The sequence below is a fragment of the Nocardioides humi genome (assembly GCF_006494775.1).
In the GTDB taxonomy this organism is placed as follows: Bacteria; Actinomycetota; Actinomycetes; order Propionibacteriales; family Nocardioidaceae; genus Nocardioides; species Nocardioides humi.
The window spans coordinates 5,799,649-5,854,956 of the sequence record NZ_CP041146.1 but is presented as its reverse complement, the minus strand read 5'-3'; the positions used below and the strand labels follow the sequence as shown (position 1 = coordinate 5,854,956).

Sequence of the window (55,308 nt, the reverse complement as noted above, 5' to 3'; positions counted from 1 at the left end):
GTACCAGCTGCCGGGCTGGAGGCGCGCGGGGACCAGGAAGTCGCGGGCGCCCTCGGGGGTGCTGCGGGTCAGGGTCGGCGTCTCGATCTCGACGAAGTCGTGGGCGGCCAGGACGTCGCGGGCGGCCCTGTTGACGTCGCTGCGCAGCCGGATCGCGTTGCCCGGCGCGGTACGACGCAGGTCGAGGTAGCGGTGCTTGAGGCGCACCTCCTCCCCCACGTCGACGTGGTCGCTGATCGGGAACGGCAGCGGCGCGGCGGCGCTGAGCACCTCGACGCCCTCGCTCCCGGGGCGGCCACGACCTCGATCTCGCCGGTGGGCAGGTTGGGGTTGGTGTTGCCCTCGAGGCGGGCGACGACCTCGCCGGTCACCTTGAGGCAGTACTCCGCGCGCAGGCTGTGGGCGACCGCCTCGTCGCGGATCACCACCTGCACGACGCCGCTGGCGTCGCGCAGGTCGATGAAGGCCACACCGCCGTGATCGCGCCGGTTGGCCACCCACCCGGCGAGGGTGACGGTGTTGCCGACGTGCTCGGCGCGGAGTGCGCCGGCGTCCTGGTTGCGGATCACGAGGGGTTCCCTTCGGTGTTGCTGTCTTCGGTGGTGACGACCTGCGGGCGCAGGTCCTGGGTCGGAGGCTGCCACGTCGCCGGATCAGCGGCGACCTGGTGCCCGGAGCGGATGTCCTTGACCTCGCCGCTGCCGTCGGCCTGGGTGAACCAGACGTACGGGATGCCGCGGCGCTCCGCGTGGCGGATCTGCTTGCCGAACTTGGCGGCGCTGGGCGCGACCTCGCACGGGATCCCGTTGCCGCGCAGGGCGGTGGCGACGGCGTCGGCGGCGGCCCGGGTCCCCTCGTCGGTGACCGCCACCAGCACGACGCTCGGCACCGAGCGGTCGGAGGTGAGCACGCCGCGCTGGATCAGGGTGACGAGGAGCCGGCTCAGGCCGAGGGAGATGCCGACGCCCGGGTACGTCGTGCGGCCGTCGGAGGCCAGGGCGTCGTACCGGCCTCCGGAGCAGATCGAGCCCAGCGACTCGTAGCCGTCGAGGCGGGTCTCGAAGACCGTGCCGGTGTAGTAGTCCAGGCCCCGGGCGATGGACAGGTCCGCCTCGATCCGGGTCCGCTCGGTGGCGAGCGGGGCGCAGGCGCGGACCAGGGTCGCGAGCTCGTCGAGGCCCTCGTCGAGCAGGTCGCTCTCGACGCCCAGCGCGCGCACCTGCGCGACGAAGGAGTCGTCGGTGGTCCGGATGGTCGCGAGCGCGAGCGCCTTGTCGGCCTGCTCGCCGGTGATGCCGGCCTCGTCCAGCAGCAGCTCGCGGACCTTCTCGGGGGGCAGCTTGTCGAGCTTGTCGACCAGGCGCATCACCTCGTCGATGCCCTCGGCCGTGATGCCGAGGCCGGCGTAGAACCCCTGGATCAGCTTGCGGTTGTTGACCTGCAGGCGGAAGCCGGGCAGGAAGGTGAGCCGGCTGAGCGCCTCGAGCATGACCCGGGCGATCTCGACGTCGTGGTGGAAGGGCAGGGTGTCGCGTCCGACGATGTCGATGTCGGCCTGGGTGAACTCGCGGAACCGGCCCTCCTGCGGGCGCTCGCCGCGCCAGACCTTCTGGATCTGGTAGCGGCGGAACGGGAACTCCAGCTTGCCGGCGTTCTCCAGGACGTAGCGGGCGAACGGGACGGTGAGGTCGAAGTGGAGGCCGATCCCCTTGTCGCGTGCCGTGTCCTCCTCCTGGAGGCGGCGCAGGACGTAGACCTCCTTGGAGGTGTCGCCCTTGCGGAGCAGCTGGTCGAGGGGCTCGACGGCGCGGGTCTCGACGTTGGCGAACCCGTGCAGCTCGAAGGTGCGGGCGAGGGTCGCGACGACCTGCTGCTCGACGTACCGCTGGGCAGGGAGCAGCTCGGGGAAGCCGCTGAGCGGCGTGGGCTTGGCCATCGTCAGAGTCCTCGGGTGACTCGGCCGGCGCCGTTGCCGGCGTCGGAGTCGGAGTCGAGCAGGTCGAGCAGGAACGGGTTGGTCGCGCGCTCGCGGCCGATCGAGGTCTGCTCGCCGTGGCCGGGCAGGACGACGATGTCGTCGGCCAGCGGGAGCACCTTGGTGGCCAGGGAGCGGAGCATCTTCGCGTGGTCGCCGCCGGGCAGGTCGGTGCGCCCGATCGAGCCCTGGAACAGCAGGTCGCCGGAGAACATCACCTCGGAGATGTCCTGGGCGGCGGGGTCGTCCCAGGGGGTGCGGAAGGCGACCGACCCCTCGGTGTGGCCGGGCGTGTGGTCGACGACGAAGGTGAGGCCGGCCAGGGCGAGGCGGGCGCCGTCGGTCAGCTCCGCGACGTCGTCGGGCTCGGTGAACTCGTAGTCGCCGCCGAGCAGCATGCCCGCCGACTCCCGGGAGAGGCCGGCCATCGGGTCGGTCAGCAGGTGCCGGTCGTCCGGATGGATCCACGCGGTCGCGTCGTACGTCCCGGCGACGGGGGTCACCGACCACATGTGGTCGACATGACCATGGGTCAGCAGCACGGCCACGGGCTTGAGCCGGTGCTCGCGGACGACCTCGTCGACGCCGGGCGCGGCGTCCTTGCCCGGGTCGATCACGACGCACTCGGCACCCGGTGCCGTGGCCGCGACGTAGCAGTTGGTGCCCCACGGCCCGGCGGGGAAAGCGGCGATCAGCACCGGGCAAGCCTAACGACCGCGTCGGCTTTGATTAGCATGGCCCACTGTGACTACCTCCGACTGGGGCCGCGTCGGCGACGACGGCACCGTCTACGTGAAGACGACCGACGGCGAGCGGGCGGTCGGGCAGATGCCCGACGCGACGCCCGAGGAGGCCCTGGCCTTCTACACCAAGCGGTACGACAACCTCTCGCTCGAGGTGGACCTGCTCCACCAACGGGTGCTGACCGGCGTGCTCTCGCCCGAGGAGGCGACCGCCTCGGTCAAGCTCGTCCGCGAGCAGCTCGTCGACGTCCACGCCGTCGGAGACATCGCCGCCCTGGTCCGCAAGCTCGACGAGCTCGGCCCGGTCATCGCCACCCAGCGCGACGCCCGCCGCGCCGCCAAGGCCCAGCGGGTCGCCGATGCGCGCCAGGCCAAGGAGAAGCTGGCCACGGAGGCGGAGCGGATCGCCGGCGGCCGCGACTGGCGCGGTGGCGCCAACCGGCTGCGCGAGCTCCTCGACGAGTGGAAGCAGCTCCCCCGCATCGACAAGGCCGCCGACGACGAGCTGTGGCGGCGCTTCTCGTCCGCGCGGTCGGCGTACACGAAGGCCCGCAAGGCGCACTTCGCCGAGCAGGACGAGAAGCGCGAGGGCGCCCGCGTCATCAAGGAGCGGCTGGCCGCGGAGGCCGAGGCGCTCGCCTCGTCGACCGAGTGGGGCCCGACGTCGGGCCGCTATCGCGACCTGATGCGCGAGTGGAAGGCCGCCGGCCCCGCCCCCAAGGCGGTCGACGACGAGCTCTGGCGCCGCTTCCGCGGCGCCCAGGACACCTTCTTCGGCGCCCGCGACGCCGCCAACGCCGCCCTGGACTCGGAGTTCGCGGCCAACGCCGTGGTGAAGGAGCAGCTGCTCGTCGAGGCCGAGGCCGTCGTCGCCGAGCTGCAGTCCTCCGGCGACGTCGCGGCGGCCAAGGCGGCCTTCCGGGCCGTCGCCGACAAGTGGGACGAGGCCGGCAAGGTCCCCCGCGACCGGATCAAGGACCTCGAGGGCCGGATGCGCGCCGTCGAGCAGACCATCCGCAAGGCCGAGGACGACCAGTGGCGTCGTACCGACCCGGAGAAGTCCGCCCGCGCCGACGACATGGTCTCCAAGCTCGAAGCCGCCATCGCCGAGACCGAGGCCAAGCTCGACGCCGCCCGCGCCCGCGGTGACGACAAGCGGGTCCGCGAGCTGGAGGAGAACCTCGAGGGCCGCCGGTCGTTCCTCGAGATGGCCAGGAAGGCGTCTGCCGACTACCGCTGAGCCGGGTTGGTGGGCGCTGCTGCATGGATCCCCGGACATCCGGGGATCCATGCGCTTGTCAGGGGTTGCAACACCTGACAAGCGCATGCATTGCCCGTCGCGCGGGACTGGTGTTGCGCCTGTGACTACCGTCGGCCTCTCGCCACCGCGACGGATGCGATGACAGACCGAATGCGCCGCTCGAGCTGAACCGGGTCGGCCAGGTCGGCCCAGGTGATCCGGACACAGCGCCATCCGGTCAGCTCGGCGATCCGGCTCTCGCGCTTCTTCTCGCGGACGACGGCATCGACGACGCTCTCGCCCTCGCGGCGGAACTTGAGGTACTTCTCCTTGCCGTCGAACTCGATCCAGACCCCGAGATCGGGAAAGGCGAAGTCGAGGTAGGCGAAGATCAGCGGGCCGTCGTAGACCTCGAACTGTGGCTCGGGCGACGGGAAGTGGTGCCTCCACAGGAACCAGAACGTACGGCTCTCCCCCACTGACTCGACCCGAGGATCTCCGAGACGAAGGATCAGGTCGGTCGACAAGGACTTGGGCCAGTGGTCCATGCCCTCCTCGTAGCGAGCGCGGATCTGGCCCGGGGTGAAGTCGCCTCGGTGGAGGAAGTGGTTGAGTACGACGAGTCCGGCCTCGGCCGTCGCCATGGTCGCCACCTCGAGTGCTGCCCGCATCGGCGCCGAGACCTGCAGGTCGCCGACAGCGACGACATCGCCGTCGAGCAGCACGCCTCGATGCTGCTTGATGCCGGCCTCGCGGCGACCGGCCCTACCGTCCCTGCGCGTCGTGTGTACCTCGTCGAGCGGTACGCCCCAGGTCGGCCCCGTCAGGAACGGCAGCGCGGAGGCGTGACTCGCCACAGCGTCCGCGCACGCTTGACGCAGCACTGCACGCACCCGGATTGCGTAGCGCTCCTCCCGCGTCAGGCCCCGCCAGAGCGGGCCATCGACGTACGCACCACGACGTGGCTTGGCCAACGTCCCGGCCTTCACGGCGCAGGCGAGGCTCCGATCGGTGTGACCGAGGGTCAGCAGCTCCTTGCGCAGCGCGACGTCGGTCATGCAGGGATGTTGGGGGTCCATGAACATGCGGACCCACTTCCCGAAGCACACCCGAGTCGACACCTGGCGTCTTCCAGGCTGTGGATACGAGCGTGAATCATCTGCTCCGTCGTGCAATTCATGCACTTGTCAGGGGTTGCAACACCTGACAAGCGCATGGATCCCCGGACATCCGGGGATCCATGCACAGCAGCGGCGCGCGGTCGGCGCCGGCTACTGCGTGACGCGGTAGGCGTCGAACACCCCGGGGACGGAGCGGACGGCGCTGAGGACCGTGTCGAGGTGCTTGGCGTCGGCCATCTCGAAGCTGAACCGGGACTTGGCGACCCGGTCGCGGGAGGTGGTGAGGTTGGCGGACAGGATGTTCACGTGGGCGTCGGACAGCACCATGGTGATGTCGGAGAGCAGGCGGGAGCGGTCGAGGGCCTCGACCTGGATGTTGACCAGGAAGGTCGACTGGCCGGTGGGGGCCCACTCGACGTCGACGAGCTTCTCGGGCTGGGCGAGCAGGCTGGCGGCGTTGGTGCAGTCCTTGCGGTGCACCGAGACGCCCCCGCCCTTGGTGACGAAGCCGAGGATCGTGTCGGGGGGCACGGGGGTGCAGCACTTGGCGAGCTTGACCCATACGTCGGGCGATCCGGTGACGATCACGCCGGCGTCGCCGCCGGTGGCGCGCCGCGGGCGGCCACGGCGGCCGGTGATGGTGACGGCCTCGGCGAGGTCCTCCTGGGCCCCCTCGTCGCCGCCGTGGAGCTCGATCACCTTGCGTACGACGGTCTGGGCGCCGAGGTTGCCCTCGCCGACGGCGGCGTAGAGCGCGGTGACGTCGGCGAGCCGGAAGGCGGAGGCGGCCAGGGTCAGCGAGTCGTGGGAGAGCAGCCGCTTGAGGGGCAGGCCCTCCTTGCGCATCAGCTTGGCGATCTCGTCCTTGCCGCGCTCGATCGCCTCCTCGCGCCGCTCCTTGGTGAACCACTGGCGGATCTTGGATCGGGCGCGCTGGGACTTCACGAAGTTGAGCCAGTCGCGGGAGGGGCCGGCGCCCTCGGCCTTGGAGGTGAAGACCTCGACGACGTCGCCGTTCTCGAGGGTGGACTCGAGCGGCACCAGACGGCCGTTGACGCGGGCCCCGATGGTGCGGTGCCCGACCTCGGTGTGGACGGCGTAGGCGAAGTCGATCGGCGTCGAGCCGGACGGCAGCGCGATCACGTCCCCCCGCGGGGTGAAGACGTAGGTCTCGGTCTGGTTGATCTCGAACCGCAGGGACTCCAGGAACTCGCCGGGGTCCTCGACCTCGCTCTGCCAGTCCAGCAGCTGGCGCACCCAGCTCATGTCGTCGAGGTCGCCGCGCTTGTCGGTGTCGTTGCCGGCGCGGCCGTCCTCCTTGTACTTCCAGTGCGCCGCGACGCCGTACTCCGCGCGCCGGTGCATCGCGAAGGTGCGGATCTGCATCTCCACCGGCTTGCCCTGCGGCCCGATCACGGTGGTGTGCAGCGACTGGTACATGTTGAACTTCGGCATCGCGACGTAGTCCTTGAACCGGCCCAGGACCGGGTTCCACCGCGAGTGCAGGACGCCGAGGACGCCGTAGCAGTCGCGGTCCTCCTCGACCAGGATGCGGATGCCGACCAGGTCGTAGATGTCGGAGAAGTCGCGGCCCCCGACGATCATCTTCTGGTAGATCGAGTAGTAGTGCTTCGGCCGGCCGGTGACGGTGGCCTTGATCTTGGCCTCGCGCAGGTCCTTCTCGACCTGGGAGATCACCTCGGCGAGGAAGGAGTCGCGCGAGGGGGCGCGCTCGGCGACCAGCCGGACGATCTCGTCGTAGATCTTGGGGTGGAGGGTCGCGAAGGCGAGGTCCTCGAGCTCCCACTTGATGGTGTTCATGCCGAGCCGGTGGGCCAGCGGGGCGTAGATGTCGAGGGTCTCGCGCGCCTTGCGCTCCTGGGTGGACTGCTTGACGAAGCGCAGCGTGCGCATGTTGTGGAGCCGGTCGGCGAGCTTGATGACCAGCACCCGGATGTCGCGCGACATCGCCACGATCATCTTGCGGATCGTCTCGGCGTTGGCGGACTCGCCGTAGACGACCTTGTCGAGCTTCGTCACGCCGTCCACGAGCCGGGCGACCTCGTCACCGAAGTCGCGGCGACACTCCTCCAGCGTGTACGGCGTGTCCTCGACCGTGTCGTGCAGCAGCGCGGCCACCAGCGTCGGCTCGGTCATGCCGATGCCCGCGAGGATCGTGGTCACGGCGAGCGGGTGGGTGATGTAGGGGTCGCCGCTCTTGCGCTTCTGCTCGGCGTGCAGGCGCTCGGCGGTGACGTAGGCGCGCTCGAGGAGCTGGAGGTCGGCCTTCGGGTGGTTGGCGCGCACCGCGCGGAACAGCGGCTCGAGGACCGGGTTGGACACCTGCCCCCGGCTGCCCATCCGCGCCAGCCGCGCGCGGACGCCCCGCCCGCCGCCCGGCTCGCTCGGCACCGGGGCAGGCACGGACGACACCCGCGACGGAACGCGGGGTGTCGTGCTCTCCTCGGTCATTGCGCCAGTCTAGGGCGCACCCCCGACTGCCGGGGAACGACCTCAGACGGTCAGCAGCGAGCTGACGGGTACGTCGCCCAGGGCGCTGCGGCCGCCGAGGAAGCCCAGCTCCATCAGCACCGCGAAGCCGGCCGGCTCCGCGCCGCACCGGCGGACCAGCTCGCAGGTGGCGCCGGCGGTGCCGCCGGTGGCGAGCACGTCGTCGACCAGCAGCACCCGGTCCCCCGCCGCGACGGCGTCCCGGTGCAGCTCGAGCACCGCCTCGCCGTACTCCAGGGCGTAGTCGACCTGGTGCGTGTCGTGGGGCAGCTTGCCGGCCTTGCGGACCGGCGCGAAGCCCACGCCGAGGGCCAGCGCGACGGGGGCCGCGAGGATGAACCCGCGGGCCTCCATGCCGACGACCTTGTCGACCACGACCTCGCCGCGGTCGTCGCGCCCCGTGGCGGCCAGCGCCCGCACGACCGCGCCGAAGCCGGCCGCGTCGGCCAGCAGCGGCGTGATGTCCTTGAACACGATGCCCGGCTCCGGGAAGTCCGGGATGTCGCGGACCAGCCGGGTCAGGGCGTCGACCGCGCTGTCACGGACGTCGCGATCGGCCACGGTCTACTTCTTGCCGCGCTTGGACCGCGCCTGCCGGACCGGCTGCCGGCGCCCCGAGCTGCCGCTGTCGCTGACCGGGCGGCTGCTGGCGGGCACCACGCGGCCCTTGCCGGCGGCGTCCGTGTTCGGAGTGGTACGCCGAGGGGCCGGCGCGTCGTCGTCGGGCTCGACCTCGATCTCGAACTCCTCGTCGAGCAGCTCGTCCGGGATCGCGTCCGGGTCCGCGTCGCGGCGGCCGCCGGCGGGGACCTCCTCGGTGAAGGCGGGCACGGAGGCGTACCGGTCGGCGAGCGCACGCTGCTTCGCCTTCGCCCGGCGGGCCTGGATCTGCGTCTCGCTCTCCTGCATCTTCAGGTGGACCAGCACGCGGGGCGCGAGCATGACCGAGGAGTAGACGCCGACCGCCATGCCGACGAACTGCGCGAGCGCCAGGTCCTGCAGGGAGCTGGCGCCCAGCTGGACCGCCGTGACGTAGAGGATCGAGCCGATCGGGATGAGCGCGACGATCGAGGTGTTGATCGAGCGCACCAGCGTCTGGTTGACGGCGAGGTTGGCGGCGTCGGCGTACGACTGGGTGTTCTTGCGCAGGACAGTGGTGTTCTCCTTGACCTTGTCGAAGACGACCACCGTGTCGTAGAGCGAGAACCCGAGGATCGCGAGCACGCCGGTCACGGCGGCCGGGGTCACCTGGAACCCGGACAGCGCGTAGATCCCGACGGTGAGGACGACGTCGTGGATCAGCGCGATGAGCGCGCCGACCGACATCCGCCACTCGCGGAAGTAGGCCCAGATGAACAGCACGACGAGGACGAGGAAGATCGCGACGCCGAGCAGGGCGCGCTTGGCGACCTCCTGGCCCCAGCTCGGGCCGATGTCCTGGATGGACAGGTCTCCCTCGTCGACCTGCGGGAACGTCTCGTGCACCAACGCGGTGATCTCGTCGCGCTGCTGCTCGGTGAGGTTCTCGACCTGGATCGTCAGCGACGAGTCGCCCGCCGTGGTGACGATCGGGTTCCCGGCGTTCTCGATCCCCGAGTCGGCCACCGTCTCCTGGAGCTCGTCCGCCGCGTCCTGGGTGGCGTTGCCCGAGCCGACCGGCACGGACACGGTCGTGCCGCCGGTGAACTCGACGCCCATGTTGAGCGGCTTGATGAACAGCACGAGCACCGCGGCGGACACCAGGACCGCCGAGATGGCGTAGAACAGCCAGGGCCGGCCGACGAAGTCGATCGACTTGCGGCCCTGGTACAGGTCGTTGCCGAGACGCGACATCTTGCCCATCAGGCGTCACCTCCCGCGACGGCGGTACGACGGGAGGGCGTGACGTCCATGCCCAGCGTCTCCTTGCTCAGGCCGGACAGCTTGTGCCCGGAGTTGAAGGCCTTGAACTGCGCGAGCCAGGACACCAGTGGCTTGGTGAACCAGAACAGCACCGCGAGGTCGATCAGCGTGGTCAGCCCGAGCGCGAAGCCGAAGCCCTTCACCGCGCCGGTGGCGAAGATGTAGAGCACCAGCGCCGACAGGATCTGCACCGTGTTGGCCGCGATCCGGGTGACCCGCGCACGGGCCCAGCCCGTCTCGACCGCGACCCGCATCGACTTGCCCTCGCGCATCTCGTCGCGGATCCGCTCGAAGAAGATGACGAACGAGTCCGCGGTGATGCCGACCGCGATGATGAGTCCCGCGATGCCCGGCAGGGTCAGCGTGAAGCCGGCGGTCTTGCTCAGCAGCAGCACCATGGCGTAGGTGATGCCGGCCGCCACGAACAACGAGCTGACCACCACCAGGCCGAGGCCGCGGTAGTAGAAGAGGCAGTAGAGCATGACCAGCACCAGGCCGATCGCGCCCGCGGTGAGGCCGGCGGAGAGCTGGTTGCCGGCCAGCGACGGTCCGATCTCCTCGACGGAGGTCTGCTCGTCGTTGAACTTGATGGGCAGCGCGCCGAACTTGAGGCTGTTGGCCAGGTCGAGCGCCTGCTGCTCGGTGAAGTCGCCCTCGATCTGGGAGCGGCCGTCGGTGATGACGCTGTTCATCACCGGGTAGGTCAGCACCTGGCTGTCCAGGACGACCGCGAACTGCTCGTCGGTGCCGGCGAAGGCCCGGGACACCGCCTCGAAGTCGTCGGAGGCGCCGGCGGAGCCCTTCGGGTGGGCACGGTCCTTGCTGTTGCCCATCTCGATGGCGACGACCCAGCCGACGCCGTTCTGCGGGGTCTGCGCGCTGGCGTCGTTGAGCTCGGTGCCCTCGACCACGGAGCGGCTCAGCAGGAACTTGATGACACCGGTGTCGCGCTCGGGCGACGAGCACGCCACGAGCGGCTGGTCCGGGTCGTCCGGCAGGTCGGCCGGGTTGCCCTCGGCGTCGACCAGGACGCCCTGGGCGTCGCAGGTGTAGGAGTTGAACGCCGTGATCGCGTCCTGGTCGGGACTGCGCGACCAGGCGATGTCGTCCTGGACGGTCCACTTCTCGCCGTCGCCGGCCGGGTCGGTCTGGGTGGGCGTCTCCGGCGAGGCCTCGTCGGTCGGGTCGGCCGGGATGTCGGTCGGGTCCGCCGGCGCATCCGTCGGGTCGGCGGGCGTCTCCGTGGCGTCGTCGGCCGGCGCGTCCGGGGAGTCGGTGGCGGCGGCGGTCGGGTCGTCCTCGGCCAGCGAGAGCGGCGCGCGGCCCAGGTTGAGGTCGTCGGTCGCGCTGCCGCAGGAGGCGGGGCGGACGTCGGAGCAGGCGACCAGGCGGAAGCGCAGCTGCGCCTGCCGCTTGACGGTCTCCTCGAGCTGCCCGCGGTTCTTGGTCTTGCCCGGGACCTCGACGACGATATTGCGGCCGCCCTGCGTGGTGACCGCCGCCTCGGCGACGCCGGAGCCGTTGACGCGCTGGTCGATGATCCGGCGGGCCTCGTCGAGGTTCTCCTTGCTGGGCGCCTTGTCGGCGGTCAGCGTGATCCGGGTGCCGCCCTGCAGGTCGAGGCCGAGCGCGGGGCGCCACGGCGTCTCCGGCTCCTCGACCCCGGCCTGCGAGAGCGCGGTGAGGCCGTAGAGCACGGCGAGGCCGACGAAGAAGACGATCAGGTTGCGCCCGGGGCGCGGACGGCGGGCCGCCATGGCTCAGCGCTCCTCTTCGTCGTCGAGGCGAGGCTCGGAGCCCTCCGGAGCCGGCTCGGCCTCGGGCGCAGGCTCGGGCGCGGGCTCGCGGCGCACCGACGCCACGGCACCGCGCACGACCCGGATCACGACGCCGGGGGCGATCTCGAGCTCGACGTACTCGTCCGTCGAGCCGATGATCGTCCCGTAGATGCCGGACGTCAGCATCACGTCGTCGCCCACGGCGAGCGCCGCCTGCAGGGCGGCGGCCTGCTTGCGCTGGCGCGAGGCGGGGCGGATGATCAGCAGCCAGAAGATGGCCGCGATCGCCACGATCGGCAGCAGGGACAGCGCGTCGTTCACAGAGAAACCTCTCGAAAGGGCAGGGACGGACACCGCAGGACGAAGCCGTCCCCGGGACCGACGGGCAAGTGTAGCCACGGACCCTGACGAGATGCTGATCGGCGGGAGGTTCAGTCCTCGAAGAGGGTCGGCCCGGTCTCGTCGTACGGCAGCGCCGGCGGCGTGAGCCCGAGGTGGGTCCAGGCTGCCGGGGTCGCGATCCGGCCGCGCGGGGTCCGGGCGAGGAACCCGTTGCGGACCAGGAAGGGCTCGGCGACCTCCTCGACGGTCTCGCGCTCCTCGCCCACCGCGACGGCGAGCGTGGAGACGCCGACCGGGCCGCCGCCGAAGCGACGGCACAGGGCGTCGAGGACGGCCCGGTCGAGCCGGTCGAGCCCCAGCTCGTCGACCTCGTAGAGATCGAGCGCGGCCTGGGCGACGGTGCTGGTGACGACGCCGTCGGCACGCACCTGGGCGTAGTCGCGGACCCGGCGCAGCAGCCGGTTGGCGATCCGGGGGGTGCCGCGCGAGCGGCCGGCGATCTCCGCGGAGCCGTCGGGGGCGAGGTCGACGCCCAGCAGGTCGGCGGAGCGCCGCACGATCCGGTCGAGCTCCTCGGGCTCGTAGAACTCCAGGTGCGCGGTGAACCCGAACCGGTCGCGCAGCGGCCCCGGCAGCAGGCCGGCCCGGGTGGTCGCGCCGACCAGGGTGAAGGACGGCAGCTCGAGCGGGATGGCGGTGGCGCCCGGCCCCTTGCCGATCACGACGTCGACGCGGAAGTCCTCCATCGCGAGGTAGAGCATCTCCTCGGCCGGCCGCGACATCCGGTGGATCTCGTCGACGAAGAGCACCTCGCCCTCGTTGAGCCCGGACAGGATCGCGGCGAGGTCGCCGGCGTGGGTGATCGCGGGGCCGCTGGTCAGCCGCAGCGGGGCGCTCATCTCGTGGGAGATGATCATCGCCAGCGTGGTCTTGCCGAGCCCGGGCGGGCCGGAGAGCAGCACGTGGTCGGGTGCCCTCCCCCGCTGCCGCGCAGCCTCCAGGACCAGGCCGAGCTGGTCGCGGACCCGGGCCTGGCCGACGACCTCGTCGAGGCTGCGCGGCCGCAGCGCGGCCTCGACGGCCCGCTCGTCGCCCTCGGCCTCCGCGGCGGTCAGCGACTGGAGGTGGACCTCCTCCGCGGCCTCCAGGTCGTCCTCGTGGAAGGGCATGGGTCAGCGTCCCTCAGGCCTTGGACAGCGTGCGGAGGGCGGCCCTCAGCAACGCGCGTACGTCGGGAGCCGCGCCCGCCTCGCCGGCGACCGCGTCGACCGCCTTGTCGGCGTCCTTGGCGTTGTAGCCGAGCCCGACCAGTCCCTGGTGGACCTGGTCGCGCCAGGCGGCCTCGGCGGGGCCTGCGCCCGAGCTCGTCGTACCGGTGGGCGCGCCGATGCGGTCCTTGAGCTCCAGGATGATCCGCTGCGCCCCCTTCTGGCCGATGCCGGGGACCTTGGTGAGCGTGCGCACGTCCTCGGTGGCGATCGCGGTGCGCACGCCGTCGGGCGAGAGCACCGCCACGATGGCCTGGGCGAGCTTGGGCCCCACGCCGGAGGCGGTCTGGACCAGCTCGAAGATCGTCTTCTCCTCCTCGTCCGCGAAGCCGAACAGGGTGAGCGAGTCCTCGCGCACGACCATGCTGGTCGGCAGCGTGGCCGTGGCGCCGGTGCGCAGCTGGGCGAGCGTGCCGGGGGTGCACATCAGCTCCAGCCCGACTCCCCCGACCTCGACCACGGCGCTGGTGAGGGTGAGCGCGGCGACATTGCCACGGACGAACGCGATCATCGAGCCTTCCTTCCGGCGGCCGCGAGGGCCGCCTCGATCCGGGCCTGGGAGCCGCCGCGCCAGATGTGGGTGATCGCCAGCGCGAGCGCGTCGGCGGCGTCGGCGGGCTTGGGCATCGCGTCCAGGCGCAGGATGCGGGTGACCATGGCCCCGACCTGGGCCTTGTCGGCGCGGCCGTTGCCGGACACCGCGGCCTTCACCTCGCTCGGGGTGTGCAGCGCGACCGGCAGGCCGCGGCGCGCGGCGCAGACCATGGCGATCCCGGCCGCCTGGGCGGTGCCCATGATCGTGCTGACGTCGGAACGGGCGAAGATCCGCTCGATCGCCACGGCGTCGGGGGCATGCTCGTCGAGGCGGGCCTCGATGCCCTTCTCGATGAAGACCAGGCGTTCGGGCACCGACCACGCCGAGGGCGTGCGGACCACGCCGACGTCGACCAGGCCCAGCGGTCGGCCGATCGAGCCCTCGACCACGCCGAGCCCGCAGCGGGTCAGCCCCGGGTCGATCCCGAGCACGCGCACGTCGTCACCTTCCGTCCGAACATGTGTTCGTACGAACGCTAGACCACCGGCCCAGCACGACGGACGCGACACGCCCGGCGGCGTACCTCACTCCTCGATCTGGTCCAGGACCTCGTCGGGGATGTCGGCGTTGGAGAAGACGTTCTGCACGTCGTCGAGGTCGTCGACCGCGTCGACCAGCTTGAACACCTTGCCCGCGGCTCCCGGGTCGGCGACCGGGATGTCCATCGTCGCGACGAACTGCACCTCGGCGGAGTCGTAGTCGATCCCGGCCTCCTGCAGCGCCGTGCGGACCGCCACCACGTCGGTGGCCTCGGACTGGACCTCGAAGCTCTCGCCGAGGTCGTTGACCTCCTCGGCGCCGGCGTCGAGGGTGGCCTCGAGGACGTCGTCCTCGGAGACCTCCTTGTCCTCCTGCTGCTTGGTGACGACCACGACGCCCTTGCGGTGGAACAGCCGGGACACCGAGCCGGGGTCGGCCATGGTGCCGCCGTTGCGGGTGACCGCGGTGCGGACCTCCATCGCGGCGCGGTTGCGGTTGTCGGTGAGGCACTCGACGAGGACCGCGACGCCCTGGGGGCCGTAGACCTCGTACATGATCGTCTCGTAGTCGACGCCGCCGCCCTCGAGCCCGCCGCCGCGCTTGACCGCGGAGTCGATGTTCTTGTTGGGCACCGACTGCTTCTTGGCCTTCTGGATGGCGTCGTAGAGCGTCGGGTTGCCGGAGGGGTCGGGGCCACCCATCTTCGCGGCGATCTCGATGTTCTTGATCAGCTTCGCGAAGAGCTTGCCGCGCTTGGCGTCGATCGCGGCCTTCTTGTGCTTGGTGGTCGCCCACTTGGAGTGGCCAGACATCAGTCCCTCTGTCTCTATGTGCGGGCCGGCACCACCCCGGGCGCCGCCACACCGCTCTGCTCGGTGCCGGCCGTGGATTCTACCCGTGGCCACACGAAGAGCGCGTCCACCCAGCGGTGTCGCCGCAGACGGACCAGCAGCGCCCCCGTCGCGAGTGGTACGACGACGGCCACCGCCACCGTCGCCCGCGGATCGGTCACGCCCGCCTCGCGGGCCAGCCGCACGGCGTACACCATGACGATCAGGTGGCAGGCGTAGTAGACGATCGACTGGCGGCCGACGGACGCCAGCACGCCCCACCGGACCCGGGCGATCCGTCCCGCCATCGTGGGCGGCACGCGGGGGCCGACGACCCGCGCGACGAGGTCGCCGACGAGGAACCAGCCGGCGAGCGTGACGAACCGGCTCAGGTCGGTCGGCTCCAGCGCCCCGCCGAGGAGCACCAGCGCGGGGCCGGCGGCGGTGCGCAGCCGGCCCGGCAGCGGCGTGGCGAGCACGTGGTAGCAGAACAGGAAGGCGAGGAACCACAGGTAGCTCGTCGGGTCGTAGACCAGCCGGCGCAGGAGACCCGGCGGCAGCGGCTCGCCCGCCGCGAGCGCGTCGGCCGCCAGGTGGGCGACGTCGAGCAGGGTCCAGACCGCGTAGGGCCACAGGATGGCCCGCACCTTGCCGGTCAGGTGGCGCCGGGCGCCCCGGGACAGCGAGCGGGCCAGGAGCATGCCGGAGAGGGTCATCAGCAGCGGCATCCGGTAGGGCTCGAGCGCCTGGTTGACCGCGGCCAGCCACGGCAGCGGGCCGGCGGTGAGCTCCGCGTGGAGAAGCACGACCGCCACGACCGTGACGCCCCGCAGCCCGTCCATCCACTGCTGGCGCACCTGCCGACGATGACGCGCCGCGGCATCGCCCCGGCGACCTCGGCGCGAACGCCGGCTGAACTCCGCTCAGCCCCCGAGCAGACCGAGGAAGACCCGGTGCACCCGGCCGTCGCCGTCGACCTCCGGGTGGAAGGACGTCGCCATCAGGTGCCCCTGGCGTACGGCGACCGGGTGGCCCGCCGCCTCGGCGAGCACCTCGACGCCGGGGCCGGTCCGCTCGACCCACGGCGCGCGGATGAACACCGCGTGCACCGGCTCGGCCAGGCCCGCGAACGGCAGGTCGGCCTCGAAGGAGTCGACCTGCCGGCCGAAGGCGTTGCGCCGCACCGTCACGTCGAGCCCGCCGATCGTCTCCTGGTCGGCCGTGCCGCCCTCGATCCGGTCGGCCAGCAGGATCATCCCCGCGCAGGTGCCGAAGGTCGGCATGCCGTCCCGGACGCGCTCGCGCAGCGGCTCGAGGAGCTCGAAGGTCCGGGCCAGCTTGGCCATCGTGGTCGACTCCCCGCCGGGCAGCACGAGGCCGTCGCAGCGCTCGAGCTCGGCCGGGCGTCGTACCGGGAACGCGTCGGCGCCGAGCGCGGTGAGGACCTGCAGGTGCTCGCGGACGTCGCCCTGGAGCGCGAAGACGCCGACGGACGGCGCCGTCGTCACCAGCCGCGCTCGGAGAGACGATGCGGCTGCGGCAGCTCCTCCACGTTGATGCCGACCATCGCCTCGCCCAGGCCGCGGGAGACCTTCGCGACCACGTCGGGGTCGTCGAAGAAGGTCGTGGCCTTCACGATCGCCTCGGCCCGCTGGGCCGGGTTGCCCGACTTGAAGATGCCCGAGCCGACGAACACGCCCTCGGCGCCCAGCTGCATCATCATCGCCGCGTCCGCCGGGGTCGCGATGCCACCGGCGGTGAACAGCACGACGGGCAGCTTGCCGGTCCGCGCGACCTCGGCCACCAGGTCGTACGGCGCCTGGAGCTCCTTCGCGGCGACGTACAACTCGTCCCCACCCGACCCGGCCAGCGAGCCGAGCCGGCGGATCTCGCCCCGGATCGTGCGCATGTGGGTGACCGCGTTGGACACATCACCCGTGCCGGCCTCGCCCTTGGAGCGGATCATCGCCGCCCCCTCGGTGATCCGGCGCAGCGCCTCACCCAGGTTGGTCGCACCGCACACGAACGGCACCGTGAAGGCCCACTTGTCGATGTGGTGGGCGTAGTCGGCCGGGGTCAGCACCTCGGACTCGTCGATGTAGTCCACACCCAGCGACTGCAGCACCTGCGCCTCGGCGAAGTGCCCGATCCGGGCCTTGGCCATCACCGGGATCGAGACGGCCTCGATGATCCCGTCGATCATGTCGGGGTCGCTCATCCGCGACACCCCACCCTGGGCACGGATGTCCGCAGGGACCCGCTCCAGCGCCATCACGGCCACCGCGCCGGCGTCCTCGGCGATCTTCGCCTGCTCCGGGGTGACCACGTCCATGATGACGCCACCCTTGAGCATCTCGGCCATGCCGCGCTTGACCCGGGTGGTGCCGTGCTCCTGCTGCTCGCTCATGGCCTCGATTCTACGGCCGCGGGCGGGTCCGCTACGCCGGGGTCTCCCCCTCGGACGGGCCCTCCCCCGCGGCCTCCGCTGCGAGCGCCTGCCGGCGTACCTTCAGGACCCGGAAGACGACCGTGTAGGTGCTGGCGAGGGCGAGCGCCCAGAGCGTGACGTACATGAGGATCGGGAGGTCGAACAGCGCCCCGAGGCCGGTCATCACGAGGATCGAGACGAGCCGGTCGGCGCGCTCGGCGATGCCGCCCTTGGCGTCCATGCCGAGGGACTCCGCGCGGGCCCGGGCGTAGGAGGTGACCGAGCCCATCACCAGGCACCACAGCGTGACGCAGAGGTAGAGGTAGCTGTCGCCCTGGTCCTTGCCGGTGCCGGCGAAGTAGAGCGCGAGGCCGCCGAAGATCGCGCCGTCGCCGATCCGGTCGAGGGTGGAGTCCCAGAAGGCGCCGAACTTCGAGACCCGCCCGGTCTCGCGCGCCATCCGGCCGTCGATCAGGTCGCTGAACACGAAGGCGGTGATGAACAGGACGCCGATGAGCAGCTCGCCCTGCGGGAAGAAGATCAGGGCGCCGGCGCTGACGCCGAGGGTGCCGACCAGGGTCACCGCGTCCGGGCTGATGCCCAGCCGGATGAACAGCCGCACCACGGGGTGCAGCACGGTCCCGGCCCAGAACTCCTTGAAGCGATCCAACACGGGTCAGGAACCTACTACTGCCAGGCGCTCGCCAGCAGATCGCGGGTCTCGCCCAGCAGCTGCGGGAGGGTCTTGGTGCCGCCGATGACGGTCATGAAGTTCGCGTCGCCCGACCAGCGGGGCACGACGTGCTGGTGCAGGTGGCCCGACAGCGAGCCGCCCGCCGCGCCGCCGAGGTTGAGCCCGACGTTGAAGGCGTGCGGCTGCGCGACCGAGCGGATCGTCCGCAGCGCCGCCTTGGTCAGCGCGGTCACCTCGTCGGTCTCCTCGTCGTCGAGGTCGAGGTAGTCGGCGACGTGGCGGTAGGGCAGCACCATGAGGTGCCCGGGGTTGTAGGGGTAGAGGTTGAGCACGACGTACGCCGTGCGGCCGCGGAGGACGACCAGCTCGTCGTCGGTCGAGGTGGCGGGGTCCGCGGTGATCCGGCAGAACGGGCAGGCCGGACGCGGGTCGGCGTGGGCGGGCTCGGCGGCAGGGTCGTCGGCCTCGCCGCGGACGTAGGCCATCCGGTGCGGCGTCCAGAGGCGCTCGAGCCCGTCGGGGCCGGTGCTCATGCCTCGCCCTCACCGCCGGCGTCGCCATCGGCGTGCCCCAGCGCCTGGAGCAGGTCGGCGACCGGCAGGTCGGGCAGGTTGAGGCCGCGGGAGAGCGCCATGCCGTTGATCTGCAGCCAGATCGACTCCGACAGGATGCTGATGCAGGCCTCGATCCCGGGCTCGCGCACCTCGCGCTCGAGCCAGCGGCGGACGGCGGCGAAGACGGCGCCGATCATGCCGAAGACCCACGGGTCCAGGGCCGCACGGTCGTCGTCGGTGAGCTCGACGCCCATCGCCGCGACCACGATCGCCATGATCCCCTCGATCCCCTCCGCGACCTGCTCGACCGCCTGGCTGAGCGGGCTGGGCCCCCAGCCGGCGAGGTCGCGCTCGGCGAACCAGTACAGCGTCGGGTGCGCCTCGGCCCAGCGGATGAAGCTGCCGACGATGCGGTGGATGATCTGGTCCGGCGTGCCGTCGTACGACAGCGCGGGGAGCAGCTCGCCGCCGACGTGCTCGCAGATCTGGCGCTGCACCGCCCGGTCGAGGTCCGAGCGGTCCTCGAAGTGGCGGTAGATGACGGTGCGGCTCATCCCGGCCTCGTCGGCCACCGCCTGGACCTGGAACTCCTCACCGGGGGCCTGGCGCTCCAAGACGGCGATCGCGGCGTCGATGATCACCTGGCGGCGCACCTGGTTGTGCTCCTGCCAGCGTCTCCGGCGCCCGTCGAGCGGCTCGGCGTCCACACCCTCCGCGCTCGAGGTCATGAGCAAACCCTCTCACGTCCGGTCGGGAGCACGCGCGCGGTCACGAGAACCGGTGGAACCAGCGGCCGAGATCGGCGGCGATCCCGGGGCAGGTGATGTTCTGGTCGCGCTCCTGCTCCACCCACTGTCCCATGACCGCCGGGCCGCCCTGGATGGACCAGTCGGGGCCGCAGCGGTTGAGCGCCTCGGCGCGCGAGGTCTGGCCGGCCGCGCGCCACTCCGGTACGCCGCCCAGGCCGAGGTCGCCGACCACGCGGCGGTAGAGGGCGGGCGTGGAGTAGACCCCGATCCGGAAGCCGGCGTCGGTGTAGCCCCGCGCGACGCCCTCGATGACCGCGGCGTTGGCCTGCAGGTCGTCGCTCCAGTCGAACTTCGGCACCGGCTCGATGTCGATCCACACGATCGGGCTGAGGAGGCCGACCTGGCCCATGGTGCCGACGTTGAAGCGGGCCTGCTGGTAGCCGACGTTGCGGAGCTTCCCGAGCCGGTCCGTCGCGGCGTAGGGACCGTCGGCGCCGTACTTCTGCAGGGTGGCCTTGCTGGGGTAGCTCGACACGGCGTAGACCGACACGAGCACGTCGTTGTCCTTCGCCCAGCGGACCTGGTCGGCCAGGCAGGGGTTGGGGGTGAAGCCGGGACCGTTGGTGAGCCCGAGGACGACGTACTCCGCCTCGGGCAGCGGCATCGGCATCCCGAGCCCCTGCTTCTCCGGGATCCCCGTGCCGGGCGGGCACTGTGGCCAGCTCACGTCGCCGCCGAGCACCTCGCCGTCGCGGGGGGCGATGTCGCTGGTCGGCTTGCCGTTCTCGCGGGCGAGGTTCTCGGCCCGCTTGGCCAGGTCGCTGGCGTCGGCCCCCGGGTCGCCCGCGTCGCCCGCGGGTGCGCCGGGGTCGGCGACGTCGGTCGCGGTCGGCGTGCTGACCGGTGGGCGCGGCGGCGCGCCGGACGGCGTCGACCCGCCGCAGCCGGCCAGCGTCGCCGTGGCGAGCAGCAGCGTGGCGGCGCACCCCATGAGCGCCCGGTGCATGGCTCAGACCTGCTCCCTGCTGGCGACTGCGGCGACGACGCGCTCGATCGCCTCGGCGACGGGTACGCCGTTGTCCTGGCGGCCGTCGCGGTAGCGGAAGCTCACCGCGCCCGCCTCGACGTCCTGGTCGCCGGCGATGACCATGAACGGCACCTTCTGCAGCTGGGCGTTGCGGATCTTCTTCTGCATCCGGTCGTCGGACTCGTCGATCTCCACCCGGATCCCGTGCTCCTCGAGCTGCGCGGCGACCTCGTGGAGATAGTCGACGTGCCGCTCCGCGACCGGGATGCCCTGCACCTGGACCGGGGCCAGCCACGGAGGGAAGGCGCCGGCGTAGTGCTCGACGAGGACGCCCATGAAGCGCTCGATGGAGCCGAACTTCGCCGAGTGGATCATCACCGGCTGCTGCCGGCTGCCGTCGGCGGCGACGTACTCCAGGTCGAAGCGGTCGGGCGAGGGCTGGTTGAAGTCGTACTGCACCGTGCCCATCTGCCAGGTGCGGCCGATGGCGTCCTTGGCCTGCACCGAGATCTTCGGGCCGTAGTACGCCGCGCCGCCCGGGTCGGGGACGAGCTCCAGGCCGGTCGCCAGTGCCACGTCCTCGAGCACCTGGGTGGCGATCGCCCAGTCCTCGTCGGAGCCGATGAACTTGTCCTTGGAGTCGTCGCGGGTCGACAGCTCGAGGTAGAAGTCGTCGATCCCGAAGTCGCGCAGCAGGCTGAGCATGAAGTTGAGCAGGTGCTCCACCTCGGCCGGCGCCTGCTCGGGGGTGACATAGGAGTGGGAGTCGTCCTGGGCGAAGCCGCGCACCCGGGTCAGGCCGTGGATCACGCCGGACTTCTCGTGGCGGTAGACGTGCCCGAACTCGAAGAGCCGCAGCGGCAGCTCGCGGTAGGAGCGCTGCCGGGAGCGGTAGATGAGGTTGTGCATCGGGCAGTTCATCGCCTTGAGGCGGTACTCCATGCCGTCGACGTCGAGCGCGGGGTACATCCCCTCGCCGTAGTAGGGCAGGTGGCCGGAGGTGTAGAACAGCCCCTCCTTGGCGATGTGGGGCGTGCCGACGTACTCGAAGCCCTCGGCGATGTGCCGCTCGCGGACGTAGTCCTCCATCGCCCGCTTGATCACGCCGCCCTTGGGGTGGAAGACGGGCAGGCCGGAGCCGATCTCGTCGGGGAAGGAGAACAGGTCGAGCTCGCGGCCGAGCTTGCGGTGGTCGCGGCGCTCGGCCTCCTCCAGGCGGTGGAGGTAGGCGTCGAGCTCGTCCTTGCTCGGCCAGGCGGTGCCGTAGATGCGCTGGAGCTGCTTGTTCCTCTCGTCCCCGCGCCAGTACGCCGCCGCGCTGCGCATCAGCTTGAACGCCGGGATCCGCTTGGTGGTCGGCAGGTGCGGGCCGCGGCAGAGGTCCTTCCAGGCGACCTCGCCGTTGCGGTTGACGTTGTCGTAGATGGTCAGCTCGCCCGCGCCGACCTCGGCGGAGGCGCCCTCGGCCGCCTCGCTCGCGTTGCCCTTGAGGCCGATCAGCTCGACCTTGTAGGGCTCGTCGGCCAGCTCGACCAGCGCGTCCTCGTCGGTGGTGACCCGCCGGTCGAAGCGCTGGTTCTCCTTGATGATCTTGCGCATCGCGGTCTCGAGCCTGACGAGGTCCTCGGGCACGAACGGGGTCTCGACGTCGAAGTCGTAGTAGAAGCCGTCCTGGATCGGCGGGCCGATGCCGAGCCTCGCGTCCGGGAACACCTGCTGCACGGCCTGCGCCAGCACGTGCGCGGTCGAGTGCCGCAGGATGTCGAGCCCGTCGGGGCTGTCGATCGCCACGCCCTCCACCTCGTCGCCGTCGACCAGCTCGTAGGAGAGGTCCTTCAGCTCCCCGCCCACGCGGGCGGCGATCACGTCGGCGTCGTCGCGGAACAGCTCCCAGGCCCTGGTGCCCTCCGTGACCGTCTCCTCCTGGCGCGCGTCAGGGACGAGGACGGCGACCTTGATGTCGGACACGGATGGACTCCTCGGGTGGTTCGTGGCGGCGGCGCGGCCGGGCGGGCGCACCGGGTCACGATCGTACCGAGGCGACCGGCGCCGGCGCGCGGCAGTTCTCCGTCGCGAGTGAGCCGTTCGACCCGTGTGATCCGGCCCGGACGGCGTACTGCAGGAGCATGGCACGCACGCAGACCCTCCACTTCACCACGCCCGGCCTCGACGAGAAGGCGGCCCAGCGGGTCGTCGAGCTCCTCCAGAGCCGGCTCGACGCCTGCACCGACCTCCACCTCACGCTCAAGCACGTCCACTGGAACGTCGTCGGCCCGCACTTCATCGCCGTCCACGAGATGCTCGATCCCCAGGTCGACACGGTCCGCGGCTTCGCCGACGACCTCGCCGAGCGGATCGCCACCCTCGGCGGCTCGCCCCAGGGCACCCCGGGCTCCCTGGTCGAGCGCCGCGCCTGGGACGACTACGACATCGGCCGCGCGACCACCCAGCAGCACCTCGCCGCGCTCGACGTCGTCTACCAAGGGGTGATCTCGACCTACCGCGACGGCATCAAGGAGCTGGACGACCTCGACCTGGTCACCCAGGACATGTTCATCGCCCAGACCGAGCAGCTCGAGCTCTTCCACTGGTTCATCCGCGCCCACCTCGAGGACACCGGCGGCAACCTGAGCACGGCCGGCGCCACCACCGAGGAGGAGGCGGCCGCCGAGGCCTGAGGCCACTTCTGCGCTCGGTCCATCTCAGCGAACGCTGAGATGGCCCTTCCGTGATCGGAGCCGCCCGCGGACCATGCGCCCATGCTGGTCACGCCGATCGGGATGCTCCGGACACCCCACACGCAGCGCGAGCACACCCCGATCCAGGCCACGGCCAACCTGGCCGAGGAGGGCGTGGCGGAGATCGACGCCCGCTTCGCAGCCGCGCTCGACGGCCTGTCCGCCTTCTCCCACGCCTGGCTGCTGACCTGGCTCGGCGACGACCCGCCGACACCGCTCGACAGCCTGCACCAGCGTCCGTTCCTGCGCCAGGACGGACCCCCGCTGGGCGTCTTCGCCATGCGCGGACCCCGCCGGCCGGTCCCGATCGGCCTCAGCCTGGTCGAGGTCGTGGACGTCGGCGACACCCGGCTGCGCTTCCGCGGCGTCGACATGGTCGACGGCACCCCGCTGCTCGACATCAAGCCGTTCTTCCCCGCCGCCGACCAGCCCCGCTCCCCCGTGCGGGCGGGCTGGTTCGACGAGGTCGACGTACCCGAGGGCGCCACGCCGGCCTCCCTGCGGGCCGCTCCGGCCGAGGACGACGGACGTCCCTGACCGGGCACGGCGAGCGTCGCACGGATCCGCTGGGGCCCGCGAACGACACAGCCTCGGTCCCTGCGTCTCGCAGGGACCGAGGCTGTGTCCGTCCGGTGGGCGATACTGGGTTCGAACCAGTGACCTCTTCGGTGTGAACGAAGCGCGCTACCACTGCGCCAATCGCCCGGGGCGGCCCCGAAGGAACCGCGGTCGGAGACTCTAACCTATCTCGCCGCCGCGTTCACATCGGGGACTCCCGGGGTACGCCGGCACGACTCAGCCGAGGTGGTGCACCTCCTGCAGCCGGTGCACCGGGGTGTCGATGCCCGCGTGCCGCGCCTTCAGCTGGAGCGCGAGGTAGAGCGAGTAGTGGCGCGACTGGTGGAGGTTGCCGCCGTGGAACCAGAGGTTCTCCTGCTGGGTCGGCTTCCACATGTTGCGCTGCTCCCCCTCCCACGGACCGGGGTCCTTGGCGGTGTCGGAGCCGAGGCCCCAGACCTTGCCGACCCGGTCGGCGACCTCCTGGCTGATCAGGTCGGCGGCCCAGCCGTTCATCGAGCCGTACCCGGTGGCGTACACGACCAGGTCGGCGGGCAGCTCGGTCCCGTCGTCGAGGACGACGGACGTCTCCGTCAGGTGGTCGACCTGGCCCTTCGCCAGCCTCACGTCGCCGTTCGCGACCAGCTCGGCGGCACCGACGTCGATGTAGTAGCCCGAGCCCCGCCGCAGGTACTTCATGAACAGCCCCGACCCGTCGTCGCCCCAGTCGAGGTCGAAGCCGGCGGCCTCCATCCGGTCGTAGAAGTCCCGGTCGCGCTCGCGCATCCTGTCGTAGAGCGGGATCTGGAACTCGTGCATGATCCGGTACGGCAGCGACGCGAAGATCAGGTCGGCCTTCTCGGTCGTCACTCCCGAGGCCAGCGCGCGCTCGGAGTAGAGGTCGCCGAGGCCGATGTCCATCAGGGTGTCGCTCTTGACGATGTGCGTCGAGGAGCGCTGCACCATCGTCACGTCCGCGCCGGTCTCCCACAGCGCCCCGCAGATGTCGAACGCCGAGTTGTTGCTGCCGATCACGACGACCCGCTTGCCGGCGTACGCGTCGGGCCCCGGGTGCTGCGAGGAGTGGTGCTGCTCGCCACGGAAGACGTCCATGCCCGGCAGGTCCGGGAGGTTGGGCTTGCCCGACATGCCGGTCGCCATCACCAGATGGGTGGGCTTGAGCACGAGCGGCTTGCCGTCGCGCTCGAGGTGGACGGTCCACTCCCCTGTCTCGTCGTCGTAGGTGGCCTTCGTCGCGATCGTGCTCGACCAGTACGGCACCTCCATCACCCGCGTGTAGAACTCCAGCCAGTCGCCGACCTTGTCCTTGGGCGCGAAGACCGGCCAGTTGTCGGGGAACTTGAGGTACGGCAGGTGGTCGTACCAGACCGGGTCGTGCAGGCACAGCGACTTGTAGCGGTTGCGCCACTGGTCGCCGGGGCGCGGGTGCTTGTCGATGACGAGGGCGGGTACGCCGAGCTGGCGCAGCCGCGCGCCGAGGGCGATGCCGCCCTGGCCGCCGCCGACGACGAGGACGTAGGGCTGGGTGTCGACGCCGAGCGCGGCGTCCTGGGCCTCGCGCCTCTCCAGCCAGGTCACCCGCTCGCGGTTCGCGCCGTGCTCGGCGCCCATCGGGCGTCGTGCTCCCCGGGGCTCCTCGTGTCCCTTGAGCTCGTGGAGGGTGGTGAGGAAGGTCCACGCCTTCGGCCCGTCCTCGTCGACGATCCGGACCAGCCCGCGGCCGCGGCCGACGGCGGTCTCGAATTCGAACCACGCCGTCGTCACGCCGTCCTCGGTCGCGGCGGGCTCGGTGAGCCGGAAGCCGCTCGGGTCGACGCGGTCGAGGGTGGCGCTCAACAGGTCGGCGACGCCGTCGGGGCTCTCCACGGTGGCGATATTCCAGGTGAAGGCGATCAGGTCGCGCCAGAAGCTGGTCGCGGCGAAAAGGCCGGCGGCGCGGTCGACGTCGCGGGCGGTCAGGGCGTCCTCGAAGGCGGCGAGCCAGGTGGTCGCCGGGTCGGGGATCTCGGTCGGGGCGGCCGTCGTGGGCCGGTCGTCGAGCTGGGTCATGGCGAGAAGTCGACCTCCGGCCGGCGTACGCCGGGAACCGTTGCACGTTGTTGCATGTGGCCCCGATCACATCGGCCCACCTACTGTGGGGTCATGGCCACGCACGACCTCGCGATGCGGGCCCGCGACCTGGTCCGGATCCACGACGCGGTGCTCTCCGGCACCGCGCCGCCGGAGCGGCCGCGCGCGGTCGTGGCCCGCTCCTGGTCGCGGGTGCTCGGCCTCGGGATCGACCCGGACGGCCGCAACGGCCGGGACCCGCTGCCGCCCGCCGACGTCGAGGAGCGACGTCGTACGTCGCGGCTCTCGCTGGTCGTCGACGAGATCCGCGAGCTGCTGCTCAGCGCCGCCGACGCCTCCAACTACCTCGTCGTGATCACCGACGCCGACGGCGTGGTGCTGTGGCGCAGCGGCTCGCCGCGGGTGAAGCGGCAGGCCGACGGCCTGGGCTTCGCCGACGGCGCGACCTGGACCGAGGCGGCCGTCGGCACCAACGCGATCGGCACCGCGCTCGAGGAGGGCTCGCCGGTCCAGCTGTTCTCCGCCGAGCACTTCGAGAACGCCCAGGTCCCCTGGTACTGCACCGCCTCCCCCATCCACGACCCGATCGACGGCTCCCTGCTCGGCATCGTCGACGTGAGCGGGCCGGCGCTGACGTTGCACCCGGCGATCGAGGCGCTCGTCACCGCGTCCGTCCGGCTCGCCGAGGCCCGCCTGTGGCGCCACCACGAGGAGCGCCTGGAGCAGCTGCGTCGTACGGCGGAGCCGCTGCTGTCCGGCGCCAACGGCCCCCTGCTCGTCGTCGACGACCACGGCTGGGTCGCCGCCCACCAGGGCGTCGCCGTCCGCGACCGCGTCGAGACCCCGCAGCCCGACCGGGCGCTCGCCGTACCCGGTCTCGGGCTGTGCCTCCCCGAGCGCCTCCGCGGCGGCTGGCTGATCCGGCCCTCATCGTCGGCGCAGGTGCTGGAGGCGGTCCTCGACCTCGCGTCGGCCCCCGCGATGCTGGAAGTGCGCGGCGGCGAGGCACCCTGGCGGGTGGCGCTGACCCCACGGCACGCCGAGCTGTTCGCGGCGATCGGCGCGTCTGGCCGGGCCGGCCTGTCGGCCGGACAGCTCAGCCACCGCCTGTACGGCGACGGCGAGCACCAGGTGACGGTGCGGGCCGAGATCTCCCGGATGCGGCGGGTCCTCGGCGCCCTGCTCGCGACCAACCCCTACCGGCTCGGTGACGGGGTGACGCTGAGCGTGGTCGGCGACCGGGAGGCGTGACCGTCCTGCCGTCGCGGCAGGTCGACCCGCACTCGCTCCAGGCCGGTTCGAGACCCGCGTCGACGCCTCGACGAGCTCCATCGGCACACCGGTGGCTGACCGAGGTCGTCGACGACGAATCCAGCGGCAACGCACTCGAGCTTCTCGCCGTGAAACGTACAGATGAAATGCCGCAAGCGCGCATGCCAGCCGCCGCGGTGGTACTCGTGGACGGAGTTCTCCATGGAGGGCTTCGTCGTAGCTGCCGCCCGCGGCCCCCGACACGAGAACGGGGTCGGCGCCCCAACCCTGCACTGGGACGGTCCTGCCACCGGCACGACGAGCTCCTGCGGGCCGATCTGCGCGGCGACCGCTGCCCAGGCATCCGCAAGCGCGCGCTCGACGTTCTCGTCATGGGTCCACGGGCCGGCCTGGCTGTGCTGCCAGTACCGCGTCCGTGCTTCGGGTCAAAGCGGCCAACGCGTCACGCAGCTCCGGATCGAGTGCCATGTAAAGCACGGTATCGGGGCGGAACGCCGGTGATCGGGTGGGGAACTCGACCGCGGCCTTGAGGGACAGAAGCAGACGAACGGCGTCCGCCACACCCGCCACTCTCACCCGACGTCTCGCCACCTCAACGAGCCGCCGACGGTCCGGCGCTGTATCGCCGGTGGCCAGCTCGATCGCGCGGTTCATCGACGCAAAGCCGGTCGGCAACTGGCGGTAGTGACTCGTCATGCGTCGGAGGCTGCCCGGTCCCACGCATCCGCGAAGACCGATGCAGCGCATCGCTCGAGTTGGTCCTCGTAGTCGATCGCCTGGTCCGTGAGACCGCCCCAGACGTCCTCGATGTGCTCGGCCGAGTATCGATGACCGTCACCGCTCGCCTCGATCGTCACCTGGCGGATCGCGATGAGCTCGCCGTCGACGTCAACCGCCTCGAAGTACCACCACTCGTTCTCATCGTCAGGCGAGCGCCCAACAAAATGGATCCGAGGCCGAGCAGAGCGCCCGAGTTGGCGGTAGTACTCGATGATGCCCTCGACAACCACGAGATGAACGTACTTGAACGAGTCGACGGAATGCCCCCAGAAACAGGACAGGAGCGGCCAGATCTGGCCGCTCCTTGTTCCCCGCATGGTCCCGATCTCAGGTCCAGAAAACCCTGCACTGACCTGCGGAAACCTGGTGGGCGATACTGGGTTTGAACCAGTGACCTCTTCCGTGTCAAGGAAGCGCGCTACCGCTGCGCCAATCGCCCCTGTGGAGTTGTGGTGGAGGTGGGTACGGGATTTGAACCCGTGTACACGGATTTGCAGTCCGTTGCCTCGCCTCTCGGCCAACCCACCGCGAAGGCCTTTCCCAAAATTACACTCTGGACTGACCTGGTCAGCCAGTGGGTCTGACCTCTCCGAGCGGACGACGAGGCTCGAACTCGCGACCTCAACCTTGGCAAGGTTGCGCTCTACCAACTGAGCTACGTCCGCATCGCACTGCGTCGCCGGCCTCTCGGCCCGCTCTGCGGTGCGGTTGAGAACACTAGCCGATCCGGTGAACCCCGCCAAAACGGGGGTCCACCTCGGGCATGTCGGAGGGCATGCCGGCGCCTCCTAGGCTGGCCCCATGCGTGTGTGGATCAACGGCCGGCTGCTGCCCGACCCGACGACGCCGGCGGTGCCGGTCACCGACCACGGGCTGACCGTCGGGGACGCGGTCTTCGAGGCGGTCAAGGTCGTCGGGGGGCGGCCGTTCGCGCTGGAGCGGCACCTCGACCGGCTGGAGCGGTCGGCGGTGGGGCTGGGTCTGGTGGGCCTCTCCACCGATGAGGTACGACGAGGGGTCGCCGCCGTCCTCGAGGGCGACCCGATCGCGCTCGGCCGGCTGCGGATCACGGTCACGGGAGGGAACGCCCCGCTGGGCAGCGGGCGCGGGGCGGACCCGCTGACGGTCATCGTGGTGGCGGCGCCGATGGATCCGGCGCCGGAGACGACGGCCGTCGTGACGGTGCCGTGGCCGCGCAACGAGCGCGGTGCGCTGGCGGGCCTGAAGACGACGTCGTACGCGGAGAACGTCGTCGCGCTGGCAGCCGCTCGGGAGAAGGGCGCGAGCGAGGCGGTCTTCGCCAACCTGGCGGGCGACCTGTGCGAGGGCACCGGCACCAACGTCTTCTATGTCATCGACGGCGAGGTGCGGACGCCGACGCTGGCGAGCGGCTGCCTGGCGGGCGTGACCCGGGCGCTGGTGCTCGAGTGGTTCGGCGCGACCGAGGTCGACGAGCCGATCGAGGTGGCGGCGGGAGCCGACGAGATCTTCCTGGCGTCGACCACCCGCGACGTGCAGGGCGTGCACCGCTGGGACGACCGTGAGCTGCCCGCGCCGGGACCGGTGACCCGGGCGGCGGCGAAGGTCTGGCGCGAGCGCGAGGCGGAGCTGCTCATCCCGCCAGGAAGCTGAGCCGCACCTCCCGCTCGTGGTTGTCGACGTTGAGGTCGACCAGGCAGATGCTCTGCCAGGTGCCGAGGGCGAGGCGGCCGGCGAGCACCGGCACCGAGGCGTACGGCGGCACCAGGGCAGGGAGCACGTGGGAGCGGCCGTGTCCGCGGCTGCCGTGGCGGTGCCGCCACCGGTCGTCGGCGGGGAGCAGCGTGGCGAGGGCGGCGAGGAGGTCGTCGTCGCTGCCGGCGCCGGTCTCGAGGATCGCGAGGCCGCAGGTGGCGTGGGGCACGAAGACGTGGAGCAGGCCGTCGTCGTACCCCGCGACGAAGTCGGCGCAGTCGCGGGTCAGGTCGAGGACGACGTCGTGGTCGCCGGTGCGGTAGGTCCGGGTCGCGGAGTCCATCGGACCATCGTGGCACCCGCCCGTGGTGAGGCAGAGTGGGGTTGCCTCACCACGGCCCGACCGTGTCAGGGAACAGGCACGGACCGGGGTACGAGCGGCGCAGCATCCCGAGCATGCCGGGGCCTCGCTCCACACTAGGACCGCTCCGGGGCGCCCGGAGGCGACTTCGCCAAGGCTTTACCCACACCACCAGAACGCCCTGTCCGGCAGGGCCGGACAGGGCGTCCCGTGCCCGGCGAGTGTGGGGTTCGCCGGGCACGATGTGGTTGGGGAACCGCGACCGAGAATAGTCGCCGGCGCGGCGCCGTGGGGCGAAATCGCCCGACTTCGACGTCGGGCGATCTCGGGGTGGCGTCAGCCGGAGGTGCCGTCGACCCGCGGCTCGACCAGGGGGTCGCTGGGGTCGACCGGGTCGACCGGGTCGGCGTCCTCCGCCACCGGCCTCGGGTACGACGACGGGCCGTCCGGCCGCGCCGGACCGCTCCCCTGCGCCCGCTTGGCGGCGAGGGCCCCGATCACGCCGACGAGACCGAGCGTCACCAGGACGAGCAGTACCTTGCGTCCCCGGTGCCGCTCCTGCGGCAGGTGGTCGGCGACGGCGTCCGGGAGCCGGTCCACGACCGGGTCGGGGATCCTGCGCGCCAGCGCCTCGGCCGCGTGGGTGCCCTTCTCGACCGCCACGGCGCGCCCCTTGTTCACCAGGGGCGGCGTCCTCTCGGCGACGGTGTGGACGGCGGACTCGACCTCGGGCACGACGGCGTCGACCAGGTCGCGCAGGTCGTCCCTCAGCTGTTCTGCCGTGCTCTTGCGGTGCATGGGTGCCTCCTCCTCGGTTACGGACTACGCAGTCGCAGTACCCGTTCCCGCGCAGGCAACCCCACGGGCGTCAGCGCGCCGCGACCCGGCCGAGGTCCGCCGAGCACTCGTTGCACCGGACCCGCCGCTGGTGCTGGTCCGGCGGCTCGCCCAGCAAGCGGCGGTACCAGCGCGTCTGCTCCGTCAGGCGGGAGCACCGCGGGCACCAGTCGTGCCGCACCCACGGTCCGAAGTCCTTCCCCATGCGGGCAACACTGCCTGCTCCCGCGGGCCCTGTCGTGCGACTCGGCCGGGTTCGGCCGGCGCGCCGCCCAGGTCTGGCCGGTCGTCGCGGGGCGGCGTAGTCCCACGGGACCACTGATCCCGCCGAGGGGTCCCGCGCGGCCGGGACCGGGCCTCAGCCGGATCAGCCGTCGTCGGTCGCGAAGTCCTCGTCGTGGGTGCCGGGGCGCGGCGCCCAGGGCAGCTCCTTGGCCGGGCGTACGACGATCAGCCGGTCGCCGCGGGCGAGCAGGGTCACCACCGGGTCGAAGTAGCGGTACACCTTCTCGTCGCGGACCACGGCGATCACCTGGTCGGGCAGCGACTGGGGCGGCATGCCGACCTCGGTGACGAGCAGGTCCCGCTCGGCGACCTCGAGCCCCTCGCCGTAGGTGAGCAGGTCCTCCATCACGGTGCCCAGGGTGGGCGAGAGCGTGGACAGGCCGAGCAGCCGGCCGACGGCGTCGGAGGAGGTGATGACCGAGTCGGCGCCGGACTGGCGCATCAGCGGGGCGTTCTCCTGCTCGCTCACCGCGGCGACGATCCAGGCGTCGGGGTTGAGCTGGCGCACGGTGAGGGCGGCGAGGACGTTCGAATCGTCGCGACCGGTGGTGATGATGACCTGGTCGGCCTCGGCGACGCCAGCGCGCTGCAGGACGCCGCGGCGGGTGGCGTCGCCGGTGACGACGGCGAGCTGGTCGGCGTGGGCGTCGGACAGCGCGACCGGGCTCGGGTCGACGACGACCACGTGCTCGCGGTCGAGCCCGTTGTTGACCAGCGTCTCGACGGCGCTGCGGCCCTTGGTGCCGTAGCCGATCACCACGACGTGGTGTCCCATGTTGTTCCTCCATCGGGCGATGCGGAAGAGCTCGCGGCTGCGCTGGGCGAGCACCTCGAGCGTGGTGCCGATCAGGAGCACGAGGAACCCGATCCGGGCCGGGGTGATGATGAACGCGTTGACCAGGCGGGCGCCGTCGCTGGTGGGCGCGATGTCGCCGTACCCGGTCGTGCTCAGGGTGACGGTCGTGTAGTAGATGGCGTCGACGAGGGTGACGGTGCCGTTCGGGTCGCCGGGCGTCGCGTCGCCGGTGTCGCGATAGCCCTCGCGGTCGAGGTAGACCAGCAGCACCGTGCCGACGAGGATCCCCAGCGCGAGCAGCAGCCGGCGGCCCAGCTCCCACCAGGGCGAGCGGATGCGCTCGGGCAGCTCGACCTGCCCCGTCCGGCGGGTCTCCGCCGGTCCTCTGCTCACCACGCCCACGGCCGGGAACCTACTCCACCGGGTCCGGCGTACGGCGGAGCAGGCGGTCGAGCAGCTCCCGGCGCGCCCGCTGCGTCGCCTCCTGCGGGAACACCTCGTCGAAGGCGGCGTTGACACCGGCGCCGATCAGCACCGCCAGCGCGGCGATGTAGAGCCAGATCAGGATCGCGATCGGCGCGGCGAGCGGACCGTAGATCGAGTGCGAGTCCTCCGCGGTGACGGTGAGCACCCACCGCAGCAGGTAGGACCCCACGATCCAGCTCACCAGGGAGAACACCGCGCCCGGGAGGTTGAAGCTCCAGTTGGTGCGGACCGGGACCGAGACGTGGTAGAGCGTGGCGAGGAAGCACACGCACATCACGATGATCAGCGGCCAGTAGAACTGCATGAGGAACTCGGCGCGATTGGGGAGCCAGGAGCGCACCAGCTTCGGTCCGGCGACCACCAGCGGCAGCGTGATCGCCCCGGTGATCACCGCGAGGATGTAGAGCACGAACGACAGCGCCCGGGTGCGCACGATCCCCCGGTGCCCGCCCAGCCCGTGCATGATCGTGATGGTGTCGACGAAGACGTTGAGCGCCCGCGAGCCCGACCACAGCGCGAGCACGAAGCCCAGCGAGATCACGTCGAACCGGCCGCCCCGCAGCACGTCGTCCATCGTCGGCTTGATGACCTTGTCGACCGCGGTGTCGGTGAGGAAGCGCGAGAACAGCTCGACGACGGCGCGGCGTACCTCCTCCACCTGGGCGGCGGTGAAGTGGTCGGTCACGTAGCCGACCCCGCCGGCGAGGGCGAAGATCAGCGGCGGCACGGAGACCACCGCGAAGAAGGCGGCCTCGGCAGCGAGCCCGGTGACCCGGTACTTCAGGCAGGAGCTGACGGTCGTCACGACCAGCCGCCACACCAGCCGCGCGAGCCGGCGGAGCCACGGCAGGCGCTGGGTGCCCGCATCCTCCGCCATAGGCCTCACGCTAGCCGCCCGGAGCCACTGCCCCGCGGACCCGGCCGGTCCTACGATCGGGTGATCTGCATCGCTCGGGTTCCCACCGCAGGAGGACGCCGTGCACGACCGCTCCGCGCTCGGTCCCGCCGACGTCCCCGACGCGCTGCTCGCGGCCATGGTGGCGCGGCTCCTGCAGGTCGACGACGTCGAGCTCGTCGCCTCCTCCGCAGTGCCGGTGGACTACGACCTGCCCGCGATCACCACCGGCGGGCGCTGGTGGGTGAGCGGGACCGCCGCCGTGGACGGGCACGCCCGCGACTTCCGGATCTTCGTCAAGCACGTCCACGAGTGGTCGCGCTCGCCGTTCTTCGCCGACCTGCCGGAGGAGATCCGTCCCTGGGCCGCCCAGCAGGTCCCGTGGCGGACCGAGGGCGCGGTCTACCGCTCCGACCTCGGCGACCGGCTCCCCGCCGGACTGGCGATGCCGCGCGCCGTCGGCGTCCACGACATCGACGACCTCGCCTACAGCGTCTGGCTGGAGGTGGTCCCGGCGGTCGAGGTGGCGTGGGACCGGGAGCGGTACGCCCGCGCCGCCCACCTGCTCGGCCGGCTCGCCGGCAGCGCCTCCGTCAGGGAGCTCGCCGGGGTCGGCGGGCACGAGTGGGACATCGGCCGGTACGTCGAGGGGCGGCTGCGCTTCCAGGTCCTCCCCTTGCTCGGGGCGGACGAGGTCTGGCGGCACCCGCTGGTCGCCCCCGCCTTCGGCGAGCTGCGCGGCCGGCTGCTCGGGGCCGCGGACCGGATCGACGCCCTCGCCGCCGAGCTGCTCGCGCTGCCGGTGCTCGTGGGCCAGGGCGACGCGTGTCCCAACAACCTGCTGGTGCGGCCCGACCGGGACGGCTTCACCCTCATCGACTTCGGGTTCTTCACGGCGCTGCCGGTCGGCTTCGATCTCGGCCAGCTCCTGGTCGGCGAGCTGCAGCTCGGACGGGGCACGGCGGACGACCTGGCCGGGCGCGACGCGGCCTGCCTGGCGTCGTACGTCGACGGGCTGGGCGCCGAGGGCGTCGACCTCGACCCGGCGACGGTCGCCCGGGCACACGCCCTCCAGCTGCTCGTCTTCACGGGCCTGTCGTCGCTGCCGTTCGAGCACCTCGACGCGGAGCCCACGAACGCGCTGCGGGCGATGGCCGCCACCAGGGCGGCCATCGCCCGCTACAGCCTCGACCTGCTGGATCAGACCGGCTGAGGCTCCCGCGCCGGCCGGTCGACCGGGCTCTCCGGCGCTGCCGCGTCCGCCGACGGGCCGTGGTCGTCGACCATGGTGGTCTCGTCGAACGGGTCGTCGCCGGCGAGCACCCGGTCCAGCTGGGCGCGGTCGAGACTGCCGGTCCAGTGGCCGACCAGGACCGTCCCGACGGCGTTGCCCGCGAAGTTGGTCAGCGCCCGCGCCTCGGACATGAACCGGTCGATGCCGACGATCAGGCCGACGCCGTCGACCAGCTCGGGGCGGTGCGACTGGAGCCCGCCGGCCAGCACGGCCATGCCGGAGCCGGTGACGCCGGCGGCGCCCTTCGCGGCGATCATCATGAACAGCAGCAGCGAGACCTGCTCGCCCAGCGCGAGCGGGCTGCCGATCGCCTCGGCGATGAAGATCGAGGCCATCGTCAGGTAGATCGCGGTGCCGTCGAGGTTGAAGGAGTATCCGGTCGGGACGACCACGCCGACGGTGGTCTTGTCGACGCCCGCGTGCTCGAGCTTGGCGATCGCCCGCGGCAGGGCGGACTCCGAGGACGACGTGGCGAGGATGAGCAGGAACTCCCGGCCCAGGTAGCGCAGCAGCGCGAAGATGTTGACGCCCGTGGTGACCTTGAGCAGCAGGCCGAGCACCACGACGACGAACAGCACGCAGGTGATGTAGAAGCCGATCATCAGCACCGCGAGGCTCTTCAGCGCGTCGACGCCGCCCTGGCCCGTGACCGCGGCCATCGCGCCGAAGGCGCCGACCGGGGCGGCCCACATGATCATCGCCAGCAGCCGGAACACCAGCCGCTGGAGGTAGCCCACGGCGGTGAGGATCGGGGCGCCGGTCTCCCCCATCCGCTGCAGCGCGAACCCGACGAGCAGGGCGACCAGCAGGGTCTGCAGCACGCTGCCGCTGGTCACCGAGCTGAACAGCGAGGTCGGGATGATGCCGAGCAGGAAGGCGGTCGTGTCGGCGTGCCCCTCGGCCGCCTTCTCCTGGGCGGTCGCCGCGGCCTCCGCGGTGAGGTGCAGCCCGTCGCCGGGGTGCAGCAGGTTGCCGACGATCATGCCGATCGTCAGCGCGACCGTCGACATCGCCAGGAAGTAGCCGAGGGCGAGGCCGCCGACCCGGCCGACCCTGGCCGCGCTGGCCACGGAGCCGACGCCGAGGACGATGGTGCAGAAGATGACCGGCTGGATCATCATCTTGATCAGGTTGACGAAGCCCTCGCCGAGCGGCTTGAGCTCGACGGCGAAGGCCGGGAACAGCAGGCCGGTCGCGATGCCGAGCAGCACCGCGCCGATCACCGCGAGGTAGAGGTAGTGCGTCCGCGAGCCGCGCTGGGCGGCGGTCGCCGTGCTGGTCGTGCCCATGGTTCCTCCGTGGGTCGTCCGATGGTCCGGGCTGGTTCACCGCAACTGTGCGACCGGGCGTGACGACCGTCACCGTTGTGTTCGTTGTGTTCGTGGCGCAGGTCACACGGACGGCCCGCCGGTGGGTGAGAATGACGGGGTGCCGCGTCCCCACCTGCTCCGCGACCGGCCGGTCGCCCGGCAGGTGCTGGTCCTGCAGGTCGGCACCGTGCTGCTGCTCGTCGTGACCGGCATCCTGATGGCGTCGTACGACGCCCGGCGGGACTCGCGCAGCCGCGCGACGCAGCGTGCGGTGGCGGTGGCCCAGACCGTCGCGGACTCCCCCACCGTCCGCGACGCGCTGCGCGGCATCGACCCGACCGCCGTGCTGCAGCCGTGGACCGAGCAGGTCCGCCGCGACACCGACACCGACTTCGTCGTCGTCATGGCGCTGGACCGGACCCGCTACACCCACACCGACCCCGCGCAGATCGGCGGCAGGTTCGTCGGCGACCTCGGCGACGCGCCGGAGGGCGGGGTGTTCACCCAGCAGTACACCGGCACCCTCGGCCCGTCGGTCCGCTCCGTCGTACCCGTCCAGGACGGCGACCGGGTGATCGCCCTCGTGTCGGTCGGCATCACCGTGAGCGACATCAACCGCGGCCTGCGCCGGGACGTCACGGTCGTGGTGCTCTGCGGCGGGCTGGTGCTGCTCCTCGGCCTGGCCGGCGCCTGGCTGCTCGGGCGTCGGCTGCACCGGGTCACGCACGGCATGGGCGAGCAGGAGCTGGCCCGGATGTACGAGTACTACTCGGCCGTCCTGCACTCGGTGCGCGAGGGCCTGCTGCTCCTCGACGGCGAGGGCCGGGTGCAGCTGGTCAACGACGAGGCGCGGCGGCTGCTCGCGCTGCCCGACGACGTCATCGGTACGCCGATCGAGGATCTCGGCCTCGCGCCGGGCCTGGTCGCCGCCGCGCGCGGGCGCACCGCCGAGTCCGACGACCTCTACCTCGCCGGCGAGCGGATCCTGGTCGTCTCCTCGGCTCCGGCGCGCTGGGACGGCCGCGACGTCGGCTCCGTGGCCACCCTGCGCGACCACACCGAGCTCCGCTCGGTGACGGGCGAGCTGGAGGTCGTCCGCCGGCTCACCGAGTCGCTGCGCTCGCAGAACCACGAGTCGGCCAACCGGCTGCACACCGTGGTGTCCCTCATCGAGATGGGGCGGCCGGAAGAGGCGGTCGAGTTCGCCACCTCCGAGCTGCACGTCGCCCAGCTGCTCACCGACCGGGTCGTGGGCGCGGTCGACGACCCGGTCGTGGCGGCGCTGCTGCTCGGCAAGTCGGCCGAGGCGGCCGAGCGCGGGATCGACCTCGCCGTCTCCGGCGCCGTGCCCGAGGGCACCGGCGTGCCGGGCCGCGACCTGGTCACCGTCGTCGGCAACCTCGTCGACAACGCCTTCGACGCCGTCGCGGACGCCGACCCGCGGCGGGTCGCGGTCTCCTTCGAGGGCGACGCCGGCGCGCTCGTGGTCCGGGTCGGCGACAGCGGGCCGGGCCTCGACGACACGGCCGCCGCCCGGGTCCTCGACCGCGGCTGGACCACCAAGGCGACGCCCGGCACCGGCCGGGGGCTCGGCCTGGCCCTCGTCGTCCAGGCGGCCCGCAAGCACGGCGGCGACGTCGCCGTCGGCCGCTCCCCGCTCGGCGGCGCGGAGTTCGTCGTCACGCTCCGCCCGGGCGCCGAGGGGGCCGCGCCGTGAGCGTGCGGGTGCTCGTCGTCGAGGACGAGGAGCTGGCCGCGGAGGCGCACGCGGCGTACGTCGGGCGGGTTCCCGGCTTCGCCCTCGCCGGCGTCGCCCGCTCGGCCCGCGACGCCGCGCGGGCGCTGGAGACCGCCCGCGACGCCGGGACGCCGGTCGATCTCGTGCTCCTCGACATGAACCTCCCCGACGGGCACGGCCTGGGCCTGCTCGCCGGCATCCGTGGCGCCGGCCACCTGTGCGACGTGATCGCCGTGACGGCCGCCCGCGACACGCAGGTCGTGCGGCAGGCGGTGGGCCAGGGGGTGGTCCTCTACCTGCTCAAGCCGTTCACGTTCGCGACCTTCCGCGCCAAGCTCGAGCAGTACGCCGCCTACCGGGCCGAGCTCGCGGCCGCGCCGGCCGAGGTGGTGCAGGACGAGGTCGACCGGCTGCTCGGGTCGCTGCGGCCGAGCGCGACCGCGCCGCTGCCCAAAGGGATGAGCGCGGAGACGCTGCGCGCGGTGACCGCCGCGCTCCGCGAGGCCGGCGGCGAGCTGTCGGCGAGCGAGGTCGCCACCGCCGTCGGCAGCTCCCGGGTGACGGCGCGGCGCTATCTCGAGCACCTCGCCGACCAGGGGCTCGCCGCCCGCGGCCTCAGGTACGGCGCGAGCGGCGGGCGGCCCGAGGTGAGCTACTCCTGGCGCTGAGGCCGCGGCCTCAGCTCAGGTCGAGACCGGGGTACAGCGGGTGCTTGTCGAGCAGCTCGGCCGACGCCGCGCGGACCCGGTCGGCCACCCCGTCCGCGAGGACGTAGGACGCCTTCGACGGCGCACCGGCGGACGTCGTACCGGCCTCGGTGCTCTGCAGCACCTCGACGATCAGGTCGGCGACGGCGTCGAACTCCGCCGCACCGAAGCCGCGGCTCGTGAGCGCGGGCGTGCCGATCCGGATGCCGGAGGTGTACCAGGCGCCGTTGGGGTCGGAGGGGACCGAGTTGCGGTTGGTGACGACGCCGGCGTCGAGCAGTGCGGACTCGGCCTGGCGGCCGGTCAGGCCGAAGGATGACACGTCGAGCAGCACGATGTGGTTGTCGGTGCCGTCGGTGACGAGCTTGGTGCCGCGCTTCATCAGGCCCTCGGCGAGCGCCTGGGCGTTGTCGGCGATGTCCTGGGCGTAGTCCTGGAACTGCTGGGTGCGCGCCTCGGCGAAGGCGACGGCCTTGGCGGCCATCACGTGCGACAGCGGGCCGCCGAGCACCATCGGGCAGCCGCGGTCGACGCTCGGGGCGTACTCCTCGGTGGCCAGGATGAAGCCGCCGCGCGGGCCGCGCAGCGACTTGTGGGAGGTGCTGGTGACCACGTGGGCGTGGGGCACCGGGTCCTCGTCGCCGGTGAAGACCTTGCCGGCGACCAGGCCGGCGAAGTGGGCCATGTCGACCATCAGGGTGGCGCCCACCTCGTCGGCGATCTCGCGCATCTTCGCGAAGTTCACCCGGCGCGGGTACGCCGAGTAGCCGGCCACCAGGATGAGCGGCTTGAACTCCTTGGCCTTGGCGCGCAGCGCGTCGTAGTCGAGCAGGCCGGTCTCCGGGTCCGTGCCGTACTGGTTCTGGTGGAACATCTTGCCGCTGATGTTGGGCCGGAAGCCGTGGGTGAGGTGGCCGCCGGCGTCCAGGCTCATGCCGAGCAGGCGCTGGTTGCCGAGCTCGTGGCGCAGCCTCTCCCAGTCGGCCTCGGAGAGCTCGTTCATGTTCTTCACGCCGGCGTCGTTGAGCCACGGGCCCTCGACGCGGTGGGCCAGGATCGCCCAGTACGCCGTCAGGTTGGCGTCGATGCCGGAGTGGGGCTGGACGTAGGCGTACTCCGCGCCGAACAGCTCGCGGGCGTGCTCGGCGGCGAGCGACTCGACGGTGTCGACGTTCTGGCAGCCGGCGTAGAAGCGGTGGCCGACCGTGCCCTCGGCGTACTTGTCGCTGAACCAGGTGCCCATGGTGAGCAGCACGGCGGGCGAGGCGTAGTTCTCGCTCGCGATCAGCTTGAGCGACGCCCGCTGGTCGGCGAGCTCCTGGCGCGTCGCGTCCGCGATGCGCGGCTCGACGGAGGCGATGACCTCCAGGGCCTGGCTGTAGGCGCTGCTGACGAGGCCGGCGTTGAGGGAGTTGTCGCTCATGGCGCACAGCCTAGGGTGTGGCGCGGGGCGGGCCCGTGCGGGCGGCGTGCACCGAACCTACTGGCGGGTTGGCAGGCCCCGCCTGGTGTGACGTGCGTCGCAGGTCCCGCGTGGACTCCCTGGTGAGACCGCCGCTTCGTCCACATCATGGGACAGGCGTCCGGATCATGAGATCCGGATTTGTGGGCGAGCCGTCCGAAGGATGAGACTCATTGACATGGTCACTGCTGCCACTCACGCGCACCTCGTGGTTCGACGCCACGTGGACTTCGGGCGCACGCGCAGCATGATGTGTTGGCCCCGCTGATCACGCCGACCGCCATCCCCGAGCCGCGCGCCTGATTCCGCACCCGGCGCGCCCATCAGCGAAGGACCTCCTCCCCGCATGCCCGACCTGCGCTTCAAGCCCGAACCGGCCAAGTACACCGAGATCCCGCGGCCCCGCCGTGCGGAGGGCCAGTGGGCCCTCGGCTACACCGAGCCGCTGAACAAGAACGAGCAGTCCAAGAAGGACGACGACCCGCTCAACGTGCGGGACCGGATCCTCTACATCTACTCCAAGCGCGGCTTCGACTCCATCGACCCCGCCGACCTGCGCGGCCGCTTCCGCTGGATGGGCCTCTACACGCAGCGGCGGCCCGGCATCGACGGCGGCCGGACCGGGTCGATGGAGGAGGAGGAGCTCGACGACCGCTACTTCATGATGCGGGTCCGCTCCGACGGCAAGCTGCTCTCCCCCGCCGCCGTGCGCACCCTCGGCCGGATCGGCGTCGACTTCGCCCGCGACACCGCGGACGTCACCGACCGGCAGAACATCCAGTACCACTGGATCGACATCGAGAGCGTCCCGGAGATCTGGGAGCGGCTCGAGGCGGTCGGCCTGCACTCCACCGAGGCCTGCGGCGACTCGCCCCGGCCCTTCCTCGGCTCACCGGTCGCCGGCGTCGCCAAGGACGAGATCATCGACGGCACCCCCGCGCTGGAGGAGATCGAGCGGCGCTTCATCGGCAACAAGGACTTCTCGAACTTCCCCCGCAAGTTCAAGACCGCCGTCACCGGCCACCCGAGCCAGGACGTCTCCCCGGAGACCAACGACGTCTCGTTCGTCGGCACCGTGCACCCCGAGCACGGCCCCGGCTTCGACGTGTGGGTCGGCGGCGGACTGTCGACCAACCCGATGCTGGCCCAGAAGCTCGGCGTCTGGATCCCGCTCGAGCAGGTCCCCGACGTGTGGTCGGGTGTCGCCGGCATCTTCCGCGACTACGGCTACCGCCGGCTCCGGTCGCGGGCGCGGCTGAAGTTCCTGGTCGCCGACTGGGGCGTGGAGAAGTTCCGCGAGGTGCTGGAGAACGAGTACCTCGGCGAGAAGCTGGTCACCCTCGCCTCGCCCGCGTCGCCCGTCGGCCACCGCGACCACGTCGGCGTCCACGAGCAGAAGGACGGCAGGTTCTACGTCGGCGTCGCCCCGACCGCCGGCCGGGTGTCCGGCACGCTGCTGGTGCAGCTGGCCGAGCTGATGGACGAGTACGGCGTGACCGGCGCCCGCCTCACGCCGTACCAGAAGATCGTGCTGATCGGCGTCGACGGCGCGGTCCTCGACCCGCTGCTCGACCGGCTGGACGCCATCGGCCTCTCGGGGCGGCCGTCGAACTGGCGGCGCAACACGATGGCCTGCACCGGCATCGAGTTCTGCAAGCTGGCGATCGTCGACACCAAGAACCGCGCCAGCGCGCTGGTCGACGAGCTGGAGCGCCGGTTCCCGGACCTCGACACGCCGATCACCGTCAACGTCAACGGCTGCCCCAACGCCTGCGCCCGGACCCAGGTCGCCGACTTCGGCCTCAAGGGCCAGCTCGTCGTCGACGAGAACGGCGAGCAGGTGGAGGGCTTCCAGGTGCACCTCGGCGGCGCGATCGGGCTGCGTGCCAACTTCGGCCGCAAGCTGCGCGCCCACAAGGTCACCAGCAAGGGCCTCGACGACTACGTCACGACGGTGGTGGCCAACTACCTCGCCGACCGCGCCGACGGCGAGGCGTTCGACGCCTGGGTGCACCGCGCCGACGAGGAGCTGTTGCGGGGCGAGAAGGCCCTGGAGTCCGTCTGATGTCCGAGGAGTCGGCGTCGTCGCGGGCGGTGCCGTACCACTGCCCCTACTGCGGCGAGACCGACCTGTGGCCGCACGAGCCGACCGGGTGGGAGTGCCGCGGCTGTCGCCGCGCCTTCAAGGTCGAGCTGCTCGGCCTCACCCCCGACACCCGTACCCATCACGAAGTCCGTCCAGAAGGAGGTGCCTCATGACCACCGCCACCACGCGCGCCGCCCGCGAGTTCCGCGGCTCCCACGCCGTCGGCCGGTCCCCCGAGGAGCTCCGGGAGCTGGTGTCCCACTGGGGCGCCGAGCTCGAGCTGGCCCCCGCCGAGGTCATCATCGAGTGGGCCGCCGCCACCTTCGGCGAGCGGTTCTGCATCACCTCGTCGATGGGCGACGCCGTCCTGGCGCATCTGGCCCAGAAGGTGGTGCCCGGCGTCGACGTCGTCTTCCTCGACACCGGCTACCACTTCGTCGAGACCATCGGCACCCGCGACGCCGTCGCCGCCACGATGGACGTCAACCTGATCTCGATCACCCCGGTGCAGACCGTGGCGGAGCAGGACGCCGAGTACGGCCACGAGCTCTACAAGCGCGACCCGGACCTGTGCTGCGCGCTGCGCAAGGTACGTCCGCTCGCGGACTCCCTGGCGGGATACGACGCCTGGGCGACCGGCCTGCGCCGTGCCGAGACCCACAACCGGGTGATCGCGCCCGTCATCGGCTGGGACGCCAAGAAGCAGAAGGTCAAGGTGTCCCCTATCGCCCGGTGGAGCGACGAGCAGGTCGAGCGCTACATCGCCGAGAACGGCGTGCTCGTCAACCCGCTCGTCTACGACGGCTATCCGTCCATCGGCTGCGCGCCGTGCACTCGCCGGGTCGCCCCCGGCGAGGACCCGCGCAGCGGCCGCTGGGCAGGCACCAACAAGACCGAATGCGGGATCCACTCATGAGCTCTCCCGACGCCCGCATCCCGGAGGACCGCACCCTGGAGGAAGGGGGGAACCGACGATGACCGCTCCGGCTCTCATCGCCCTGGCCCACGGCAGCCGCGACCCGCGCTCGGCCGCCACCGTTTCCGCGCTCGTCGACGCGACGAAGGCGTTGCGTCCCGACCTGCGCATCGAGAAGGCGTTCCTCGACCTCGCCAAGCCCGGCTTCCACACGGTCGTGGACCGGCTGGTGAAGGCCGGGTACGACGAGATCGTCGTCGTGCCGCTGCTGCTGGTCGAGGCCTTCCACGCGCGGGTCGACGTACCCGAGGTGATCGCCGAGGCCACGACCCGGCACCCCGGGCTGCAGATCCGCGCCACCGACGTGCTCGGCCTCGAGCCGCGCTTCCTGGAGGTGCTCGACGAGCGGCTCCGTGAGGCGCTGCGGGCCGCCCGGGTGCGCGAGCTCGACGCGCTCGTGCTCGCCGCCGCCGGCACGTCCGACCCGCTGGCCAACCAGGCGGTCGCCCGGCTCGCCCGGCTGTGGGGGCGCACCACAAGCTGCCCGTCACCGCGGCGTACGCCACCAGCGCTCCCCGGCCACCGGCGAGGCCGTGCGCGCCTTCCGCGCCGAGGGTCGCCGCCACATCGCGGTCGCCTCGCTGTTCCTCGCTCCCGGCAACCTGGTCGACCGGGCCGCCGAGCTCGCCCTCGAGGCCGGTGCGGTCGCCGTCTCCGAGCCGCTCGGCGCGCACCCGGAGATCGCTCGCACGATCCTCGCCCGGTACGCCGTCGGCGCGGTCGAGCTGGTCCCCGTCTGACCCGGCGCAAACTGACCCGTAGAGGTCGCCGACCCGGCGCATCCTTACCTCGCGCGAGGTAAGGATGCGCCGGGTCGATGCATTTGCCAGGTCAGGACGGGCCGGGTCGCGCTAGAGGACCAGCGTCTCGAGGAGGTGCTCGAGGGTGCGGGCCGGGTCCGCGGTGACGCCGCCGTGGACCGGACCGGGCTGGAGGACCGTGCTCCGCGGGGCCTTGAGGAGGCCGAAGCGGGTGCCGGCGTCGTCCTTCTGGGCGCGTGAGCCGTAGGCCGTCGCACGCACGCCCACGCCGAAGTCGGTATGGGCCTCGCCGCGGCACACCCGCTCGACCGCGTCGAGCGCCGCCTCGACGGCGGCGACGTCGATCTCGGCGTCGAGCGCCCGGATCCGGGCCGGGTCGACGGCGGAGCGGACGCCGAGGAAGTCCTCGGCCGGGCAGTGGAGCACGACACCGACGTTGACGAACTCCTCGCGCTCGACGCGCGGGACGCAGCGCAGGGTGACGTACTGGTAGGGCTTCACGACGCCATCACCGGCTCCGGCAGCCATGCGCGGCCGTCGTCGCGGCGGGCGGCGAGGAAGGCGACGTACCGCTCCCGGAGGGCGTCGGGCGTGTCGGCGCCGGGGACGGGGTCCAGCCAGTCGTCGCACACGTCGGCGAGCACCCGGGTCAGCGCGTCGTCCGTCAGCCGCGCGGCGAGGTCGGCGTCCTGGGCGCGGGCCCGGTCGGCGTACCCGCGCAGGATGTGCTCGGAGGCGTCGTACGGCTGGGCGGCGAAGCGGGCCGGGTCGCCGGGACCGCCGGACCAGGAGTGGTGGAAGTACAGCGACGCCCCGTGGTCGATCGCCTGGAGGGTGCCGCGCCAGACCAGCAGGTTGGGGTTGCGCCAGCTGCGGTCGACGTTGGCGGTGAACGCGTCGAGCCAGAGCACCCGGCCGGCCAGGTCGGCGTCCGGGCCGGTCGTCGGGCTGCTGGTCGGGTCGTAGCCGAAGGACCCGGGCAGGAAGTCGATGCCGAGGTTGAGGCCGGCGCTGGCGTTGATCAGGTCCTGCACCTCCTCGTCGGCCTCGTAGCGGGCGATCTCGGGGTCGAGGTCGAGCACCACCTGGTCCGGGGTGGGTACGTCGAGCAGGCGGGCGAGTCCCGCGACCACGACCTCGGCGACGAGGACGCGGGTGCCCTGGCCGGCCCCGCGGAACTTGCAGACGTAGGTGCCGAGGTCGTCGGCCTCGACGATCCCGGGCAGGCTGCCGCCCTCGCGCAGCGGCGTGACGTAGCGGGTGACCCTGACCTGCTCCATGCCCACGCTCAGCCCAGCGGCTTCTCGTCGGTCAGCCGCTGCCGCTCGTGGGCGACGTCGAAGTCGGCCTTCGGCCAGCCCAGGTCGAAGGCCGACAGGGCGTCGTGGAGCAGGGTCCCGATCGCGAGGTTGCGGTACCACTTCTTGTCGGCCGGGATGACGTGCCACGGCGCGACGTCGGTGTTGGTGCGCTCGATGGCGATCTCGTACGCCTCCTGGTACGCGGGCCACAGCTCGCGCTCGTCGACGTCGCCAGGGTTGTACTTCCAGTGCTTGGTGTCGTCGTCCAGGCGGGCGAGCAGGCGCTCCTTCTGCTCCGCGGCCGAGATGTGCAGCATGCACTTGATCACGGTGGTGCCCTCGGCCGCCAGCTCGGCCTCCCAGGCGTTGATGGCGCCGTACCGGCGCTCGATCTCCTTCGGCGGGGCGAGCTCGCGGACCCGCGCGATGAGGACGTCCTCGTAGTGGGACCGGTCGAACACGCCGATCAGGCCGACCGGCGGCAGCGCCTTGGTGATCCGCCACAGGAAGTCGTGGGCGCGCTCCTCGGGCGTCGGCGCCTTGAAGGAGGTGATCCGCACGCCCTGCGGGTCGACCAGGCCCACCGTCGAGCGCAGGGTGCCGCCCTTGCCGGAGGTGTCCATGCCCTGCAGGACCAGCAGGATGGTGCGCCGGCCGCCGGCCTTGCCGTCGGCGAAGAGCCGCTCCTGCAGGTCGGCCAGGTCGGGGCCGAGGTCGAGCAGCGCGGCCTCGCCGTCCTTCTTGTCGCCGTCGAAGCCGGGCGCGGCGTTGGTGTCGATCGCGCTCAGGTCGATCGGTCCGGCAGGGACGCGGAGCTCGGACGTCAGGTCCGAGAGAGGGAAGGCGCTCATGGATCGGAACCCTAGATGACCACTAGTGAGCGAGGCCGCCGCGGCGGTCGACCAGCGGCGGCGTCGAGGACCACGGGAAGTCGATCCAGCCCTCGGTGCGCCGCCAGACGTACTCGGCGTGGATCACCGTCCACGGCTTCTCGTAGATGACCGCTGTGCGCGCCTCCGCGACGTGGTCGGCGAAGAAGTCCCGGACCACCTCGAGGGTCTTGCCGGTGTCGGCGACGTCGTCGGCGATGAGCACCTTCATGCCGGTCAGGTCGATCGCCGCCGGGGTCGGCGGCAGCATCATCGGGACGTCGAGGCGCTCGTTGACGCCGGTGTAGAACTCGACGTTGACCGCGGACAGGTTCTTGACGTCGAGGGCGTAGCCCAGCCCCATCGCCAGCCCCAGGCCGCCGCGGGCGATCGCGAGCACGATGTCGGGCTCGAAGCCGTCGTCGACGACCTGCTGGGCGAGATCGCGGACGGCGGTGCCGAACAGCTCGTAGGTCAGGGTCTCGCGCTCGGGTGCCGGCGCCGGGTCAGTCGTCACTCGCCCATTGTGCCCTGCTCCAGCTCGCCGACCTCCGCCCGCACGACGGCGTAGGCCACGCCCGGCGAGTAGCCCTTCCGGGCCAGCATCCCGACCAGTCGCCGGGCGGCGACCTGCTCGTCGAGGCCCCGCATCGAGCGCAGTCTCTTGCGCACCAGGAGCCGCGCCGCCTCCTGCTCGTCACCCGGGTCGACCTCGGCCAGCACCGTCTTCGCCGTCTCGTCGGGCACGCCCTTGCGACGCAGCTCGACCGCCAGGGCGGTCCGGGCCAGGCCGCGGCTGCGCTGGCGTCCCTCCACCCAGGCGCGGGCGAACGCCTCGTCGTCGACCAGGCCGACCTCCTCGAACCGGTCCAGCAGCCTGGTCGCCACGTCCTCGGGGACGTTGCGCCGGGCCAGCCGGTCCTCGAGCTCGTGGCGGCTGCGGGCCTTGACGCTCAGCTGGTCGAGAAGGATCTGGCGGGCGACCGACTCGGGGTCGGCGTCCTCGGTCCAGCCGTCGTCGTCGGGTGGCTCTGCGCTGCGCGCCATGAGGTCCTCCTGGGGCTGATGGTTCGTGGATGTGCTGGTCGCTCTCGGTGGGGCACTCGGGGTGGGGTCGTCCGGCCGAGCGCCTCCGGCGCCTCCCGGGCCTCTCCGTCGCGGCTCGGAGCGGGGACCCCGCCGTCGGCGCCTCTCACGCGCGAACCCGGATCTGGCGCACGGCCGACGGCACCCCGACATCGCCGCGACGGAGCGGTCCGTCCGGCGCCTGCGGCGCTCGACCGGACGACACGGGTCCGCGGCCAACCCCGGCCCTGCCGACCCGCCCCGGCCCCGGCCGGTCGACCGGGAGGATCAGGCACAGCTCCGCCGATCACCGCCGCCTGGCTGCGAGCCAGCCCGCGCTCAGGTGACCTCGACCGCGCGGCCGGCAGCGTGGCGGAGCGAAGCGACGACACGCTCGGCCCATCAGAAGCTGTCGACGCCGATCGGCTCGTCGGAGAGGTCGGCGAAGTCGCCGTCGACGGTGGGGGTGACGCCGAGCTTCTCGAGGATCTTCTTCTCCAGCTCGTTGGCCAGGTCGGGGTTGTCCTTGAGGAAGCCGCGGGCGTTCTCCTTGCCCTGGCCGAGCTGGTCGCCCTCGTAGGTGTACCAGGCGCCGGCCTTGCGGATCAGGCCCGCCTCGACGCCGACGTCGATGAGGCCGCCCTCGCGGGAGATGCCCTTGCCGTACATGATGTCGAACTCGGCCTGCTTGAACGGCGGGGCGACCTTGTTCTTGACGACCTTGACCCGGGTCCGGTTGCCGACCATGTCGGTGCCGTCCTTGAGGGTCTCGATCCGGCGGACGTCGAGGCGCACGGAGGAGTAGAACTTCAGCGCGCGGCCACCGGTGGTGGTCTCGGGCGAGCCGAACATGACCCCGATCTTCTCGCGCAGCTGGTTGATGAAGATGGCGGTGGTCTTGGACTGGTTGAGCGCACCGGTCATCTTGCGCAGCGCCTGGCTCATCAGCCGGGCCTGGAGGCCGACGTGGCTGTCGCCCATCTCGCCCTCGATCTCGGCGCGGGGCACGAGCGCGGCGACCGAGTCGATGACGATCAGGTCGAGCGCGCCGGAGCGGATCAGCATGTCGGCGATCTCCAGCGCCTGCTCGCCGGAGTCGGGCTGGGAGACCAGGAGGGCGTCGGTGTCGACGCCGAGGGCCTTGGCGTACTCCGGGTCGAGCGCGTGCTCGGCGTCGATGAAGGCCACGATGCCGCCCGCGGCCTGGGCGCTGGCCACGGAGTGGAGCGCGACGGTGGTCTTACCGCTGGACTCCGGGCCGTAGATCTCCACCACGCGGCCACGCGGGAGGCCACCGATGCCGAGCGCCACGTCGAGCGCGATCGACCCGGTCGGGATCACGTCCAGGGGGGCGCGGGAGTCGTCGCCGAGACGCATCACCGACCCCTTGCCGTACTGCTTCTCGATGGTGAGCAGGGCGGTCTCGAGCGCCTTCTGCCGGTCGTCTCCAGCCATGGTCCTCAGTCCTTCGTGTCGTGGTGGGCCAGGTACGTCGGCGACGCTACGGCGGGGTCCCGACACAACCTGATCAGTCGTGTCGTGGTTGTGGACAACCCGCTCTCACGTCGTACCTGTGGACAGCCGAGGGACCCTGGGGCCCGGCCTGCTGCCGTGCGACCCAACCTAGCCGAACAGGTGTTCGAAGTCGTGTCACGCGGTACGGCGTGTCGGCTCCCCGTCGCCTCGCGACCCGCCTCGCGACCCGGCTTGCGACGCGAGCACCGCGCGGGCCGCGCAGCCGAGCACGCCCGCGACGAGCAGCAGGCTCGCGAGGGCCAGCACGGGGTAGCCCGCCGCGCCGACCACGACGCCCGCGAGCGCGCCGGCGGCCGCAGCGGTCAGACCCATCACCAGGTCGGAGACGCCCTGCACGTCGGTGCGCACGTCCAGCGGCGCGTGCTCGGCGACCAGTGTGGAGGCGGACACCATCGCCAGCGACCAGCCCAGGCCCAGCAGGAACAGCCCGGCGGTGACCTGCCACGACATCCCGCTCGGCGCGGAGCCGCAGAGCAGCAGCGCCGCGAGCAGCACGACTCCCCCGGCCGCGAGGACGGGCGGGCGGCCGAGCCGGTCGGCGAGCATCCCGACGAGCGGCGAGAACGCGAACATGCCGAGGACGTGCACGCTGATGACGATGCCGATCAGCTCGAGGCCGGAGCCGCCGTGCTCCATGTGCAGCGGCGTCATCGTCATCACGCCGATCATGGTCGCGTGGCTGAGCGCCAGGCCGGCGATGGCGTAGCCGAGCACCGGACGGGCCCGCACCGCGCCGGTCGCACGGCTCCAGGAGGACCCGGTCCGCACGGCCCCCGCTGCCGTACCGCCCGAGGCGACGCGCTGCGCGACCGCGAGCGGGTCGGGACGCAGCAGCAGGCCGACGACCACCGCCGCGACGAGCATGCCGATCGCGCCGATGGCGAACGGCCCGGTCAGCTCGGGGATGCCGACCGCGTCGGCGAGCGAGCCGGCGGGGCCCGTGAGGTTCGGTCCAGCGACGGCGCCGATCGTGGTCGCCCAGACCACGAGGGACAGCGAGCGCGCCCGGTTCTCGTCGGTGGCGAGGTCGGTGGCGGCGTACCGCGCGGCGTTGTTGGCCGAGGTGGCCGCGCCGAGCATCATCGCGCCGACGAGCAGGAGGGTCATCGAGCCGGCCACGCCCGCCAGGACCGCGGTCAGGCCGCCGACGGCGCCGACGACGTACCCCGTCATGAGTCCGGTACGACGCCCGCGCCGCGCCATGAGCGGCGCGAGCAGGAACGAGATCACCGCGGCGCCGAGCACCTGCGCGGTCTGCGCGAGCCCCGACATCGCCTCCGAGCCGGACAGGTCGCGGGCGAGCAGGGAGGCGGTGGCGATGCCGATGGTGATGCCGACGGCGCCGACGGCCTGGGTGAGGACGAGGACGCGGACGGTACGACGCTGCACCGACCCGACCAGGAGGTCGGGCTCGACCAGGCCGCTCACCGGCTCACCGCTCGCTCGCGGGGAGCTCGAGGACCTCCCACACCGCGCGCCAGACCTCCTTGGGCGACAAGCCGGCGTCCAGCGCCTCGACGGCCGTGCGGTGGTCGAGCGCGCCGATCACGAAGGTGTCGGCCCACACCCGCGCGTAGGACTCGCCGAGGTGGCGGTCCATGCGTGCCCAGAACTCGGTGTGCCTCACCCGATCACCGTCATGGGGCCATGATCCACCGGACGTCCCAGCGGTGGTGCACCAGGTCGTGCAGGTGGTACTGCCCCAGCGTCTCGACGGTGAACACGCTGCCGTTGCTGCGCCGCCCGGGGCGCTCCCACGCGTCGTCGGGCACCCCGTCGTAGACGGTCGCGACGGCCTCGGCCGCCCCGGCCAGATCGGGTACGACGTCCGCGGCCCGCTGCTCGTCGTACCGCTGCGCCACGGCGGCCTCGTCCTGGTCCCAGTTCGCGAACCGCGGGTCGTCCTCGGTGAGCATCTGCTGCACGCGGCCCGCGAAGACGCGGTGGACGTCGCGCACGTGGCAGGCGTACTCGGTGGGCGACCACACGTCCGGCGCCGGTCGCCGGCCGGCCAGCGGGTCGGCCAGCGCGGTGGCCCAGAAGCCGGCGTTGTCGCGGATGACCGCACCGAACGAGCCGCGATCGACGGCGGCCGCGTCGAACCCACAGTCCGGGCACGGACGGTCGAGCACCCAGGTCCAGTCCTTGGTGTCGGGGGCGATGGCGGCGGTCTCGTTCGTCACGGGCCCATCCTCGGGGCCGGATCGCCGGAGACGAGCGGGGATCCGGTCATTCGCCGTCGAGGACCTGCCAGCGTCGCGCCGTGGCCGGGCGGGTGAGGGCGAGCAGGTTGAACCGGGCGAGCGCGGCCAGCACCCGGGCCGGGTCGGCGCCGAGCAGCGCGGCGACGGCGTCGACCGCCTCATCGGTGCTCTCCGCGTCCTGGATCAGCGCGACGACCTCGTCGGCGTGCTCGGCGACCGACGCGACCAGCCGCAGCCGCTCGAGCGCGGCGGCACGCTCGACCCCGGGGTCCTGGGGGTCAGGCGAGCGGCGGACGACCTCGTCGGCGTATCGCTCGCCGTCGCGCTCCCACTGCTCCTCGACCCGCGCGGCGACGGACCGGAGCAGCGAGCAGAGCTCGGGCACCTGATCGGTGCGGATCACGAGCTCCTCGAAGTCGGAGGCCCGCAGCCGCAGGTGCGGTCCGGGCGTGCCGCTGTCGGCATGGCTGGCGAACCAGCCGTCGACCACCACGCCCCGCCGCGGCGGGCGCTCGGCATGCTCCCCTGGGCGTCGTCGGCGTCGGGAGACACGGCTCAGCCGATCGCCGCGGTGCCGAAGGCGACGTTGAAGCGGTCGCACCAGATCACGACGGACCGCATCGGCGCGAGGTCGGCGTCGTCGGGGATCTCGTAGTTCTGGCTGCCCTGGTTGCCCTTGAGCGCGCCGAGCTCGACATATGCGCCGTCGTCGTAGATGCCCCACGAGCCGCGGCAGCCGTCGCAGTCGCCGCCGCTGGGCCGGTCGGTGAGCCAGACGTGCAGGTCGGGGCCGTTGGAGGTGTCGAGGTCCTCGATCCGCAGGGACCTGCTGCCGTCGCTGCGCCGGTAGATCACCGCTGTACCGGTCGTGCCGTGCTCGGCGTCGATGAACTCCGCCGACGCGAGCACGACCCGGGTCTCCCCCGCTCCGTCCGCGGACGGGACCGCCGTGTCGGTCAGGCCGCCGGACGCCGTGCCGACGACCGCGCCGGCGTCGTCGCCCTCGTCGACCTCCTTGTCGACGAACAGCAGCCAGGGCTGGAAGATCGCCAGCCCTGCCATGAGTACGACGACCAGGACGCCACCGATGGTCAGCCAGATCGCGCGCTTGCGACTCATGACAGCCACCCTAGGTGCTCATGCGCTCCAGGTGCGGGCGACGAGCGGCACGCCGGGGCGGTAGGCGAGGTGCACGTGGGTGGGCGCATCCAGCAGCAGGAGGTCGGCGCATTTGCCGGGTGCGACGACGCCGACGTCGGTGCGGCCCAGCGCCGCGGCTCCACCGGCGGTGGCAGCCCACACGGCCTCGCCGGGGGTCATCCCCATCTCCCGCACGGCCAGCGCGATGCAGAACGGCAGCGAGCTGGTGTAGCAGGAGCCGGGGTTGCAGTCGCTGGCGAGCGCGACGGTGACGCCGGCGTCGAGCAGCCGGCGGGCGTCCGGATAGGGGTGCCGGGTGCTGAACTCCACGCCGGGCAGCAGGGTGGCGACGGTGCCGGCGTCGCGGAGCGCGTGCACGTCGTCGTCGGTGAGGTAGGTGCAGTGGTCGACGGCGGTCAGGCCGAGCTCGGCGGCGAGCTGCACGCCCGGGCCCTCGCCGAGCTGGTTGGCGTGCAGACGTCCCTTCAGCCCGGCCGCCTCTCCCGTCCGCAGGATGGTGCGGGCCTGGTCCTCGTCGAACGCGCCCGTCTCGCAGAAGACGTCGATCCAGCGAGCGTATGGCGCGGCGGCCTCCAGCATCGGGCCGGTGACGAGGGCGACGTACGCCGCCGGGTCGTCGGCATACTCCGGCGGCACGACGTGCGCACCGAGGAAGGTGGTCTCGTCGGTGAACTCGCGCGCGATCCGCAGCGAGCGGGCCTCGTCGTCGACGGTGAGGCCGTAGCCGGACTTGATCTCGACGGTGGTGGTGCCCTGGCGGTGCATCTCGGCGACGTGGCGGGCGACGCCGGCGGCGAGCCGGTCGTCGGTGGCGGCGCGGGTGGCGGCGACGGTGGTGCGGATCCCGCCGGCGGCGTACGACTCCCCCGCCATCCGGGCCTGGAACTCCAGCGCCCGGTCCCCGGCGAACACCAGGTGGCTGTGGCTGTCGACGAAGCCCGGCAGCACCGCCCGGCCCTGCGCGTCGAACGCCTCGTCGGCGGCGGGCGCGGCGGCCGCGTCGCCGACCCAGGCGATGACTCCGTCGTCGATCACCACGGCGGCGTCGGTGCGGGTGCCGAGGTCGGGGTCGTTGGTGACCAGCTCGCCGATGCCGGTGATGAGGGTGCTCACGCCCATAGCCTCTCGATCGCGGCGGCCAGATCGCGGCCGACGCGCCCGTGGTCGCCGTCGAAGACGACCCGGCCGCCGGCGACCACGTGGGTCACGTCGGCTGCGGTCGCGGCGAAGACGGCGGTGTGCTCGTCCGCTCCGGTGCCGGCGGTCCTCGGCGAGGCGAGGTCGAGGGTGACCAGGTCGGCGGGCTCGCCGACCGCGATCCGGCCGGCGGTGCGGGTGAGCAGGTCGGCGGCGGCGTACCTGCCTCGGCTCAGGGAGGCGAGGCGCTCGTCCATCTCGACCGCCCGGATCTCCTCGAACGGGTCCACGACGGCCTGGCTGTCGCTGCCGACGCCGATCCGCACGCCCGCGTCGGTGAGGGCGCGGGCCGGGCCGATGCCGTCGCCGAGGTCGCGCTCGGTGGTCGGGCAGAGGCTGACCTCGGTGTCGCTGTCGGCGAGCAGCCGGATGTCGGCGTCGGTGAGGTGGGTGGCGTGCACGGCGGTGGTGTCCGGGCCGAGCGCGCCCTCCTCGGCCAGGAGTGCGGTGGGGGTGAGGCCGTACGCCGCGAGGCAGGCCTCGTTCTCCGCGGGCTGCTCGGAGACATGGGCGTGCAGGGGCTTGTTCCGTGTGGCGGCCACGACCGTGCGCATCTGGTCGCGCGGAACAGCACGCACCGAGTGGATCGCGCCGCCGACGTCGTGGTGCTCGATCGCCGCGACCCGCTCGGCCCAGCGGTCGGCGTCGCCGTCGCCGAACCTGCGCTGGGCGTCGCCGAGGGGGACGCCGATGCCGCCGGCCAGGTAGCAGGTGTCGAGCAGGGTGAGCCGGATCCCTGTGGTCTCGGCGGCGGCCACGAGGGCGTGGCCGAGCGCGTTCGGGTCGTCGTACGGCGTGCCGTCGGGCTGGTGGTGGACGTAGTGGAACTCGCTGACCGAGGTGTAGCCCGCCGCGAGCATCTCGGCGTAGGTGGCGCGGGCGAGGTCGAAGTAGAGGTCCGGGTCCAGCCGGGCCGCCACGGCGTACATCTGCTCGCGCCAGGTCCAGAACGTCCCGCTCCCCCGCTGCGTGCGGCCGCGCAGGGCGCGGTGGAAGGCGTGGCTGTGGGTGTTGGCGAAGCCGGGGAGGGTGAGGCCGGGGAGGCGGGTGCATGGATCCCCGGATGTCCGGGGATCCATGCGCTTGTCAGGTGTTGCAACGCCTGACAAGCGCATGAACTGCCCACTCGGTGTGACGGATGTGATGCGTGAGTCCTCGATCTCCACGAGCACGTCGTCACGCACCTGGCCGTCGACCCACGCCCTCTCCAGCAGGTACGCCGTCACGGGGCGACCAGTCCAGCGAGGGCGTCGGCGAGCGCAGCGACGCCGGCCAGGCAGTCGGCCGTCTCCGCGCTCTCGTACGGCGAGTGCGAGACGCCGCTCGGGTTGCGGACGAACAGCATCGCGCTGGCGATGCCGGCGTCCTGCAGGATGCCGGCGTCGTGGCCGGCCTGGGTGGGCAGCACCGGTACGTCGCCGAGCCGGGCGGCCAGTCCGTCCCGCAACGCGGCGTCGAAGGAGACCTCGCCGCTGACCGACTCGCGGGTGACCTCGACAGAGGTGCCGTCGCGGTCGGCGCGCTCGCGGGCCTGGCGTTCGATCGCGCCGGTGAGCCGGGCCAGCGCCTCGCTCGACTCGGCCCGCGCGTCCAGCCAGGCGGTGATGTGGGAGGGCACGGCGTTGGTGCCGTTGGGGCGGACGTCGATCCGGCCGAAGGTGGCCCGCTGGCCGGAGAGCCGGGCCTGCTTGTTGGCGGCGAGCGCGGTCATCGCGTAGGTGAGCATCGGGTCGGCGCGGTCCTCCATCCGGGTGGTGCCGGCGTGGTCGGCGCGGCCCGCGACGTCGTAGCGCCAGCGGCCGTGCGGCCAGATCGCGCTGCCGACCCGACCGCTGCGTCGAGGTCCACGAGCGCGCGACCCTGCTCGACGTGCAGCTCGACGTAGGTGGACAGCCCGTCGAGCAGCGTGGAGGTACCGCCCTCGACGACGTCGCCCAGCCGTACGCCGTCGCGGTCGGTCAGCTCGCGCGCCTCCTCCCAGGAGAGCGCGCCCACGGCGAGCCGCGAGCCCAGGCAGGCCCGGCCGAAGCGGGAGCCCTCCTCCTCGACGAAGGCGGCGATGCCGAGCCGCCGCGACGGCGAGACGCCGCGCGAGCGCAGCACGTCGAGCGCGGCGAACGAGGACACGACGCCGAGCGGGCCGTCGTACGCGCCGCCGTCGAGGACGGAGTCGAGGTGCGACCCGGTCAGCACCGCGCCGTCGCCGGCGACAGGTCCCCACCAGGCGACCAGGTTGCCGAACGGGTCCTCCTCGACCTCCAGTCCTCGATCGGCCGCGGCCGAGCGGAACCACGCGCGCAGCTCGAGCTCGGCGGACAGCCAGGGCTGGCGGAAGTAGCCGCCGGACGAGGCCGAGCGGCCGACGGGCGTGAGGTCGCGCCACATCTCCTCGAAGTCAGCCATGCATCGGCACCCTGACCCCGCGCTCGGCGGCGACCTCGACAGCGCGGTCGTAGCCGGCGTCGACGTGGCGGATGACGCCCATGCCCGGATCGTTGGTCAGCACGCGCTCGATCTTCGCAGCCGCCAGCTCGGTGCCGTCGGCGACGCACACCTGTCCGGCGTGGATGGAGCGGCCCATGCCGACGCCGCCGCCGTGGTGGATCGAGACCCAGGTGGCGCCGGAGGCGG

Annotated in this window: 58 protein-coding genes, 4 tRNA genes and 2 pseudogenes (2 of these 64 cut by a window edge); 13 read left to right on the top strand and 51 right to left on the bottom strand. The window is 72.1% G+C overall.

From position 1 onward, the window contains the following. The 3 genes and pseudogenes from aspS to FIV44_RS28165 form a co-directional block, all read right to left on the bottom strand. Positions 1–569 (bottom strand): annotated as a pseudogene (gene aspS / locus FIV44_RS28175) (aspartate--tRNA ligase); it reaches 1,209 nt to the left of the window's first position. Continuing rightward, positions 566–1,936: a histidine--tRNA ligase gene (gene hisS, locus FIV44_RS28170; RefSeq protein WP_141007334.1), complete on the bottom strand. Its 1,371-nt coding sequence runs from the start codon at positions 1,934–1,936 to the stop codon at positions 566–568. The pseudogene aspS and the gene hisS overlap by 4 nt, the downstream one beginning before the upstream one ends. Positions 1,937–1,938: 2 nt before the next feature. After that, on the bottom strand, positions 1,939–2,673 hold the full coding sequence (locus tag FIV44_RS28165) for an MBL fold metallo-hydrolase (protein ID WP_141007333.1): 735 nt from the start codon (positions 2,671–2,673) through the stop codon (positions 1,939–1,941). A gap of 46 nt (positions 2,674–2,719) precedes the next feature. Between FIV44_RS28165 and FIV44_RS28160 the strand changes: the two genes are divergently transcribed. Beyond that, on the top strand, positions 2,720–3,958 hold the full coding sequence (locus FIV44_RS28160; protein WP_141007332.1) for a DUF349 domain-containing protein: 1,239 nt from the start codon (positions 2,720–2,722) through the stop codon (positions 3,956–3,958). A gap of 125 nt (positions 3,959–4,083) precedes the next feature. On the opposite strand, the gene FIV44_RS28155 is transcribed toward FIV44_RS28160, so the two are convergent. The 18 genes from FIV44_RS28155 to thrS all read right to left on the bottom strand — a co-directional run bounded on the left by FIV44_RS28155 (position 4,084) and on the right by thrS (position 22,205). Further along, entirely contained in the window at positions 4,084–5,016 is a 933-nt protein-coding gene (locus tag FIV44_RS28155; protein ID WP_141007331.1) for a hypothetical protein, read from the bottom strand. Between the two features lie 213 nt (positions 5,017–5,229). After that, positions 5,230–7,551, bottom strand: a complete 2,322-nt coding sequence (locus tag FIV44_RS28150) for a RelA/SpoT family protein (protein ID WP_141007330.1) — start codon at positions 7,549–7,551, stop codon at positions 5,230–5,232. Between the two features lie 42 nt (positions 7,552–7,593). Then, positions 7,594–8,151 carry an adenine phosphoribosyltransferase gene (locus tag FIV44_RS28145; protein WP_181410876.1) on the bottom strand — a complete coding sequence of 186 codons (558 nt, stop codon included), beginning with the start codon at positions 8,149–8,151 and terminating at the stop codon, positions 7,594–7,596. A gap of 3 nt (positions 8,152–8,154) precedes the next feature. Further along, positions 8,155–9,432, bottom strand: coding sequence for a protein translocase subunit SecF (secF, locus tag FIV44_RS28140; RefSeq protein WP_141007329.1), 1,278 nt, complete (start codon positions 9,430–9,432; stop codon positions 8,155–8,157). After that, positions 9,432–11,249 carry a protein translocase subunit SecD gene (gene secD, locus FIV44_RS28135; RefSeq protein WP_141007328.1) on the bottom strand — a complete coding sequence of 606 codons (1,818 nt, stop codon included), beginning with the start codon at positions 11,247–11,249 and terminating at the stop codon, positions 9,432–9,434. The genes secF and secD overlap by 1 nt, the downstream gene beginning before the upstream one ends. 3 nt (positions 11,250–11,252) lie before the next feature. Then, positions 11,253–11,591 carry a preprotein translocase subunit YajC gene (gene yajC / locus FIV44_RS30945; protein ID WP_181410875.1) on the bottom strand — a complete coding sequence of 113 codons (339 nt, stop codon included), beginning with the start codon at positions 11,589–11,591 and terminating at the stop codon, positions 11,253–11,255. Between the two features lie 110 nt (positions 11,592–11,701). Next, on the bottom strand, positions 11,702–12,781 hold the full coding sequence (gene ruvB / locus FIV44_RS28125; protein WP_141007326.1) for a Holliday junction branch migration DNA helicase RuvB: 1,080 nt from the start codon (positions 12,779–12,781) through the stop codon (positions 11,702–11,704). 13 nt (positions 12,782–12,794) lie between these two features. After that, positions 12,795–13,391: a Holliday junction branch migration protein RuvA gene (ruvA, locus tag FIV44_RS28120; protein WP_141007325.1), complete on the bottom strand. Its 597-nt coding sequence runs from the start codon at positions 13,389–13,391 to the stop codon at positions 12,795–12,797. Then, positions 13,388–13,912 (bottom strand): crossover junction endodeoxyribonuclease RuvC, encoded by a 525-nt coding sequence (gene ruvC / locus FIV44_RS28115; protein WP_141007324.1) that lies wholly within the window; start codon positions 13,910–13,912, stop codon positions 13,388–13,390. The genes ruvA and ruvC overlap by 4 nt, the downstream gene beginning before the upstream one ends. 87 nt (positions 13,913–13,999) lie before the next feature. Then, positions 14,000–14,767, bottom strand: a complete 768-nt coding sequence (locus FIV44_RS28110) for a YebC/PmpR family DNA-binding transcriptional regulator (RefSeq protein WP_141007323.1) — start codon at positions 14,765–14,767, stop codon at positions 14,000–14,002. A gap of 14 nt (positions 14,768–14,781) precedes the next feature. Further along, positions 14,782–15,642 (bottom strand): acyltransferase family protein, encoded by an 861-nt coding sequence (locus FIV44_RS28105; RefSeq protein ID WP_141007322.1) that lies wholly within the window; start codon positions 15,640–15,642, stop codon positions 14,782–14,784. 66 nt (positions 15,643–15,708) lie between these two features. Next, positions 15,709–16,293, bottom strand: coding sequence for a pyridoxal 5'-phosphate synthase glutaminase subunit PdxT (gene pdxT / locus FIV44_RS28100; protein ID WP_141007321.1), 585 nt, complete (start codon positions 16,291–16,293; stop codon positions 15,709–15,711). Then, positions 16,290–17,192, bottom strand: coding sequence for a pyridoxal 5'-phosphate synthase lyase subunit PdxS (gene pdxS, locus FIV44_RS28095; RefSeq protein ID WP_141007320.1), 903 nt, complete (start codon positions 17,190–17,192; stop codon positions 16,290–16,292). The genes pdxT and pdxS overlap by 4 nt, the downstream gene beginning before the upstream one ends. A gap of 31 nt (positions 17,193–17,223) precedes the next feature. Further along, positions 17,224–17,886: a phosphatidylinositol phosphate synthase gene (gene pgsA / locus FIV44_RS28090; protein WP_141007319.1), complete on the bottom strand. Its 663-nt coding sequence runs from the start codon at positions 17,884–17,886 to the stop codon at positions 17,224–17,226. 14 nt (positions 17,887–17,900) lie between these two features. Further along, positions 17,901–18,440, bottom strand: coding sequence for an HIT family protein (locus FIV44_RS28085; protein ID WP_141007318.1), 540 nt, complete (start codon positions 18,438–18,440; stop codon positions 17,901–17,903). Beyond that, on the bottom strand, positions 18,437–19,189 hold the full coding sequence (locus tag FIV44_RS28080; protein ID WP_141007317.1) for a TetR/AcrR family transcriptional regulator: 753 nt from the start codon (positions 19,187–19,189) through the stop codon (positions 18,437–18,439). The genes FIV44_RS28085 and FIV44_RS28080 overlap by 4 nt, the downstream gene beginning before the upstream one ends. A gap of 40 nt (positions 19,190–19,229) precedes the next feature. Beyond that, positions 19,230–20,216: a glycoside hydrolase family 25 domain-containing protein gene (locus FIV44_RS28075; RefSeq protein ID WP_246086666.1), complete on the bottom strand. Its 987-nt coding sequence runs from the start codon at positions 20,214–20,216 to the stop codon at positions 19,230–19,232. Between the two features lie 3 nt (positions 20,217–20,219). Then, positions 20,220–22,205, bottom strand: a complete 1,986-nt coding sequence (gene thrS, locus FIV44_RS28070) for a threonine--tRNA ligase (protein ID WP_141007316.1) — start codon at positions 22,203–22,205, stop codon at positions 20,220–20,222. 158 nt (positions 22,206–22,363) lie between these two features. Here thrS and dps point away from each other — a divergent pair, with 158 nt between their 5' ends. Both dps and FIV44_RS28060 read left to right on the top strand, forming a co-directional pair. Beyond that, positions 22,364–22,915 carry a DNA starvation/stationary phase protection protein Dps gene (dps, locus tag FIV44_RS28065; protein ID WP_141007315.1) on the top strand — a complete coding sequence of 184 codons (552 nt, stop codon included), beginning with the start codon at positions 22,364–22,366 and terminating at the stop codon, positions 22,913–22,915. An 81-nt stretch (positions 22,916–22,996) separates the two neighbouring features. Next, the gene (locus FIV44_RS28060; protein WP_141007314.1) at positions 22,997–23,512 is read left to right on the top strand and encodes an SAM-dependent methyltransferase; all 516 of its coding nucleotides are present in this window, start codon (positions 22,997–22,999) and stop codon (positions 23,510–23,512) included. A 96-nt stretch (positions 23,513–23,608) separates the two neighbouring features. On the opposite strand, the gene FIV44_RS28055 is transcribed toward FIV44_RS28060, so the two are convergent. Further along, positions 23,609–23,680, bottom strand: a tRNA-Val gene (locus FIV44_RS28055). A gap of 90 nt (positions 23,681–23,770) precedes the next feature. Further along, positions 23,771–25,603, bottom strand: a complete 1,833-nt coding sequence (locus FIV44_RS28050; protein WP_141007313.1) for an NAD(P)/FAD-dependent oxidoreductase — start codon at positions 25,601–25,603, stop codon at positions 23,771–23,773. Positions 25,604–25,696: 93 nt separating this feature from the next. On the opposite strand from FIV44_RS28050, the gene FIV44_RS28045 reads away from it, so the two are divergent. Further along, positions 25,697–26,875: a GAF domain-containing protein gene (locus tag FIV44_RS28045; RefSeq protein ID WP_141007312.1), complete on the top strand. Its 1,179-nt coding sequence runs from the start codon at positions 25,697–25,699 to the stop codon at positions 26,873–26,875. A gap of 390 nt (positions 26,876–27,265) precedes the next feature. On the opposite strand, the gene FIV44_RS28040 is transcribed toward FIV44_RS28045, so the two are convergent. The 5 genes from FIV44_RS28040 to FIV44_RS28020 all read right to left on the bottom strand — a co-directional run bounded on the left by FIV44_RS28040 (position 27,266) and on the right by FIV44_RS28020 (position 28,341). Next, positions 27,266–27,592 carry a hypothetical protein gene (locus FIV44_RS28040; RefSeq protein WP_141007311.1) on the bottom strand — a complete coding sequence of 109 codons (327 nt, stop codon included), beginning with the start codon at positions 27,590–27,592 and terminating at the stop codon, positions 27,266–27,268. Then, complete coding sequence (locus tag FIV44_RS28035) at positions 27,589–27,906, bottom strand: hypothetical protein (RefSeq protein ID WP_141007310.1); 318 nt, start codon at positions 27,904–27,906, stop codon at positions 27,589–27,591. The genes FIV44_RS28040 and FIV44_RS28035 overlap by 4 nt, the downstream gene beginning before the upstream one ends. 134 nt (positions 27,907–28,040) lie before the next feature. Beyond that, positions 28,041–28,115: transfer RNA gene (locus FIV44_RS28030), tRNA-Val, on the bottom strand. 14 nt (positions 28,116–28,129) lie between these two features. Further along, positions 28,130–28,203, bottom strand: a tRNA-Cys gene (locus FIV44_RS28025). Between the two features lie 65 nt (positions 28,204–28,268). Further along, positions 28,269–28,341: transfer RNA gene (locus tag FIV44_RS28020), tRNA-Gly, on the bottom strand. Positions 28,342–28,477: 136 nt separating this feature from the next. Between FIV44_RS28020 and FIV44_RS28015 the strand changes: the two genes are divergently transcribed. Next, positions 28,478–29,308: an aminotransferase class IV gene (locus FIV44_RS28015; protein ID WP_141007309.1), complete on the top strand. Its 831-nt coding sequence runs from the start codon at positions 28,478–28,480 to the stop codon at positions 29,306–29,308. Here the strand turns inward: FIV44_RS28015 and FIV44_RS28010 are convergent. The 5 genes from FIV44_RS28010 to FIV44_RS27995 all read right to left on the bottom strand — a co-directional run bounded on the left by FIV44_RS28010 (position 29,289) and on the right by FIV44_RS27995 (position 32,992). Further along, on the bottom strand, positions 29,289–29,693 hold the full coding sequence (locus tag FIV44_RS28010) for a YjbQ family protein (RefSeq protein WP_141007308.1): 405 nt from the start codon (positions 29,691–29,693) through the stop codon (positions 29,289–29,291). The two genes, FIV44_RS28015 and FIV44_RS28010, sit on opposite strands and share 20 nt — an antisense overlap. Positions 29,694–30,047: 354 nt before the next feature. Then, on the bottom strand, positions 30,048–30,509 hold the full coding sequence (locus FIV44_RS28005) for a hypothetical protein (RefSeq protein ID WP_141007307.1): 462 nt from the start codon (positions 30,507–30,509) through the stop codon (positions 30,048–30,050). A gap of 70 nt (positions 30,510–30,579) precedes the next feature. Continuing rightward, a complete protein-coding gene (locus FIV44_RS30940; RefSeq protein ID WP_181410874.1) occupies positions 30,580–30,753 on the bottom strand; it encodes a hypothetical protein in 174 nt (57 codons plus the stop codon). 162 nt (positions 30,754–30,915) lie between these two features. After that, positions 30,916–32,031, bottom strand: coding sequence for a potassium channel family protein (locus tag FIV44_RS28000; RefSeq protein ID WP_246086665.1), 1,116 nt, complete (start codon positions 32,029–32,031; stop codon positions 30,916–30,918). A gap of 10 nt (positions 32,032–32,041) precedes the next feature. Continuing rightward, positions 32,042–32,992, bottom strand: coding sequence for a YihY/virulence factor BrkB family protein (locus tag FIV44_RS27995; RefSeq protein WP_141007306.1), 951 nt, complete (start codon positions 32,990–32,992; stop codon positions 32,042–32,044). A gap of 100 nt (positions 32,993–33,092) precedes the next feature. Here FIV44_RS27995 and FIV44_RS27990 point away from each other — a divergent pair, with 100 nt between their 5' ends. Then, positions 33,093–34,223: a phosphotransferase gene (locus FIV44_RS27990; RefSeq protein WP_141007305.1), complete on the top strand. Its 1,131-nt coding sequence runs from the start codon at positions 33,093–33,095 to the stop codon at positions 34,221–34,223. Here the strand turns inward: FIV44_RS27990 and FIV44_RS27985 are convergent. Further along, positions 34,211–35,593, bottom strand: coding sequence for a cation:dicarboxylate symporter family transporter (locus FIV44_RS27985; protein ID WP_141007304.1), 1,383 nt, complete (start codon positions 35,591–35,593; stop codon positions 34,211–34,213). The two genes, FIV44_RS27990 and FIV44_RS27985, sit on opposite strands and share 13 nt — an antisense overlap. A gap of 139 nt (positions 35,594–35,732) precedes the next feature. Between FIV44_RS27985 and FIV44_RS27980 the strand changes: the two genes are divergently transcribed. Both FIV44_RS27980 and FIV44_RS27975 read left to right on the top strand, forming a co-directional pair. Further along, positions 35,733–37,331, top strand: coding sequence for a sensor histidine kinase (locus FIV44_RS27980; protein ID WP_246086664.1), 1,599 nt, complete (start codon positions 35,733–35,735; stop codon positions 37,329–37,331). Further along, positions 37,328–38,020, top strand: coding sequence for a response regulator (locus FIV44_RS27975; RefSeq protein WP_141007303.1), 693 nt, complete (start codon positions 37,328–37,330; stop codon positions 38,018–38,020). The genes FIV44_RS27980 and FIV44_RS27975 overlap by 4 nt, the downstream gene beginning before the upstream one ends. Before the next feature lie 10 nt (positions 38,021–38,030). Here FIV44_RS27975 and FIV44_RS27970 read toward each other — a convergent pair whose 3' ends face one another. Next, complete coding sequence (locus FIV44_RS27970; protein WP_141007302.1) at positions 38,031–39,482, bottom strand: glycine hydroxymethyltransferase; 1,452 nt, start codon at positions 39,480–39,482, stop codon at positions 38,031–38,033. A 385-nt stretch (positions 39,483–39,867) separates the two neighbouring features. Here FIV44_RS27970 and FIV44_RS27965 point away from each other — a divergent pair, with 385 nt between their 5' ends. The 5 genes and pseudogenes from FIV44_RS27965 (at position 39,868) to FIV44_RS32820 (ending at position 43,323) form a co-directional block, all read left to right on the top strand. Then, positions 39,868–41,586: a nitrite/sulfite reductase gene (locus FIV44_RS27965; protein WP_141007301.1), complete on the top strand. Its 1,719-nt coding sequence runs from the start codon at positions 39,868–39,870 to the stop codon at positions 41,584–41,586. Further along, positions 41,586–41,780: a hypothetical protein gene (locus FIV44_RS27960; protein ID WP_141007300.1), complete on the top strand. Its 195-nt coding sequence runs from the start codon at positions 41,586–41,588 to the stop codon at positions 41,778–41,780. Before FIV44_RS27965 ends, FIV44_RS27960 begins: the two co-directional genes overlap by 1 nt. After that, positions 41,777–42,523 carry a phosphoadenylyl-sulfate reductase gene (locus FIV44_RS27955; protein ID WP_141007299.1) on the top strand — a complete coding sequence of 249 codons (747 nt, stop codon included), beginning with the start codon at positions 41,777–41,779 and terminating at the stop codon, positions 42,521–42,523. The genes FIV44_RS27960 and FIV44_RS27955 overlap by 4 nt, the downstream gene beginning before the upstream one ends. A gap of 58 nt (positions 42,524–42,581) precedes the next feature. Next, positions 42,582–42,866: pseudogene (locus FIV44_RS32825) on the top strand (sirohydrochlorin chelatase); the annotation flags it as partial. 250 nt (positions 42,867–43,116) lie between these two features. Continuing rightward, the gene (locus FIV44_RS32820) at positions 43,117–43,323 is read left to right on the top strand and encodes a CbiX/SirB N-terminal domain-containing protein (RefSeq protein WP_246086663.1); all 207 of its coding nucleotides are present in this window, start codon (positions 43,117–43,119) and stop codon (positions 43,321–43,323) included. A gap of 111 nt (positions 43,324–43,434) precedes the next feature. On the opposite strand, the gene FIV44_RS27945 is transcribed toward FIV44_RS32820, so the two are convergent. The 16 genes from FIV44_RS27945 to hutU form a co-directional block, all read right to left on the bottom strand. After that, complete coding sequence (locus FIV44_RS27945) at positions 43,435–43,845, bottom strand: DUF3037 domain-containing protein (protein ID WP_219996205.1); 411 nt, start codon at positions 43,843–43,845, stop codon at positions 43,435–43,437. Beyond that, entirely contained in the window at positions 43,842–44,624 is a 783-nt protein-coding gene (locus tag FIV44_RS27940; RefSeq protein ID WP_246086662.1) for a HipA family kinase, read from the bottom strand. Before FIV44_RS27940 ends, FIV44_RS27945 begins: the two co-directional genes overlap by 4 nt. A gap of 8 nt (positions 44,625–44,632) precedes the next feature. Further along, positions 44,633–45,496: a PPK2 family polyphosphate kinase gene (locus FIV44_RS27935; RefSeq protein WP_141007296.1), complete on the bottom strand. Its 864-nt coding sequence runs from the start codon at positions 45,494–45,496 to the stop codon at positions 44,633–44,635. A 22-nt stretch (positions 45,497–45,518) separates the two neighbouring features. Then, positions 45,519–46,031 (bottom strand): phosphoribosyltransferase, encoded by a 513-nt coding sequence (locus tag FIV44_RS27930; RefSeq protein ID WP_141007295.1) that lies wholly within the window; start codon positions 46,029–46,031, stop codon positions 45,519–45,521. Next, entirely contained in the window at positions 46,028–46,561 is a 534-nt protein-coding gene (locus FIV44_RS27925) for a regulatory protein RecX (RefSeq protein ID WP_141007294.1), read from the bottom strand. Before FIV44_RS27925 ends, FIV44_RS27930 begins: the two co-directional genes overlap by 4 nt. A gap of 420 nt (positions 46,562–46,981) precedes the next feature. Further along, positions 46,982–48,034, bottom strand: coding sequence for a recombinase RecA (gene recA / locus FIV44_RS27920; RefSeq protein ID WP_141007293.1), 1,053 nt, complete (start codon positions 48,032–48,034; stop codon positions 46,982–46,984). A 195-nt stretch (positions 48,035–48,229) separates the two neighbouring features. Then, complete coding sequence (locus FIV44_RS27915) at positions 48,230–49,543, bottom strand: MFS transporter (RefSeq protein WP_246086661.1); 1,314 nt, start codon at positions 49,541–49,543, stop codon at positions 48,230–48,232. A 4-nt stretch (positions 49,544–49,547) separates the two neighbouring features. Next, the gene (locus FIV44_RS27910) at positions 49,548–49,742 is read right to left on the bottom strand and encodes a DUF3046 domain-containing protein (RefSeq protein ID WP_141007292.1); all 195 of its coding nucleotides are present in this window, start codon (positions 49,740–49,742) and stop codon (positions 49,548–49,550) included. 10 nt (positions 49,743–49,752) lie between these two features. Further along, positions 49,753–50,298 carry a DinB family protein gene (locus tag FIV44_RS27905; RefSeq protein WP_246086660.1) on the bottom strand — a complete coding sequence of 182 codons (546 nt, stop codon included), beginning with the start codon at positions 50,296–50,298 and terminating at the stop codon, positions 49,753–49,755. Between the two features lie 46 nt (positions 50,299–50,344). Next, positions 50,345–50,812, bottom strand: a complete 468-nt coding sequence (locus FIV44_RS32815; RefSeq protein ID WP_246086659.1) for a hypothetical protein — start codon at positions 50,810–50,812, stop codon at positions 50,345–50,347. Positions 50,813–50,874: 62 nt separating this feature from the next. Next, a complete protein-coding gene (locus tag FIV44_RS27900; RefSeq protein WP_181410873.1) occupies positions 50,875–51,438 on the bottom strand; it encodes a DM13 domain-containing protein in 564 nt (187 codons plus the stop codon). A gap of 18 nt (positions 51,439–51,456) precedes the next feature. Then, positions 51,457–52,593, bottom strand: coding sequence for an imidazolonepropionase (gene hutI / locus FIV44_RS27895; protein WP_219996204.1), 1,137 nt, complete (start codon positions 52,591–52,593; stop codon positions 51,457–51,459). Then, positions 52,590–53,903 (bottom strand): formimidoylglutamate deiminase, encoded by a 1,314-nt coding sequence (locus FIV44_RS27890; protein ID WP_141007289.1) that lies wholly within the window; start codon positions 53,901–53,903, stop codon positions 52,590–52,592. The genes hutI and FIV44_RS27890 overlap by 4 nt, the downstream gene beginning before the upstream one ends. Further along, positions 53,900–54,424, bottom strand: a complete 525-nt coding sequence (locus FIV44_RS33430) for a M20/M25/M40 family metallo-hydrolase (RefSeq protein WP_342778863.1) — start codon at positions 54,422–54,424, stop codon at positions 53,900–53,902. Before FIV44_RS33430 ends, FIV44_RS27890 begins: the two co-directional genes overlap by 4 nt. Continuing rightward, positions 54,385–55,080 (bottom strand): M28 family peptidase, encoded by a 696-nt coding sequence (locus tag FIV44_RS33425; protein WP_281285778.1) that lies wholly within the window; start codon positions 55,078–55,080, stop codon positions 54,385–54,387. Before FIV44_RS33425 ends, FIV44_RS33430 begins: the two co-directional genes overlap by 40 nt. Next, positions 55,073–55,308: the 3' portion of a urocanate hydratase gene (gene hutU, locus FIV44_RS27880; protein WP_141007288.1), read on the bottom strand. The gene runs 1,429 nt beyond the window's last position; only the last 236 of its 1,665 coding nucleotides appear in the window; the start codon falls outside the window, past its right edge — the gene reads right to left on this strand; it ends in the stop codon at positions 55,073–55,075. Before hutU ends, FIV44_RS33425 begins: the two co-directional genes overlap by 8 nt.

Bases quoted from the DNA above. Each gene is read 5' to 3' on its own strand.
- FIV44_RS27900 (WP_181410873.1), bottom strand. From the start codon at position 51,438: ATGAGTCGCAAGCGCGCGATCTGGCTGACCATCGGTGGCGTCCTGGTC.
- secD (WP_141007328.1), bottom strand. From the start codon at position 11,249: ATGGCGGCCCGCCGTCCGCGCCCCGGGCGCAACCTGATCGTCTTCTTC.
- FIV44_RS28040 (WP_141007311.1), bottom strand. From the start codon at position 27,592: ATGACGAGTCACTACCGCCAGTTGCCGACCGGCTTTGCGTCGATGAAC.
- FIV44_RS33425 (WP_281285778.1), bottom strand. From the start codon at position 55,080: ATGGCTGACTTCGAGGAGATGTGGCGCGACCTCACGCCCGTCGGCCGC.
- FIV44_RS28060 (WP_141007314.1), top strand. From the start codon at position 22,997: ATGCTGGTCACGCCGATCGGGATGCTCCGGACACCCCACACGCAGCGC.
- dps (WP_141007315.1), top strand. From the start codon at position 22,364: ATGGCACGCACGCAGACCCTCCACTTCACCACGCCCGGCCTCGACGAG.
- FIV44_RS27995 (WP_141007306.1), bottom strand. From the start codon at position 32,992: ATGGCGGAGGATGCGGGCACCCAGCGCCTGCCGTGGCTCCGCCGGCTC.
- FIV44_RS28150 (WP_141007330.1), bottom strand. From the start codon at position 7,551: ATGACCGAGGAGAGCACGACACCCCGCGTTCCGTCGCGGGTGTCGTCC.
- FIV44_RS27970 (WP_141007302.1), bottom strand. From the start codon at position 39,482: ATGAGCGACAACTCCCTCAACGCCGGCCTCGTCAGCAGCGCCTACAGC.
- FIV44_RS27985 (WP_141007304.1), bottom strand. From the start codon at position 35,593: ATGGGCACGACCAGCACGGCGACCGCCGCCCAGCGCGGCTCGCGGACG.
- ruvA (WP_141007325.1), bottom strand. From the start codon at position 13,391: ATGATCGCGTTCGTCCGTGGCAATGTCGCCGCGCTCACCCTCACCAGC.
- recA (WP_141007293.1), bottom strand. From the start codon at position 48,034: ATGGCTGGAGACGACCGGCAGAAGGCGCTCGAGACCGCCCTGCTCACC.
- FIV44_RS28155 (WP_141007331.1), bottom strand. From the start codon at position 5,016: ATGACCGACGTCGCGCTGCGCAAGGAGCTGCTGACCCTCGGTCACACC.
- FIV44_RS27940 (WP_246086662.1), bottom strand. From the start codon at position 44,624: ATGGAGCAGGTCAGGGTCACCCGCTACGTCACGCCGCTGCGCGAGGGC.
- FIV44_RS33430 (WP_342778863.1), bottom strand. From the start codon at position 54,424: ATGGAGGACCGCGCCGACCCGATGCTCACCTACGCGATGACCGCGCTC.
- FIV44_RS30940 (WP_181410874.1), bottom strand. From the start codon at position 30,753: ATGGGGAAGGACTTCGGACCGTGGGTGCGGCACGACTGGTGCCCGCGG.
- ruvB (WP_141007326.1), bottom strand. From the start codon at position 12,781: ATGCCCTTCCACGAGGACGACCTGGAGGCCGCGGAGGAGGTCCACCTC.
- FIV44_RS28080 (WP_141007317.1), bottom strand. From the start codon at position 19,189: ATGACCTCGAGCGCGGAGGGTGTGGACGCCGAGCCGCTCGACGGGCGC.
- FIV44_RS28050 (WP_141007313.1), bottom strand. From the start codon at position 25,603: ATGACCCAGCTCGACGACCGGCCCACGACGGCCGCCCCGACCGAGATC.
- secF (WP_141007329.1), bottom strand. From the start codon at position 9,432: ATGGGCAAGATGTCGCGTCTCGGCAACGACCTGTACCAGGGCCGCAAG.
- FIV44_RS28075 (WP_246086666.1), bottom strand. From the start codon at position 20,216: ATGCACCGGGCGCTCATGGGGTGCGCCGCCACGCTGCTGCTCGCCACG.
- hisS (WP_141007334.1), bottom strand. From the start codon at position 1,936: ATGGCCAAGCCCACGCCGCTCAGCGGCTTCCCCGAGCTGCTCCCTGCC.
- FIV44_RS28110 (WP_141007323.1), bottom strand. From the start codon at position 14,767: ATGTCTGGCCACTCCAAGTGGGCGACCACCAAGCACAAGAAGGCCGCG.
- pdxS (WP_141007320.1), bottom strand. From the start codon at position 17,192: ATGAGCGAGCAGCAGGAGCACGGCACCACCCGGGTCAAGCGCGGCATG.
- FIV44_RS28005 (WP_141007307.1), bottom strand. From the start codon at position 30,509: ATGCACCGCAAGAGCACGGCAGAACAGCTGAGGGACGACCTGCGCGAC.
- FIV44_RS27955 (WP_141007299.1), top strand. From the start codon at position 41,777: ATGACCACCGCCACCACGCGCGCCGCCCGCGAGTTCCGCGGCTCCCAC.
- FIV44_RS27965 (WP_141007301.1), top strand. From the start codon at position 39,868: ATGCCCGACCTGCGCTTCAAGCCCGAACCGGCCAAGTACACCGAGATC.
- FIV44_RS28085 (WP_141007318.1), bottom strand. From the start codon at position 18,440: ATGAGCACCGGCCCCGACGGGCTCGAGCGCCTCTGGACGCCGCACCGG.
- FIV44_RS28045 (WP_141007312.1), top strand. From the start codon at position 25,697: ATGGCCACGCACGACCTCGCGATGCGGGCCCGCGACCTGGTCCGGATC.
- FIV44_RS28015 (WP_141007309.1), top strand. From the start codon at position 28,478: ATGCGTGTGTGGATCAACGGCCGGCTGCTGCCCGACCCGACGACGCCG.
- FIV44_RS27935 (WP_141007296.1), bottom strand. From the start codon at position 45,496: ATGAGCGCCTTCCCTCTCTCGGACCTGACGTCCGAGCTCCGCGTCCCT.
- FIV44_RS28010 (WP_141007308.1), bottom strand. From the start codon at position 29,693: ATGGACTCCGCGACCCGGACCTACCGCACCGGCGACCACGACGTCGTC.
- FIV44_RS27960 (WP_141007300.1), top strand. From the start codon at position 41,586: ATGTCCGAGGAGTCGGCGTCGTCGCGGGCGGTGCCGTACCACTGCCCC.
- FIV44_RS27925 (WP_141007294.1), bottom strand. From the start codon at position 46,561: ATGGCGCGCAGCGCAGAGCCACCCGACGACGACGGCTGGACCGAGGAC.